Source organism: Mesorhizobium tamadayense (assembly GCF_003863365.1).
Classification (GTDB): domain Bacteria; phylum Pseudomonadota; class Alphaproteobacteria; order Rhizobiales; family Rhizobiaceae; genus Mesorhizobium; species Mesorhizobium tamadayense.
In genome coordinates this window covers 112,557-168,312 of record NZ_RQXT01000005.1, presented here as the reverse complement: position 1 = coordinate 168,312, position 55,756 = coordinate 112,557, and the positions used below count along the sequence as shown (strand labels likewise).

General features: G+C 64.8%; 56 protein-coding genes and 1 pseudogene (2 of these 57 only partly in view). 33 read left to right on the top strand and 24 right to left on the bottom strand.

Features of this window, described 5'->3' with window-relative positions:
* The 6 genes from EH240_RS06505 to EH240_RS06480 all read left to right on the top strand — a co-directional run.
* Window positions 1–784, top strand: partial view of an ABC transporter permease gene (locus tag EH240_RS06505; RefSeq protein WP_124996585.1) — the 3' portion only. It extends 17 nt beyond the left edge of the window; 784 of the gene's 801 nt are visible here — the last part of the coding sequence; its start codon lies off the left edge, out of view; the stop codon is at window positions 782–784.
* A gap of 14 nt (window positions 785–798) precedes the next feature.
* Complete coding sequence (ggt, locus tag EH240_RS06500; protein WP_124996584.1) at window positions 799–2,385, top strand: gamma-glutamyltransferase; 1,587 nt, start codon at window positions 799–801, stop codon at window positions 2,383–2,385.
* A gap of 50 nt (window positions 2,386–2,435) precedes the next feature.
* On the top strand, window positions 2,436–3,965 hold the full coding sequence (locus EH240_RS06495; protein ID WP_124996583.1) for an acyl--CoA ligase: 1,530 nt from the start codon (window positions 2,436–2,438) through the stop codon (window positions 3,963–3,965).
* Entirely contained in the window at window positions 3,965–4,942 is a 978-nt protein-coding gene (locus EH240_RS06490) for a 2-dehydropantoate 2-reductase (protein WP_124996582.1), read from the top strand. Before EH240_RS06495 ends, EH240_RS06490 begins: the two co-directional genes overlap by 1 nt.
* Window positions 4,943–5,112: 170 nt before the next feature.
* Window positions 5,113–5,466 (top strand): nuclear transport factor 2 family protein, encoded by a 354-nt coding sequence (locus EH240_RS06485; RefSeq protein WP_124996581.1) that lies wholly within the window; start codon window positions 5,113–5,115, stop codon window positions 5,464–5,466.
* Window positions 5,467–5,645: 179 nt separating this feature from the next.
* Window positions 5,646–5,993, top strand: coding sequence for an ArsC family reductase (locus EH240_RS06480; RefSeq protein ID WP_124996580.1), 348 nt, complete (start codon window positions 5,646–5,648; stop codon window positions 5,991–5,993).
* Window positions 5,994–6,177: 184 nt separating this feature from the next.
* On the opposite strand, the gene EH240_RS06475 is transcribed toward EH240_RS06480, so the two are convergent.
* The 3 genes from EH240_RS06475 to EH240_RS06465 all read right to left on the bottom strand — a co-directional run bounded on the left by EH240_RS06475 (window position 6,178) and on the right by EH240_RS06465 (window position 8,860).
* Window positions 6,178–6,531 (bottom strand): DUF488 domain-containing protein, encoded by a 354-nt coding sequence (locus tag EH240_RS06475; RefSeq protein ID WP_124996579.1) that lies wholly within the window; start codon window positions 6,529–6,531, stop codon window positions 6,178–6,180.
* A gap of 79 nt (window positions 6,532–6,610) precedes the next feature.
* Window positions 6,611–7,867: an aminopeptidase gene (locus EH240_RS06470; RefSeq protein WP_124996578.1), complete on the bottom strand. Its 1,257-nt coding sequence runs from the start codon at window positions 7,865–7,867 to the stop codon at window positions 6,611–6,613.
* A 78-nt stretch (window positions 7,868–7,945) separates the two neighbouring features.
* Window positions 7,946–8,860, bottom strand: a complete 915-nt coding sequence (locus tag EH240_RS06465) for a LysR substrate-binding domain-containing protein (protein ID WP_124996577.1) — start codon at window positions 8,858–8,860, stop codon at window positions 7,946–7,948.
* Window positions 8,861–8,956: 96 nt separating this feature from the next.
* Here EH240_RS06465 and EH240_RS06460 point away from each other — a divergent pair, with 96 nt between their 5' ends.
* The 3 genes from EH240_RS06460 (at window position 8,957) to sbmA (ending at window position 11,767) form a co-directional block, all read left to right on the top strand.
* Window positions 8,957–9,154, top strand: a complete 198-nt coding sequence (locus tag EH240_RS06460) for a hypothetical protein (protein WP_124996576.1) — start codon at window positions 8,957–8,959, stop codon at window positions 9,152–9,154.
* Window positions 9,155–9,226: 72 nt separating this feature from the next.
* Window positions 9,227–10,384, top strand: a complete 1,158-nt coding sequence (locus EH240_RS06455; RefSeq protein ID WP_245435846.1) for a YbfB/YjiJ family MFS transporter — start codon at window positions 9,227–9,229, stop codon at window positions 10,382–10,384.
* Between the two features lie 120 nt (window positions 10,385–10,504).
* Window positions 10,505–11,767, top strand: a complete 1,263-nt coding sequence (sbmA, locus tag EH240_RS06450; RefSeq protein ID WP_124996575.1) for a peptide antibiotic transporter SbmA — start codon at window positions 10,505–10,507, stop codon at window positions 11,765–11,767.
* Between the two features lie 24 nt (window positions 11,768–11,791).
* Here the strand turns inward: sbmA and EH240_RS06445 are convergent, their stop codons facing one another.
* Entirely contained in the window at window positions 11,792–12,805 is a 1,014-nt protein-coding gene (locus tag EH240_RS06445) for a polysaccharide deacetylase family protein (RefSeq protein WP_124996574.1), read from the bottom strand.
* 200 nt (window positions 12,806–13,005) lie between these two features.
* Between EH240_RS06445 and EH240_RS06440 the strand changes: the two genes are divergently transcribed.
* Window positions 13,006–13,671 (top strand): tetratricopeptide repeat protein, encoded by a 666-nt coding sequence (locus EH240_RS06440; protein WP_124996573.1) that lies wholly within the window; start codon window positions 13,006–13,008, stop codon window positions 13,669–13,671.
* Window positions 13,672–13,677: 6 nt separating this feature from the next.
* Complete coding sequence (gene der, locus EH240_RS06435) at window positions 13,678–15,108, top strand: ribosome biogenesis GTPase Der (RefSeq protein WP_124996572.1); 1,431 nt, start codon at window positions 13,678–13,680, stop codon at window positions 15,106–15,108.
* Between the two features lie 103 nt (window positions 15,109–15,211).
* Here the strand turns inward: der and EH240_RS06430 are convergent, their stop codons facing one another.
* Window positions 15,212–16,132, bottom strand: coding sequence for a LysR substrate-binding domain-containing protein (locus EH240_RS06430; RefSeq protein WP_124996571.1), 921 nt, complete (start codon window positions 16,130–16,132; stop codon window positions 15,212–15,214).
* A gap of 115 nt (window positions 16,133–16,247) precedes the next feature.
* Here EH240_RS06430 and EH240_RS06425 point away from each other — a divergent pair, with 115 nt between their 5' ends.
* The 7 genes from EH240_RS06425 to EH240_RS06395 all read left to right on the top strand — a co-directional run bounded on the left by EH240_RS06425 (window position 16,248) and on the right by EH240_RS06395 (window position 21,842).
* Window positions 16,248–17,525 carry an MFS transporter gene (locus EH240_RS06425; protein WP_124996570.1) on the top strand — a complete coding sequence of 426 codons (1,278 nt, stop codon included), beginning with the start codon at window positions 16,248–16,250 and terminating at the stop codon, window positions 17,523–17,525.
* A 157-nt stretch (window positions 17,526–17,682) separates the two neighbouring features.
* Complete coding sequence (locus tag EH240_RS06420) at window positions 17,683–18,864, top strand: cell wall hydrolase (protein ID WP_124996569.1); 1,182 nt, start codon at window positions 17,683–17,685, stop codon at window positions 18,862–18,864.
* A 309-nt stretch (window positions 18,865–19,173) separates the two neighbouring features.
* Window positions 19,174–19,566, top strand: coding sequence for an AtpZ/AtpI family protein (locus tag EH240_RS06415; protein WP_124996568.1), 393 nt, complete (start codon window positions 19,174–19,176; stop codon window positions 19,564–19,566).
* A 65-nt stretch (window positions 19,567–19,631) separates the two neighbouring features.
* Window positions 19,632–20,393 carry a F0F1 ATP synthase subunit A gene (locus EH240_RS06410; protein ID WP_124996567.1) on the top strand — a complete coding sequence of 254 codons (762 nt, stop codon included), beginning with the start codon at window positions 19,632–19,634 and terminating at the stop codon, window positions 20,391–20,393.
* Window positions 20,394–20,474: 81 nt separating this feature from the next.
* Window positions 20,475–20,699 carry a F0F1 ATP synthase subunit C gene (locus EH240_RS06405; protein ID WP_027164582.1) on the top strand — a complete coding sequence of 75 codons (225 nt, stop codon included), beginning with the start codon at window positions 20,475–20,477 and terminating at the stop codon, window positions 20,697–20,699.
* 59 nt (window positions 20,700–20,758) lie between these two features.
* Complete coding sequence (locus EH240_RS06400; RefSeq protein WP_124996566.1) at window positions 20,759–21,340, top strand: F0F1 ATP synthase subunit B; 582 nt, start codon at window positions 20,759–20,761, stop codon at window positions 21,338–21,340.
* A gap of 10 nt (window positions 21,341–21,350) precedes the next feature.
* Window positions 21,351–21,842, top strand: a complete 492-nt coding sequence (locus tag EH240_RS06395) for a F0F1 ATP synthase subunit B (protein ID WP_124996565.1) — start codon at window positions 21,351–21,353, stop codon at window positions 21,840–21,842.
* A 134-nt stretch (window positions 21,843–21,976) separates the two neighbouring features.
* On the opposite strand, the gene EH240_RS06390 is transcribed toward EH240_RS06395, so the two are convergent.
* Both EH240_RS06390 and EH240_RS06385 read right to left on the bottom strand, forming a co-directional pair.
* Complete coding sequence (locus tag EH240_RS06390) at window positions 21,977–22,672, bottom strand: ribonuclease HII (RefSeq protein WP_124996639.1); 696 nt, start codon at window positions 22,670–22,672, stop codon at window positions 21,977–21,979.
* A gap of 254 nt (window positions 22,673–22,926) precedes the next feature.
* A complete protein-coding gene (locus tag EH240_RS06385) occupies window positions 22,927–24,081 on the bottom strand; it encodes a PA0069 family radical SAM protein (RefSeq protein ID WP_124996564.1) in 1,155 nt (384 codons plus the stop codon).
* Window positions 24,082–24,231: 150 nt separating this feature from the next.
* On the opposite strand from EH240_RS06385, the gene EH240_RS06380 reads away from it, so the two are divergent.
* The gene (locus EH240_RS06380) at window positions 24,232–24,735 is read left to right on the top strand and encodes a glycosyltransferase (RefSeq protein ID WP_124996563.1); all 504 of its coding nucleotides are present in this window, start codon (window positions 24,232–24,234) and stop codon (window positions 24,733–24,735) included.
* 188 nt (window positions 24,736–24,923) lie between these two features.
* Complete coding sequence (locus tag EH240_RS06375) at window positions 24,924–25,898, top strand: hypothetical protein (protein WP_124996562.1); 975 nt, start codon at window positions 24,924–24,926, stop codon at window positions 25,896–25,898.
* A 15-nt stretch (window positions 25,899–25,913) separates the two neighbouring features.
* On the opposite strand, the gene EH240_RS06370 is transcribed toward EH240_RS06375, so the two are convergent.
* From EH240_RS06370 to EH240_RS06340, 7 genes are all read right to left on the bottom strand, one after another.
* A complete protein-coding gene (locus EH240_RS06370) occupies window positions 25,914–26,339 on the bottom strand; it encodes a GFA family protein (RefSeq protein ID WP_124996561.1) in 426 nt (141 codons plus the stop codon).
* A gap of 123 nt (window positions 26,340–26,462) precedes the next feature.
* The gene (gene moaB, locus EH240_RS06365; protein WP_124996560.1) at window positions 26,463–27,014 is read right to left on the bottom strand and encodes a molybdenum cofactor biosynthesis protein B; all 552 of its coding nucleotides are present in this window, start codon (window positions 27,012–27,014) and stop codon (window positions 26,463–26,465) included.
* The gene (locus EH240_RS06360) at window positions 27,014–27,898 is read right to left on the bottom strand and encodes a 4-(cytidine 5'-diphospho)-2-C-methyl-D-erythritol kinase (RefSeq protein ID WP_124996638.1); all 885 of its coding nucleotides are present in this window, start codon (window positions 27,896–27,898) and stop codon (window positions 27,014–27,016) included. The genes moaB and EH240_RS06360 overlap by 1 nt, the downstream gene beginning before the upstream one ends.
* Window positions 27,899–27,921: 23 nt before the next feature.
* Window positions 27,922–28,107, bottom strand: a complete 186-nt coding sequence (locus EH240_RS06355; protein ID WP_040971812.1) for a membrane protein — start codon at window positions 28,105–28,107, stop codon at window positions 27,922–27,924.
* A 73-nt stretch (window positions 28,108–28,180) separates the two neighbouring features.
* Window positions 28,181–29,038, bottom strand: a complete 858-nt coding sequence (locus EH240_RS06350) for a S49 family peptidase (RefSeq protein ID WP_124996559.1) — start codon at window positions 29,036–29,038, stop codon at window positions 28,181–28,183.
* A 107-nt stretch (window positions 29,039–29,145) separates the two neighbouring features.
* The gene (locus EH240_RS06345) at window positions 29,146–29,940 is read right to left on the bottom strand and encodes a tRNA1(Val) (adenine(37)-N6)-methyltransferase (protein ID WP_124996558.1); all 795 of its coding nucleotides are present in this window, start codon (window positions 29,938–29,940) and stop codon (window positions 29,146–29,148) included.
* Window positions 29,940–30,164, bottom strand: a complete 225-nt coding sequence (locus EH240_RS06340; RefSeq protein ID WP_124996557.1) for a putative signal transducing protein — start codon at window positions 30,162–30,164, stop codon at window positions 29,940–29,942. The genes EH240_RS06345 and EH240_RS06340 overlap by 1 nt, the downstream gene beginning before the upstream one ends.
* 262 nt (window positions 30,165–30,426) lie before the next feature.
* On the opposite strand from EH240_RS06340, the gene EH240_RS06335 reads away from it, so the two are divergent.
* From EH240_RS06335 to EH240_RS06315, 5 genes are all read left to right on the top strand, one after another.
* Window positions 30,427–31,440: a polyprenyl synthetase family protein gene (locus EH240_RS06335; RefSeq protein WP_124996556.1), complete on the top strand. Its 1,014-nt coding sequence runs from the start codon at window positions 30,427–30,429 to the stop codon at window positions 31,438–31,440.
* Between the two features lie 109 nt (window positions 31,441–31,549).
* A complete protein-coding gene (locus tag EH240_RS06330; RefSeq protein WP_124996555.1) occupies window positions 31,550–32,215 on the top strand; it encodes a GntR family transcriptional regulator in 666 nt (221 codons plus the stop codon).
* A 206-nt stretch (window positions 32,216–32,421) separates the two neighbouring features.
* Complete coding sequence (locus tag EH240_RS06325; protein WP_124996554.1) at window positions 32,422–33,030, top strand: biotin transporter BioY; 609 nt, start codon at window positions 32,422–32,424, stop codon at window positions 33,028–33,030.
* Entirely contained in the window at window positions 33,027–33,443 is a 417-nt protein-coding gene (locus EH240_RS06320) for a DUF1284 domain-containing protein (RefSeq protein ID WP_124996553.1), read from the top strand. Before EH240_RS06325 ends, EH240_RS06320 begins: the two co-directional genes overlap by 4 nt.
* A gap of 193 nt (window positions 33,444–33,636) precedes the next feature.
* The gene (locus tag EH240_RS06315; RefSeq protein WP_124996552.1) at window positions 33,637–35,412 is read left to right on the top strand and encodes a tetratricopeptide repeat protein; all 1,776 of its coding nucleotides are present in this window, start codon (window positions 33,637–33,639) and stop codon (window positions 35,410–35,412) included.
* Between the two features lie 50 nt (window positions 35,413–35,462).
* Here EH240_RS06315 and EH240_RS06310 read toward each other — a convergent pair.
* Window positions 35,463–35,923, bottom strand: a pseudogene (locus tag EH240_RS06310) (N-acetyltransferase family protein).
* A 170-nt stretch (window positions 35,924–36,093) separates the two neighbouring features.
* Here EH240_RS06310 and EH240_RS06305 point away from each other — a divergent pair.
* Window positions 36,094–37,035 (top strand): glycine--tRNA ligase subunit alpha, encoded by a 942-nt coding sequence (locus tag EH240_RS06305; protein ID WP_124996551.1) that lies wholly within the window; start codon window positions 36,094–36,096, stop codon window positions 37,033–37,035.
* Here EH240_RS06305 and EH240_RS06300 read toward each other — a convergent pair.
* Window positions 37,032–37,214: a hypothetical protein gene (locus EH240_RS06300; RefSeq protein WP_124996550.1), complete on the bottom strand. Its 183-nt coding sequence runs from the start codon at window positions 37,212–37,214 to the stop codon at window positions 37,032–37,034. The two genes, EH240_RS06305 and EH240_RS06300, sit on opposite strands and share 4 nt — an antisense overlap.
* Window positions 37,215–37,435: 221 nt before the next feature.
* Between EH240_RS06300 and glyS the strand changes: the two genes are divergently transcribed.
* A complete protein-coding gene (gene glyS, locus EH240_RS06295) occupies window positions 37,436–39,793 on the top strand; it encodes a glycine--tRNA ligase subunit beta (RefSeq protein ID WP_124996549.1) in 2,358 nt (785 codons plus the stop codon).
* Between the two features lie 285 nt (window positions 39,794–40,078).
* Window positions 40,079–40,381: an ATPase gene (locus EH240_RS37835; RefSeq protein WP_167483945.1), complete on the top strand. Its 303-nt coding sequence runs from the start codon at window positions 40,079–40,081 to the stop codon at window positions 40,379–40,381.
* 81 nt (window positions 40,382–40,462) lie between these two features.
* Here EH240_RS37835 and EH240_RS06285 read toward each other — a convergent pair whose 3' ends face one another.
* Window positions 40,463–40,945: a hypothetical protein gene (locus tag EH240_RS06285; RefSeq protein ID WP_124996548.1), complete on the bottom strand. Its 483-nt coding sequence runs from the start codon at window positions 40,943–40,945 to the stop codon at window positions 40,463–40,465.
* 256 nt (window positions 40,946–41,201) lie between these two features.
* Between EH240_RS06285 and EH240_RS06280 the strand changes: the two genes are divergently transcribed.
* From EH240_RS06280 to EH240_RS06270, 3 genes are all read left to right on the top strand, one after another.
* Window positions 41,202–42,164, top strand: a complete 963-nt coding sequence (locus EH240_RS06280) for an L-threonylcarbamoyladenylate synthase (RefSeq protein ID WP_167483944.1) — start codon at window positions 41,202–41,204, stop codon at window positions 42,162–42,164.
* Between the two features lie 19 nt (window positions 42,165–42,183).
* Window positions 42,184–43,626, top strand: coding sequence for an FAD-binding oxidoreductase (locus EH240_RS06275; RefSeq protein ID WP_124996546.1), 1,443 nt, complete (start codon window positions 42,184–42,186; stop codon window positions 43,624–43,626).
* Between the two features lie 184 nt (window positions 43,627–43,810).
* Window positions 43,811–44,377, top strand: a complete 567-nt coding sequence (locus EH240_RS06270; protein WP_124996545.1) for a DUF6101 family protein — start codon at window positions 43,811–43,813, stop codon at window positions 44,375–44,377.
* A 161-nt stretch (window positions 44,378–44,538) separates the two neighbouring features.
* Here EH240_RS06270 and ubiA read toward each other — a convergent pair whose 3' ends face one another.
* The gene (ubiA, locus tag EH240_RS06265; RefSeq protein ID WP_124996544.1) at window positions 44,539–45,522 is read right to left on the bottom strand and encodes a 4-hydroxybenzoate octaprenyltransferase; all 984 of its coding nucleotides are present in this window, start codon (window positions 45,520–45,522) and stop codon (window positions 44,539–44,541) included.
* A 66-nt stretch (window positions 45,523–45,588) separates the two neighbouring features.
* Window positions 45,589–46,500, bottom strand: a complete 912-nt coding sequence (locus tag EH240_RS06260) for a LysR family transcriptional regulator (RefSeq protein WP_124996543.1) — start codon at window positions 46,498–46,500, stop codon at window positions 45,589–45,591.
* Window positions 46,501–46,591: 91 nt separating this feature from the next.
* Here EH240_RS06260 and EH240_RS06255 point away from each other — a divergent pair, with 91 nt between their 5' ends.
* Together EH240_RS06255 and purD are read left to right on the top strand one after the other, a co-directional pair.
* Complete coding sequence (locus EH240_RS06255) at window positions 46,592–47,386, top strand: phytanoyl-CoA dioxygenase family protein (protein ID WP_124996542.1); 795 nt, start codon at window positions 46,592–46,594, stop codon at window positions 47,384–47,386.
* Window positions 47,387–47,560: 174 nt separating this feature from the next.
* The gene (purD, locus tag EH240_RS06250; RefSeq protein ID WP_124996541.1) at window positions 47,561–48,841 is read left to right on the top strand and encodes a phosphoribosylamine--glycine ligase; all 1,281 of its coding nucleotides are present in this window, start codon (window positions 47,561–47,563) and stop codon (window positions 48,839–48,841) included.
* Between the two features lie 10 nt (window positions 48,842–48,851).
* On the opposite strand, the gene melA is transcribed toward purD, so the two are convergent.
* The 5 genes from melA to EH240_RS06225 all read right to left on the bottom strand — a co-directional run.
* Window positions 48,852–50,222, bottom strand: coding sequence for an alpha-glucosidase/alpha-galactosidase (melA, locus tag EH240_RS06245; RefSeq protein ID WP_124996540.1), 1,371 nt, complete (start codon window positions 50,220–50,222; stop codon window positions 48,852–48,854).
* A gap of 19 nt (window positions 50,223–50,241) precedes the next feature.
* Window positions 50,242–51,912: an ABC transporter ATP-binding protein gene (locus tag EH240_RS06240; RefSeq protein ID WP_124996539.1), complete on the bottom strand. Its 1,671-nt coding sequence runs from the start codon at window positions 51,910–51,912 to the stop codon at window positions 50,242–50,244.
* A gap of 10 nt (window positions 51,913–51,922) precedes the next feature.
* Window positions 51,923–53,059 carry an ABC transporter permease gene (locus EH240_RS06235; protein ID WP_124996538.1) on the bottom strand — a complete coding sequence of 379 codons (1,137 nt, stop codon included), beginning with the start codon at window positions 53,057–53,059 and terminating at the stop codon, window positions 51,923–51,925.
* Window positions 53,060–54,067 (bottom strand): ABC transporter permease, encoded by a 1,008-nt coding sequence (locus tag EH240_RS06230; RefSeq protein WP_124996537.1) that lies wholly within the window; start codon window positions 54,065–54,067, stop codon window positions 53,060–53,062.
* A 112-nt stretch (window positions 54,068–54,179) separates the two neighbouring features.
* Window positions 54,180–55,756: the 3' portion of an ABC transporter substrate-binding protein gene (locus EH240_RS06225; protein ID WP_124996536.1), read on the bottom strand. It continues 508 nt past the right edge of the window; the window shows 1,577 of its 2,085 coding nt (coding positions 509–2,085); the start codon falls outside the window, past its right edge — the gene reads right to left on this strand; the stop codon is at window positions 54,180–54,182.

Below are 55,756 nucleotides of genomic sequence, written 5' to 3'. Positions count from 1 at the left end.
CCTGCCCATCTCGCATTGGCAACGCCTCTGGCTCTACCTGCTGGGCGGTCTTGTCATGCTGTTCCTGATCGCCCCTTCGGTGATCATCGTCATCATGTCCTTCTCCGGCTCGACGCTGCTGCAGTTCCCGCCGCAGCAATGGTCGCTGCGCTGGTACGAAAGCTATTTCGGCTCCGTCGAATGGCGCGACGCGACCATCGTGTCGATCAAGGTGGCGGTGATGACGGCGATCGTGGCGACGCCGCTCGGCACCGCAGCCGCCTATGCCATCAATGCCGGAACGCTGCGGCTGACCGGCGCGATCAACGCGCTGCTCACCGCATCGCTGATCATCCCGGTCATCCTGATCGGAATCGGCACCTTCTTCCTCTATGCCCGCATCGGCCTCAACAACACCCTGACCGGCCTCGTCATCGCCCACACCGTGCAGGCGCTGCCGCTGGTCGTGCTCACCGTGCTTTCCGGCCTGAGGTCCTACGACATGAACCAGGAGATGGTGGCGCGCAGCCTCGGCGCAGGGCGTTTCCCCGCCTTCTTCCAGGTGACGATGCCGCAGCTGCGCTTCTCGATCGTATCGGGCGCGCTGTTTGCCTTCATCACCTCCTTCGACGAGGTGGTGGTCTCACTCTTCATCTCGGGCGGCGAGACCACGACGCTGACGCGCCGCATGTTCAATGCGCTACGCGATCAGATCGACCCGACGATTGCCGCCATTTCGACTTGCCTGATCGTGCTATCGATCGTCTTGTTGTCCGCCGCCCAGCTTTTCGGCCGCGGACGTTGAATACAGGGATACCCATGCGTGATTTCCAGTTCCCAGGCCGCTCGCCGGTCCGCGCCACCGAAGCCATGGCCGCGACCTCGCATCCGCTCTCCACACTTGCCGCCATCGAGATGCTGCGCTCCGGCGGCAATGCCATGGATGCGGCCGTCTGCGCGGCCGCCGTGCAGGCGGTGGTCGAGCCGCAGTCGACCGGCATCGGCGGCGACTGTTTTGTCCTCTATTGCCCGAAGGGTGATGGCAATGTGATCGCCTTCAACGGCTCGGGGCGCGCGCCCCAGGCCGCTACGGTCGACTGGTATCGCGAGCATGACTTCAGCGAATTGCCGAAGCAGGGCCCGCATGCAGTGACCGTTCCCGGCGCGGTCGACGCCTGGTGCCGTCTTCTGGAAGATCACGGCCGCAAGGGCATCGCCGACGCACTCGCTCCGGCCATCCACTACGCGCAGAACGGCTATGTCGTGCATGACCGCGTCGCTTTCGACTGGGAGGACCCGGAGACCGACCTGTCGGCCGACGAGGTGGCGTCGCGCATCTTCCTGCCTGGCGGCAAGCCACCGAAGGCCGGCGACGTGCACCGCCAGCCGGAACTGGCGGAGGCGCTGCGCACCATCGCCAAAAAGGGCCGTGCCGGTTTCTACGAAGGCGCGGTGGCCGAGGATATTGTCGGACGGCTTCGTGAACTCGGCGGCCTGCATACGCTCGACGACTTCGCCGCGACCAAGGGCGATTACAGGACCGCGATCAGCACCTCCTATCGCGGCCATGACATCCACCAGATGCCGCCGAACAATCAAGGGCTGACCGCGCTGTTGATGCTGAACGTGCTGTCAGGCTTCGACCTCGGCGCGCTCGACCCGAATGGCGCGGAAAGACTGCATCTGGAGATCGAGGCGGGGCGGCTGGCCTATCGCGATCGCGACAACCTCATTGCCGACCAGGATCATGTCGCGGTGCCGGTGGAGGAACTGCTCTCCGCCGCTTATGCCGCCCGGTTGCGGGCCGCCATCGACCCGCAGCGCGCCATGACCGGATTGCCGCGCCTCGACCTACCGGGCAGCGACACTGTCTACATCTCTGTCGTCGACCGCGACTTGAATGCGGTGAGCTTCATCAACTCGACCTATTATTCCTTCGGCAGTGGCATCGTCGGCCCGAAGACCGGCGTCGTCCTGCAGAACCGCGGCTCGAGCTTCCGGCTCGATCCGAGGCATCCGAACGCAATAGCGCCGGGCAAGCGGCCGATGCACACGATCATGCCGGGCATGATGACCAGGAACGGCCGCGCGGTGATGCCCTTCGGCGTCATGGGCGGTGGCTACCAGCCTTTCGGCCATGTGCATCTTTTGACCAACATGATCGACTTCGGCATGGATCCGCAGCAGGCGCTGGATGCAGCGCGCGTCTTCTACAACCACGACGTCGTGGAAGCCGAGCGCGGCGTTCGCGCGGATGCGGTTGAAGGCCTGCGCCGCCGTGGCCATCAGGTGGTGGAGCCCGACCACCCGCTTGGCGGCGGGCAGGCGGTGCTCATCGATTGGGAAAAAGGCACTCTGACCGGCGCCTCGGATCCGCGCAAGGACGGCCTGGCGCTTGGATATTGAGCAGCCTGTTGCTGGACATCGGCCGATCGTTCGAAACATAGTCTGGAACCATGACAAGAAGCGAAAATCCCATCGACGTTGCCCATCGTCTTGCTCCCGGCGCCGAAGACGCTCCGGCAATCGCGGCGCCTGAACGGACAGCCCTGTCGCATGGCGGGCTGCGCCGGCTGATTGGCGAGACCGCGGCGCGGCTCAACGCGCTTGGCATCGGCCGTGGCGACCGCGTCGCCATCGTGCTGCCGAACGGCCCGGAGATGGCGACGGCCTTCATCGCGGTGGCCGCGGCCGCTTCCACCGCACCCCTCAATCCGGCCTACCGCGCCGACGAGCTCGATTTCTATTTGAGCGATATCGGCGTCAAGGCGATCCTCGTTGGCAAGGATGAGGCAGGTCCCTCGGTCGAGGTTGCCGAACGCCTTGGCATCCCGGTGCTGCGGCTGATCGTGCCGGATGGCGCGCCGGCCGGCGTCTTCAGGATCGAGGGCGACCCGGTCGGGCCGCCGCTCGCGTCCGGATTGGCCGAGGATGGCGACACCGCACTCCTGCTGCACACCTCAGGCACCACCTCGCGTCCCAAACTGGTGCCGCTCAGTCACGCCAACCTTGCTGCTTCGGCCGCGCATATCGGCGCAACGCTCGGCCTGACTGCTGGGGATCGCTGCCTCAACATCATGCCGCTGTTCCACATACACGGCCTGATCGCGGCAGTGCTGTCCTCGCTTGCCGCCGGCGGCAGCGTCTTCTGCACGCCGGGCTTCAACGCGCTACGCTTCTTCCAGTGGCTCTCCGAGGCGAAGCCGAGCTGGTACACGGCGGTGCCGACCATGCACCAGGCGATCCTGCCGCGCGCCGCGCGCAATCCCGGGCAGCTCGCCGAGGCAAAGCTGCGCTTCATCCGCTCGTCCTCCGCATCCCTGCCCGCGCAGGTGATGGCGGAACTCGAAGCGACCTTCGGCTGCCCGGTGATCGAATCCTATGGCATGACCGAAGCCGCGCACCAGATGGCGTCCAACCGCCTGCCGCCCGGCCAGCGCAAGCCCGGCAGCGTCGGCGCGGCCGCCGGGCCGGAAGTGGCCATCATGGCGCCCGACGGACGGCTGCTCGAACCCGGCGAGATCGGTGAGATCGTCATTCGTGGCCCGAACGTCACCGCCGGCTACGAGAAGAACCCGGACGCCAACGCCAGCGCCTTCGCCCATGGCTGGTTCCACACCGGCGACCAGGGCATGCTCGACGAAGACAACTACCTGCGCGTCACCGGGCGGCTGAAGGAGATCATCAATCGCGGCGGCGAGAAAATCTCGCCGCTCGAGGTCGACGGCGTGCTGATGGACCATCCGGCGGTGGCGCAGGTGGTCACCTTCGCCATGCCGCATGACAAGCTCGGCGAGGAGGTCGCGGCCGCTGTCGTGCTGCGCGAAGGCCAGAGCGCCAGCGAGGCCGATATCCGCGGTTTTGCGGCCATGCGGCTCGCCGACTTCAAGGTGCCGCGCAAGGTGGTGATCCTGGACGAGATTCCGAAGGGCGCCACCGGCAAGCTGCAGCGCATCGGCCTTGCGGTAAAGCTCGGTCTCGGCTGATGCGCATTACCGTCTTTGGCGCGGGCGCGATCGGCGGCTACCTCGCCGCCAAGCTGACGATCGCCGGCCGGGTCGATCTGTCGATCGTGGCGCGCGGCGCGCATCTCGAAGCGATCAAGGCCGGCGGTCTTCGCCTGATCGAGGACGGCAAGGAAACGGTGGCACGGGTGAGGGCCGCGGCGCGGGCCGATGAGCTTGGCGCGCAGGACTATGTCGTGCTGGCGCTGAAGGCGCATTCGCTGGCGCCGGCGCTCGGCCAGATCGAGCCGCTGCTGGGCGAGGGGACCGCCGTCGTCACCATGCAGAACGGCGTGCCCTGGTGGTATTTCCACAGGGCCGGCGGCGCGCTCGAAGGAACGCGACTTACTGCAGTCGATCCCGGCGGCACGATCTGGGAGCGTATCGGGCCAGAGCGCGTCATCGGCTCCGTCGTTTATCCGGCCGTCGAGGTCGATGCGCCAGGCCTGATCCGCCATGTCGAGGGCACGCGCTTTTCGCTCGGCGAGCCTTCCGGCGAGAAGAGCGATCGTGTCGCAGCGCTCGCGCGCGAACTGGTCAAGGCCGGGCTGCAGGCGCCTGTGCGCGAGGATATACGCTCGGAGATCTGGGTGAAGCTCTGGGGCAATCTCTCCTTCAACCCGATCTCGGCGCTCACCGGCAGCACGCTTGCAGCGATCGTCGCCGATGAAGGCACGCGCGCTGTCGTCCGTTCCATGATGATCGAGGCGCAGGCGATCGGCGAGCGCCTCAGCGTGCGCTTCCCCATCGCCGTCGACCGGCGCATCAAGGGCGCCGGCGCTGTCGGCGAGCACAAGACCTCGATGCTGCAGGATCTCGAACGCGGCCGCCCGATGGAGATCGACGCGCTGGTGGGCGCCGTGCAGGAGCTCGGCCGCTTGACCGGCCAACCGACGCCGACCATCGACAGCGTGCTGGCGCTGGTGCGCCGGCTCGCCATCGAGCGCGGGTGTTATTGACGTATCAGTTCCGAAGGTGCCGGCGCTGTCTGCCACTTGAGTTCCGTGATCGCCGCGGCGTAATGCTCCAGCCGCGAGCATCCTGACACGAGGTGTCAGCTACAAGCAGGCCGGCGGTGGCAGGCCGGCAGGCGGCGCCCTACTTGCATTGCGCCTAAAGGGAGGAAGTCATGACCATTGCGGAAATTGCCAAGGATTTCACCGAGATGCTCAGGCAGGGCGACAGCGCAAGCGCCGCTGCAAAGTACAATGCCGACGACATCGTCAGTTATGAAGCCATGGAAGGGCCGAACGATGTCTGCCGGGGAAAGGAAGCTGTGAGGCAGAAGGGTGAGTGGTGGCAGGCGAACAACGAAGTTCATGGCGGTTCGATTGATGGCCCCTACGTCAATGGCGATCAATTCGCATTGCGCTTCAAGTTCGACATAACGCCCAAGGCCACTGGCGAGCGCACCACCATTGATGAGGTCGGCCTCTACACGGTCAGGAACGGCAAGATCAGCGAAGAGCGCTTCTACTATTGAGGCCTAAAACCAGCAGCCAGCGCATGTCGCTGCACGGTTGGCAACCGGCATGGCGGCCAGGATGACGCCTCGGCCGCCATGGGCGCGTCAAATCGTCTTCACATAGTCCCGCTGGCAAAGCGGCAGAGGCAGGCTTACGTTCGCTCAGATTCGCAATCCCATCCGCCCGAGGTCTGAGTTTGACGATCGTCATGTACGGCATCACCAACTGCGACACGATCAAGAAGGCGCGCGTCTGGCTGGAGAGCCATGACGTCGCTTACCGCTTCCACGATTACCGGGCCGAAGGGATCGAGGCGCAGAGGCTGAATGGCTGGGTCGGCAAGATCGGCTGGGAAAAGCTCCTCAACAAGGCAAGCACGACTTTTCGCGAGTTGTCCGAGAAGGACAAGGAAGCGCTCGACGAGAAGAAGGCCAAGACGCTGATGCTCGCCAAGCCGACGATGATCAAGCGCCCGGTGCTGGAAGTCGGCGAGCGTATTCTGGTTGGGTTCAAGCCGGAGGTTTATCAGGAAGCGGTTGGGTAGGGCGCAGCCTCCGTGGCATCGTCATCCGATGGCGGAGCAAGGAGCGGAGCGACGCGGCGCAGACCATAGGATCCATGCCGCGACCTTTGAGAGTTGCAACGGGTGCAGATTCTTCTCCGCTGCATCCTTCGGCGGAGGTCACGGCATGGATCCTCGGGTCAAGCCCGAGGTGACGAACGAGAGGTCACGCCCTTCGCAAATATCCAGCCAGCGCCACTGCGTTGTTGTGCGCCTCGTCATGCGCCCCATAGAGCAGCGTCACCTTGCCCTCGCGCAGCAGCCCTCGCAATTGCGCTACCGCCTCTTCGTTGTGCTCAAGCTCCGCGCGATACCGCTTCTGGAATTCTAGCCAGCGCCCGGGGTCATGCCCGAACCATTTGCGCAGTTCCTCGCTCGGCGCGATTTCCTTCAGCCAGAGCGCCAGCTCGGCGTCCTTCTTGGCAACACCGCGCGGCCAGATGCGGTCCACCAGCACCCGCTGGCCGTCGGTCTTCTCGGGCGCCTCGTAGATGCGCTTCACCGCCAGGTCGAAGGCCATCACGCCTCCCTTGCCAAGCAATTCCAGGAAAAGCGTGCAGCGGTTCTCCGCCCGGAATTGCGCAAGACAATCAGTTCTCTCAGGCCCACTCGCCCTTGCGCATGACCGGCACGCGGCGGCCGTCCTTGGCCAGGCCGTCGATGTCGATCTTGTCCGAGCCGATCATCCAGTCGATGTGAATGAAACTCTTGTTGCCGCCGCGCTCGGCGATCTCGTCCTGGCTGAGCGAGGCGCCGTTGACGAAGCACTTGGAATAGCACTGCCCCAACGCGATGTGGCAGGCGGCATTCTCGTCGAACAGCGTGTTGAAGAACAACAGCCCACTCTTCGAGATCGGCGAGGAATGCGGCACTAGCGCCACCTCGCCGAGCCGGCGCGCGCCCTCGTCGGTGTCGAGCACCTTCTTCAGCACATCCTCGCCCTTCGAGGCCTTGGCCTCGACGATCCGCCCGCCCTCGAAGCGGACCGAAATCTCGTCGATCAGCGTGCCCTGATAGGAGAGCGGCTTGGTCGAGGAGACGTGGCCTTCGACCCGCGAGGCATGTGGCGTGGTGAAGACCTCCTCGGTCGGGATGTTCGGGTTGCAGGTGATGCCGTTCTTGGCCGTCGAGGCGCCGCCCATCCATTCATGGCCCTCAGCCAGTCCGACGGTCAGGTCGGTGCCGGGCCCGGTGAAATGCAGCGCGTGGAAATTGTGCTCGTTCAGCCATTTCGTGCGCTCGGCCAAGGCGGCGTTATGCGCCTTCCAGTTGCCGATCGGATCCTCGACGTCCACGCGCGAGGCCGCGAAGATGGCGTCGGCGAGCTTCGCAACCGCGACGTCGTCGGGCTCGCCCGGGAACACTTGGCTAGCCCAGGCAAGATCGGGATAGGCGACGATGTTCCAGTTGATGTCGAAGCCGGTGATCTTCTCCAGCGCCGGCTGGTAGGCCATCGAGTTCGCCTTGTTGGCGCGCGACACCTTGGCCGGGTCCTGCGCCGACAGCAGCGAGGGATCCTCGCCGCGCACCGCGAGCCGCGCCGCATTGTTGGAGAAGGCCTTTGCCATGCCTTCATAGAGCCAGCCGGCGGCGCGGTCGAAGCCGGCGTCGGCGCCGTAGCGGAAGCGCGCCAGCGTGATCTCGTCGTCGTTGAAGATCGGCGTCACCAGCCCGGCGCCGGCCTTGTAGGCATGCTCGACGATGCGCCTGGTCAGTGGCAGCGCCGCGATGGACGAGGTCAGCACCAAGTCCTGTCCCGGCTGCAGCTGCAGCCCGACCTTGACGGCGACCTCGGCCAGCCTGTCGAGCTTCACCGGGTCGATGGTTGCCGAGACACCGCGCGAATGTGTGGTCATGATCCTGCCTGCCGTTATGTTGGGGTCTGGCCCTTACATAGACCGGCGAGCTTGGCCTTTCCACTGCGATCGACTGGGTCAGGCGGCGTTGTCCAACGCCCTGAACTGCGCCATGGTCGCTTCGATCTCCTCGCGGATCCAGGCCTTGAAGTCGCGCACCTTGCGGCTCTCGCTCTTCGTGGCCGATGTCACCAGCCAATAGCCGAGCCCGCTTTGCGCGCGCACGCCGAAGGGCGCGACCAGCCGTCCGTCGGCCAGCGCATCGGCGGTCAGCAATTGCCAGGCGAGCATCACGCCGTGGCCGGCGATCGCCGATTCCAGGCAAAGCATCGGATCGGTGAAGCGCGCGCCCTTGAGGAAGGTGACCGGCTCGACGCCCGCCGCCTCGAACCAGCTGTCCCAGCTGATCATCGCCCGTTCGTCGGTGATGGCGCAGGTCTGCGCCAGGTCGTCAATCGATTTCAGCTTGGCGGCGATCGACGGCGCGCAGACCGGAAACACCTCTTGCGCCAGCAGAAGCTCTGCCCGGCCGCCCGGCCATTTGCCGTCGCCAAGCCGGATGGCGATATCGATGTCGGAATGGTCGAGGTCGGCGATACGAGCCGAAGCGTCGATCCGCAGCAAAACGTTCGGGTGGCGGGCGAAATGCCGCGACAGCCTGGGCAGCAGCCATTTCGAGGCGAAGGCCGGCGCCACCGAAACCACCAGCGTGCATTCGCTCGCCTCGTCGGCGAGCGCCACCGCCTGCGCGAGCTCACGGAAGCCGGCGCTCAGCCGCGCGGTGAAGATGGCGCCGAATTCCGTCGGCACCAGGCCGCCGGGCGTCCGCTCGAACAGCGCTTGGCCGAGCTGCTTTTCGGTGCGCTTGATCTGCTGACTGACGGCGCTGACCGAGACGTTGAGCTCGCCGGCCGCAGCCGCGAGCGAGCCCAGCCGGGCGACGGTTTCGACGGCGCGCAGGCCGTTGAGATGGACGCGGTTCAGCATAGCCATTCAGTTTTTCTAAACCGGCAGGACCGAAATCTCAATTGAAACTTGGCGGGAAAGGGCGGATTTTAGCAAGACAAGCTAGACCTTGGAGGCAATCCGATGAAGATTTTATCTTTGCTGAAGGGGCTTTCCGGCGCCGAGCCGAGACAGGTTCGGCCCGATGACGGCGAGGTCGCCCGCTGGGTCGTCGATCCGCTGTCGCATCCAGTGCTCGACACGATGTCGGAGCGCGAGCTAGGCGACATGCCGTTCCGGCTGACCGCGCACCGCACGGCTTACGAGACGGCCTGCCGCTGAAAGCCGCCTGAGCCGAACTGGCCCAACACAAACGCATTGTTTCGCCTGCGCGCGCACTTATGTTGCGCTGCAATGAACGCCCCGCCATCCCCCTTGCGCCTCGCTATCGCCGGCATGGTCGCGCTTGCCGTCGCCATGGGCATTGGCCGCTTCGTCTACACGCCGATCCTGCCCGGCATGATGGAGGAGCTGCACCTGACGCCGGCCGACGCCGGCTGGATAGCCTCCGCCAACTATCTCGGCTACCTGATCGGCGCGCTCGCCGCGGCAGGCGGCTGGGCGCACGGCCGCGAGCGCCTGCTGATGTTCGTCAGCCTTGCCGCCAGTGCCGTGCTCGCCGGGCTCATGGGGCTGAACGAGACGATGGCGGCATTCATCGTCATCCGCTTCCTTGCCGGCCTCGCAAGCGCCTTCGTCATGGTGTTCATGGCCTCGATCCTCTTCAGCCATCTTGCCGCCGCCGGCCGCGGCGACCTGCAGGCGCTGCACTTCGGCGGTGTCGGGCTGGGCATCGCAGGATCCTCGGTGCTGCTCGCCATTCTCGTCACAGAACACGCTGGCTGGGCCGCTGGCTGGCTTTGGTCCGGAGCGCTTTCGGCAGTTGGCCTTCTCGTTGTCGCGCTGCTCGCCGGCTCGGTCACGCCTGCCAATGGCGTCGACGGTCGCGAGCCGGCGCTGCCCAAGGACAGGTCGCTGGCAAAGATGATCGTCGCCTACGGGCTGTTCGGCTTTGGTTATGTGGTGACGGCGACTTTCCTGGTCGCCATCGTTCGCCAGGGCGGCGGCGGGCGGGTCTTCGAGGCCGCCGTCTGGATGGTCGCCGGCCTTGCCGGTTTTCCATCGACCTGGTTCTGGCAGAAGCTCGCCAGCAGGACCGGGCTTTACACGGCCTATGCCGTAAGCTGCCTGGTCGAGGTGGTCGGCGTCACCGCCAGCGTCGTCGTCAAAGGGTTCACCGGGCCGCTGCTCGCCGGCGTGCTTCTCGGCGGCACCTTCATCGCCATCACCGCGCTCGGCCTGCAGACGGCGAGGCGGCTTGCGCCGCAGGCGCCGCGCCGCATCTTCGCGGTGATGACGGCCGCCTTCGGCCTCGGCCAGATCATCGGCCCGATCGCCGCCGGTCTGCTCGCTCAGGCCGCGGGGAATTACGTGCTTGCTTCGGTGATGGCGGCCGCCGCGCTGCTCGCTTCCGGCGTCATCGCCTGGTCGGCTGCACCAAAATCGCCATGATTATGGTTTTGCTCGGTACCGGGCAGCGGGCAGGCATTTTCTTTCCAACTAATGTGTGAGCTTATGCCTGCCGAACAGCAACGCCGCTGATTTGCGGTCAGACCGAGGAAACCCGTCACAGTGTTCGTATCCTTCTTCCCGCAGCCGAAGCTGTTTTTCACCTCGGCGGTCTTATGGAGTGCGGTCATGGTGGCCGTATGGTTTCTGGGCGGCGCGCAGCTTGGCGCCTTCATCGGATTGCCTCCCGCCGCTGCTGAAGCGCCGCCCATCATCGGCGTTTCGGTGTTCTGGTCGGCTCCATTCCTTTGGTTCTACATCTATTTTGCGCTTGGGGTGCTGGCCTTTCACGCCTTCTGGCATGTGTATTCCCCGCACCCGTGGGCTCGCTGGTCGATTCTTGGCAGTTCTCTGATCCTGTTTACAACCTATTTCCAAGTGCAGGTAAGCGTCGCGATCAATGCCTGGTATGGGCCGTTTTGGGATCTGATTCAGGGCATCGTGAGCAAAAGCGTTCAGGCGACAGAAAGTGATCTTTACGCGCAGATAATAACCTTCCTAGGTATCGCACTCGTGGCCGTTACCGTGCTGGTTTTGACGAACTTCTTTGTCAGCCACTGGGTGTTTCGTTGGCGCACCGCAATGAACAATTACTACATGTCGCATTGGCCTAGACTGCGCCAGATCGAGGGCGCTGCCCAGCGCGTGCAGGAGGACACGATGCGGTTCTCCCGGATCATGGAAGATCTCGGCACGAGCTTCGTCGATTCCATAATGACGCTAATCGCCTTCATGCCGATTCTGCTCGGCTACTCCAAGCACATCACGGTGTTGCCATTCGTCGGACAGGTTCCGCAGCCGCTTGTTCTGGCTGCGATCTTCTGGGCAATCTTCGGCACCGTATGCATCGCCGCCGCAGGTATAAAGCTTCCCGGTTTGCAATTCCGCAACCAGCGCGTAGAGGCCGCCTACCGCAAGGAACTCGTTTATGGTGAGGACGATCCGTCCCGGGCACAGCCGGCGACTGTTTCCGAATTGTTTGAAAACGTGCGTCATAATTACTTCCGACTCTATTTCCATTATGTCTATTTCAACGTGGTCCGCTATCTTTATTTGCAGACCAATACTGTCTTCCCCTACTTCCTGATGGTTCCTTCGATGATCGCCGGAACGTTAACGCTGGGTCTCATCAACCAGATCAGTTCGGCGTTCTCGCAAGTGACGAGTTCGTTCCAGTATCTCGTCAATTCCTGGTCGACGATTGTCGAACTTCTGTCGGTCCACAAGCGCCTGCGCGCGTTCGAAGCCACGATCAAAGGCGAACCGCTGCCGGACATCGACCGCCGTTTCATCGAGCGCCAGGCGAAGGAATTCGATCCGGCCTGATGTTGTCGGAGAAAAGTGGGCGGCTCAGCCGCCCACCACAGCCTGTTTTTGATCAGAGCGCAGGCGCGCGACATAATCGCGGAAGCTGATGCACTCGACCTGCTGCAGGACGCAGATATCGCTGGCAAAGCGCTCCAGCGCGTCCCAATAGGCGCCGTTGTTCATTTGCGTGAAGTGGAAGCCGAGCTCGAGCGGCAGTCGCTTGCCGTTGTATTGCGCATCGAAAGCGCCGCGGAACGCCCGGTAGGCGCGGTCGGCGAACTCGCCTGCCTGCGACGGCTTCTCGAAGCCGCCCGAATGGCGGACATAGAGATTGTAGTCCATGGCGACCACCGGCTTGGCTTTCGGCCCTTCCGGAATCAGCGGCAGCGCAAAGCGCATGACGCCGTTCTTGGTCGGCGGCAGGGCAGGGCCTGGCGAAACCCCGCTAGCGTCGTACTCGAAGCCGGCCGCGGGCAGCGCTTCGTAAAGCGCCTTGTCGGTCGAGAGGTACGGCGCGCGAAAACCGTTCACGGCATGGCGTGCGAAATCGCGCCAGCCAGCCGGCTCGGGCGAAATGCCGTTGAGCGCGTAGGCATTCTCAAGGATGCGCCGGAACGCGGAGAATTCGGCCAGCCAGTCGGCCTTGCTCCAGTCCTTGCCGTCGAAATGGCCGCAGGCATGGCTGCCGATGTCGTGGCCTTCCGCGGCCGCGAGCCGGATCTGTTCCAGCCGGTCCGCCACCTCCTGCCTGGAGGCGGCAAAGCCGATATTCGATTTGCCGGCGCCCTTGCCGGGTGCCGTGTACTCGCTGCGTGTATCCGGCGAGAGCAGGAAGACGCATGAGAGAAAATAAGTGAAATGCGCGCCGGTGCGTTTCGCCAGCGCGCGGCTGCGCTCCCATTGCGAGATCTCGCGCGCGCTGTCGAAGGAGATAAGCACGATCTGCTTTGGCTTCGCCGCGACGGGCTCAAGCGGCTTGGGCGGATCGGCGAAGGCGGCGGCAACGGAGGCAAGCGACGCGAGACCGAACGCAAGGACACGGAACAAAGGTGGCATTGGCAACTTTTCGGGAATCTTTCGGGGTGTCGGGAAGCCGGCTATCGCCCAAATGTGGCATCGATGCGTTCCGGGCAGTCTTGGAGCCGCTTCAGCTTGTCCCTCCGATTTTCCGGCAGCACCCCTTCCATGCGGCTAAAATTTCGCTAAAACGCGGGCTCAAGAAGCGCCCCGTCCTGGGCCGCAATGGTTTTTGATTGATGTCGGACGACAGTTTTATCCGCGAAGTGAACGAAGAGATTCGTCGCGAGCAGGCGCAGGCGCTGTGGGATCGCTTTGGTCCGGCCCTGCTTGGCCTGGCCATCCTTGTGGTGGTCGGCACCGCCGCCTTCGTTGGCTACCGCTACTGGGACGAGACCCGCGCAAACCGTTCGGGCGACGCCTTCTCGCAGGCGCTGAAGCTCGCCAATGACGGCAAGAACGACGAGGCGATCGCCGCTCTCGATCAGCTGGGAAAGGATGGCTACGGCGCCTATCCGCTGCTCGCCCGCATGCGCGCCGCGACCGTCAAGGCCGACAAGGGCGACGTCGATGCCGCCGTCAAGGATTTCGACGAGGTCGCCGCCGACAGCGCCATTCCCGCCGGCATCCGCGATATGGCGCGGCTGAGGGCGGCGCTGCTGCTGGTCGACCACGGCTCGTTTGCCGATGTCTCCAGCCGGGTCGAGGCGCTCACCGCCGACACCAACCCGCTGCGCAGCTCGGCGCGCGAGGCGCTCGGCCTTGCCGCCTGGAAGGAAGGCAAGTCGGCGGACGCGCTCAAACTATTCGACCAGATCGCTTCGGATGACGGCGCCCCGCGCAACGCGCGCCAGCGGGCGACGTTGATGTCCGAACTGATCCGTGGGTCGGGCAACGCATCGTGACCTCGGATGGGTTTTAAAGTCGCCATCATCGGCCGGCCCAACGTCGGCAAATCTACTCTTTTCAATCGGCTGGTGGGAAGGAAGCTGGCGCTTGTCGACGACACGCCGGGTGTGACGCGCGACCGTCGCGTGCACGCCGCCAAGCTCTACGACCTGCACTTCGACGTCATCGACACCGCCGGCTTCGAGGACGCGGCGGCCACGACGCTGCCGGGCCGCATGCGCCAGCAGACCGAGATCGCCATCCGCGAGGCCGATCTGATCTTCTTCACCGTCGACGCCAAGTCCGGCCTGATGCCCGACGATCGCACCTTCGCTGACGTGGTGCGCAAATCCGGTAAGCCGGTGGTGCTGGTCGCCAACAAGGCCGAGGCGCGGGGCGCCCAGGGCGGCATGCTGGAGGCCTGGGAGCTTGGTCTCGGCGAGCCGATCCCGGTCTCGGCCGAGCATGGCCAGGGCCTGCCCGACCTGCGCGACGCGGTGATTGCGGCGCTCGGCGAAGAGCGCGCCTTCGGCGAGGACGAGGACGAGGCGGGCGACGAGATCGCCGCCAGCGAGGTGCTGATCGGCGAGGACGTCGCCGATCCGGATGCCGAACCCGCCTATGACGACACCAAGCCGCTGCGCATCGCCGTCGTCGGTCGTCCCAATGCCGGCAAGTCGACACTGATCAACGCGCTGATCGGCGAGGAGCGGTTGCTGACCGGCCCGGAGGCCGGTATCACCCGCGATTCCATCTCGGTCGACTGGGACTGGCGCGGCCGGCGGATAAAACTCTTCGACACGGCCGGCATGCGGCGTAAGGCCAAGGTCCAGGAAAAGCTCGAAAAGCTCTCGGTGCAGGACGGCCTGCGCGCCATCCGCTTCGCCGAGATCGTCATCATCATGCTCGACGCCACCATCCCCTTCGAGAAGCAGGATCTGCAGCTCGCAGACCTCATCATCCGCGAGGGCCGCGCGCCGGTGATAGCCTTCAACAAGTGGGACCTGATCGACAACCCGCAGGAGCTTCTTGCCGAGCTGCGCGAGAAGACCGAGCGGCTTCTTCCCCAGGTGCGCGGCATCCAGGCGGTGACGGTCTCGGCCGAGACCGGGCGCGGCCTCGACCGGCTGATGGAAGCCGTCATCAAGACGCACAAGGTCTGGAACAGCCGCGTCTCGACCGGCAAGCTCAACCGTTGGCTGGAAGGGATCCTCGCGCATCATCCGCCGCCCGCCGTCGCCGGCCGCCGGCTGAAGATCAAATATGTGACGCAGGCCAAGACCCGCCCGCCGGGCTTCGTCGTCTCGTGCTCGCGCCCGGACGCGATGCCGCAATCCTATGTCCGCTACCTGTCGAATAGCCTGCGCGAGGCCTTCGACATGCCCGGCGTGCCGATCCGCATCGCGCTGCGCACTTCGGAAAATCCTTTCGCCGGCAGGGCGAAGAAGCGCTGAGATCTGGGGCGGCAACACTCGTCCAGTCATCCTATGGTCTACGCCGCGTCGCTTCGCTCCTGCTCCGCCCAGGGACGAAGTCGATAGGCTACCGCCAAGATGTTCACGCGGCGCTTAGCAGCTTCTCCTTCATCTCAGCACCCTCCGGCAGCGCCTCCATCGCCGCCTGCAGCAGGATGTCCGCCAGCCGCGCCGCCACCGGGTCAAGCTCAGCATCCCTCCGGTGCAGATGCAGCGCCATCTTCGGCAGGGCCGGCAGCCCGAGCGCTCCGGGCGCGATCGCCCTGACATTGGCGGGCAGGCCGATATCGGTGCGGATCGTCAGGCCAAGGCCGGCCGCGACCGCTGCCCAGATGCCGCCAAGGCTGGGGCTGGAGAAGGCCATGCGCCAGGCGAGGCCGGCCTGGTCGAGCGTTTCGGTCGCCACGGTGCGCAGCAGGCAGGGCGCCTCGAACACCACCAGCGGCAGCGCTTCGCCGTCGCGAGGGCCTGCCGCGACCGGTTTCGCCGGGCCGATCCAGCGCGCCTGCACGTCGGCGACATGCCGGCTGTAGGGCAGCGTCGTGCCGTCGTGCCAGGCGAGCGCGATGTCGAGGCTGCCTGAGAGAATGCGCTCGGCAAGCTCGTGGCTGCGTCCGATCCGCGCTTCGATCCGAACCCTGGGATGGGCGCGGGCGAAGCGGCCGAGCACTTCCGGCAGCACGGCTTCGCCGAAATCCTCCTGCAGGCCGAGCCGCACCCAGCCTTCCAGCTCGACGTCCCTGATGGCGGATGACGCCTCGTCGTTGAGCTCGATCAGCCGGCGCGCATAGCCGAGCATGGTCTCGCCGGCCTCGGTGAGCGCCAGCCCGCGCCCCGCCTTGCGGAAGATCGGCGTCGCCGCCTGCTCTTCCAGCTTCTTCAGCTGCGCGCTGACGGCGGAGGTCGAGCGGCCGAGCCTTTCCGCCGCCCTGGCAAAGCTGCCCAACTCCATGCCGGTGACGAAGGTCCGGAGGGCGTCGAGGTTGAATGTGACGCGTCGCATGGGAGAGTCCTTATTTTCAGGATTATCGATCAAAAACTTCCTGATTTTATGGATGACGCTATGGCGCTACATCCGTCCCGTCAAGCCGGTCGACCGGCGCAACGGGAATGGAATCATGTCAGCCATCGTCACCCGCAACGATCGCCAACCGCCCGGGCGAGATATCGCCGCCTCCCCAGCCGGCCGGACCTTCGGACCCAACCATCGCTGGAAGGTGCTGGGCATAGGCGTTGCCGCCAATGCCGGCTTCTCCGCCACCTTCTCGGGCATACCGGCTACCGCTGTGGTGATGCGCCAGGGCTACCATCTCGATAATGCCGCGCTTGGCTTTGCGCTCGGTCTGCTTGGTCTCGGCGTGGCGCTCAGCGAACTGCCCTGGGGCGTGCTCACCGACCGCTGGGGCGACCGCCGCGTGCTCTTGACCGGGCTCGGCGCCACGGCGGCATGGCTTCTCGTCATGGCCATGCTCGTCGTGCCGACGAAGCTGGCCGTTCCCGGCGTCACGCTGCTTTCGGCAAGCCTGCTCGTTGCCGGCCTGCTCGGCGGCAGCGTCAACGGCTCAAGCGGCCGCGCGATCATGGGCTGGTTCGGTGAAGGCGAGCGCGGCTTTGCCATGAGCGTCAGGCAGACGGCGGTGCCGCTCGGCGGCGGGCTCGGCGCGCTCGTCCTGCCTTCGCTTGCCCTGGCCTTGGGCTTTGCCGCGGTCTTCGGCCTGCTTGCGGCACTATCCGCGCTCTCGGCCTTCTTCGCCTGGCGCTGGCTGCACGAGCCGCCGGCGCAAGGCGATGCTCACGCCGCAGCCACGGCGAGCGGTCCGGCACCGCTGCGCAACATCGAGGTCTGGCGCATATCGACGGCCATCGGCCTGCTCTGCTTCCCGCAGGTGGCGGTGCTCACCTTCGCCTCGGTCTTCCTGCATGATTTCGCCGGCATGGGCACATGGGTGACCAGCGCCAGCCTTGCCGTCGTGCAGACCGGCGCCATGGTGATGCGCGTCTGGAGCGGCCGCTTCACCGACCGCCACGGCAACCGCCGGCCGTTCCTGAGAGTCTGCAGCGCTCTCAGCGCGCTGGCCTTCCTGGTCCTCTGGCTGCTGGTGATCGCGGCGGCCACGCGGCCGGCGCTGATGCTGCTCGTTCCCGTCATGGTGGTCGTGGCCGGCATCTCCGTCTCGGCCTGGCATGGCGTTGCCTACACCGAGCTTGCGACGCTCGCCGGCGCCGGCCATGTCGGCACCGCGCTCAGCCTCGCCAATACCCTTGTCTTCGTAGGCTTCTGCCTGGTGCCGATCGCCATCCCCTGGCTGCTGATTCTCTTTGCATGGCCCGGCGTCTGGCTCGCGGCGACGATCTGCGCGGCGACCGCATGGCCGATCTTCCTGCGCGCGGCCTGATTCTTGGCCGGCTTTCCACAGCGGTGGGAAGCCGGCTTGCCTTCAACATGAAACTTGCCTTCAACATGAAAAAAACACGATCGATGCCGTTAACCCCCCATCAAGGTTAATGCTTCATTTTGGCTCTCCGGGGTCAGTAGCGTATCTGGAGAGTTCCGTGCATCGACGCGTTTTTATGCGGCTCGTCGCCGACGCCGTTGCGAAAAAACGTTCCTTCCTTCCTCCTTTGGTTCTGGGACTCGGCTTTTGGGTCGGCTTTCCGTCGGTCGTCGCCTATCAGGACATGGCGAGCCTCGTGTCCGGGCTGGAATCGCCGAACCACCGCTGGAACGCCTATGTGGAAAAGTCCGTCGCCGGCTCGGTGCACGCCGCCGAGATGCCGTTCGTCGATTCGGCCGCCACGGGCTCGATCTCCGGCTCCGGCGTGGACCTGCCCGGCATCGGCACGGTGGCCTTCCGCGGCAAGGGCAGCGTCGCCGGCGCCACGCCCGATGAGGACCGCGTCGTGCGCGCCGACAAGAAGGGCCGCCTCGTCCAGGTCTCGCCCGTTGCGCCGCCGAAGAACTTCAGCGCCGGCTCGATCTTCGAGCGCACCTCCTCGCTGCGCCGTCCCACGATGGACAGCGGCCTGAAGCTCACTTTCGCCAAGCCCGGCATCAAGGGCAAGGAAATCCAGATCGCCCAGGCTTTCCACATCCGCGAGGACCAGAAGCCCGATCCCGACTTGCCGGCGGCCCTTGTCGCCCTCGTCAACAATGACAAGCCGGATATCCTCGCCACCGCCTATGCCCAGTCGGCGCCCGACTATGCCAAGGCCTCGCCATTCGAGGCGCTGCTGCAGGACGATCCGAACGACGGCCGCTTCATCCCGCCGATGGGCAAGGGCGACCACGCGTGGATGCAGAACCCGCTGCCGGCGGCCGTCTTCTCCAGGCCGGAACAGGAATGCCTCGCCAAGGGCATATATTTCGAAGCGCGCAGCGAGACCGTGCGGGGCCAGGCCGCGGTGGCGCAGGTGATCCTCAATCGCGTCCGCAACCCCACTTATCCGAAGACGATCTGCGGCGTCGTCTACCAGAACGACAACTGGTTCAACCGCTGCCAGTTCTCCTTCGCCTGCGACGGCAGGAAGAAGCGCATCAACGATCCCGTCGCCTACAAGACCGCCCAGGATGTCGCCATGGCGGTGACCGCCGGCAAGATATTCATCCCCGAGGTCGGATCCTCCACGCATTACTACGCCAACTACGTCCATCCCGGCTGGGCGCGTGCCATGCAGCGCATGACCAAGATCGGCCTGCATATCTTCTACCGCACCTATGGCGGCGGCTGGAGCTGAGCCGTTTGGGCGGCTCGATCTGAGCCGCTTAGGCGCTCGAGCTGAGCCGCTTATCGACGCCTGCCGCAACGCTCCTTGTCGCTCGCCGCGCGCACCGATCGGCGCGGCTTGCCGCGTGGATTCGCGCCGAGTCCTCGCGCGGGCGTGACGGGCACGATGTCGCACCTGAGTAAGTCTTTGATTTAAAAAAGAAAAATACACCGCTTCGAAGTTCGGCACGTGGCTTGACGGGCGCAGACCCTCTAACTATGTTGCCGGCGACTTTAGAAGCGGACGGACGGTGATAGTCTGCCCGGGCAGGGGGTTGCGATGGCCGACAAAAAAGGGCCAGACGGAACCGGAGAAACCGGCCGTGGCAAACAGCATGAAGCCGCTATCCGCGACGACGAACTTGAGCGCCGCCGGCGCGAGCTTGAAGCAACGCTTGCGACAAGACGCACGGACCGGCTCGAGGGGAAAGACGAAGCGAACGCTGCGACCAGTTACGGTCAGGCACTGAAGCTGTCCAGCGAGTTCATCGCCGGGGTGGTGGTTGGTGTCGGCTTGGGCTGGATCATCGACCGCCTGGCGGGAACCGCGCCTTGGGGTCTGATCGTCGGCCTGTTGCTGGGCTTTGGCGCCGGTATACTCAATGTCCTGCGTTCGGCGGGACTAACGGCGCAGTTCGGTCAGGGCGGCACGCCGCGCGAGCCGAAGGAATGAAGTGAGGCGCCGCAAGGCGCGAAGGAAACTTAAGAAGCCGGTTGTGGCTTTGACGGGGATTTAAAGTGGCTGCTGCTGACAAGGTCGATCCGATCCACCAGTTCCAGATCCATCCGATCATCCCACTTCATATCGGCGGCTACGACGTCTCTTTCACCAACTCCTCTCTGTTCATGGTTGTGACGATCGTCGTCGCTTCCGCTTTCCTCTACATGAGCACCGCCAGCCGCGCCCTCGTCCCGGGCCGCCTGCAGTCGATGTCGGAAATGGCCTACGAGTTCGTCGGCAACATGCTGCGCGACGCGGCGGGCAAGCAGGGGATGCAGTTCTTCCCCCTGGTGTTCTCGCTGTTCATGTTCGTGCTTGTCGCCAACCTCATCGGCCTGTTCCCCTATTTCTTCACCGTCACCAGCCACATCATCGTCACCTTCACGCTGGCCGCGCTGGTCATCGGCACCGTCGTCGTCTACGGCTTCGCCAAGCACGGCTTCGGCTTCCTCAAGCTGTTCGTGCCGCATGGCGTGCCGGTCTATCTTCTGCCGCTGGTGGTGGCGATCGAAGTCATTTCCTTCGTCTCGCGTCCCGTCAGCCTCTCGGTTCGTCTTTTCGCCAACATGCTGGCCGGCCACATCACGCTGAAGGTGTTTTCGGGCTTCGTCGTCAGCCTCAGCGCGCTGGGCGCCGTCGGCATCGCCGGCTCGGTCCTGCCGCTCGCCATGGCGGTCGCACTGACGGCGCTGGAACTGCTGGTGGCCTTCCTGCAAGCCTATGTCTTCGCGGTGCTGACCTGCATGTATCTGAACGACGCTCTGCACCCGAGCCACTGATCGATTTTCACCGGCGCCCCGGCGCCAGCATTACCCAACGTACCAACCGCAACGACTACGAAAAACCACAGGAGTTTTGAAATGGACGCAACTGCAGCAGCTGCTATCGGCGCTGGTATCGCCTGCATCGGCATGGGCGGCGCGGGCATCGGCCTCGGCAACATCTTCGGCAGCTATCTCTCGGGCGCCCTGCGCAATCCGTCGGCTGCAGACGGGCAGTTCGGCCGCCTGATCTTCGGCTTCGCCGTGACCGAAGCTCTGGGCATCTTCTCGCTCCTCATCGCGCTGCTGCTGGTCTTCAAGTAAAAAGCACGCGTTAACGAAAGGGGCCGCATGGTGCGGCCCCGTATGGACAGGGGAATGAGATGTTCGTGACATCTGCCTTTGCGCAAGAAACCGCGCCGGCCGCGGCCGAAGGCGATACGCATGCGGGCACCGCCGTGCCTGCTGAGGGGCATGAAACGTTCCCGCCGTTCAATGCCGAGACCTTCCCGTCGCAGATTCTGTGGCTCGTCATCACCTTCGGGCTCTTCTATCTGTTCCTGAAGCGGGTTGTGATGCCGCGCGTTGGCGGTATCATCGATGTCCGCAACGATCGCATCACCCAGGATCTCGACCACGCCGCGAGGCTGAAGGGCGAGGCCGACGCGGCTGTTGCCGCCTATGAGCAGGAACTGTCGGAAGCCAAGTCGCGCGCCAACACGATCGGCCAGCAGGCGAGCGACGCCGCCAAGACCGAAGCCGAAAGCACGCGCAAGAAGCTCGAGGCGGAACTCGACAAGAAGCTCGGCGAGGCCGAGGCGAGCATCGCCTCGATCAAGGCCAAGGCGATGAAGGAAGTCGGCACGATCGCCGAGGACACCACGTCGGCCATCGTCGAGGCGCTGGTCGGCGGCAAGACCGATAAGGCCGAGATTTCGGCCGCGGTCAAATCCGCGAGCCGGTGAGGAGCGCATCATGGACGCCACATCACTTGCCACGATCTGGGCCACCATTGCCCTGATCATCTTCCTCGGCGCCGTCATCTATCTGAAGGTGCCGGGCATGCTCGCCAAGTCGCTGGACGCCCGCGCGGCCAAGATCAGCAGCGAGCTCGAGGAAGCGCGCCGGCTGCGTGAGGAGGCCCAGCAACTGCTCGGCCAATACCAGCAGAAGCGCAAGGAAGCCGAGAAGGAGGCCGCCGACATCGTCGCCGCCGCCAAGCGCGAGGCCGAGCTCCTTGCCTCCGAGGCGCACAAGAGAACAGAGGACTATGTCGCCCGGCGCACCGCACTTGCCGAGCAGAAGATCAGCCAGGCCGAGCGCGAAGCGATCGGCGAGGTGCGCGCCAGCGCCGTCGACATCGCCGTCGAAGCCGCCCGCGCGCTGCTTGCCGCCAAGGTCGACGCCAAGGCCGGCGCGGACCTGTTCAAGTCGGCGCTGCAGGACGTGAAGGCCAAGCTGAACTGACGAGTTTCGCAGTTACGGAATCAAAAAGCCGCCTGGGCAACCCGGCGGCTTTTTTGTTGGGTCAGGGGGAGCAAGGCGCCGAAGCTTTCAATCTCCCCCTTGTGGGGGAGATCAGCCGTCCCCAAGGCCGCGCCTTATTCCAATCCTGCGAAACTCTCTTCCTCTTCCACCTCGACGCCACCCAATCGGAACGGCGCAAATGACGCCCGGTGCAATCGGGCCACCGGCCCATGGGCCTCGATCGCGGTGCGGTGCCGGACCGTCGCGTAGCCCATATGCACCTCGAAGCCGTAATGCTCGTGATGGCCGCCGCAGCCGCTCATCATGCGGTCGCGCATCACCTTGGCGACGATGGAGGCGGCGGCGATAGATTGCGAGCGCTGGTCGCCCTTGATCAGCGCGCGGCCCTCGCAGGCGAGCCCAGGCGGCACGTCGCGGCCATCGGCCAAGGCCAGTTTCGGCTGCAGCGACAGGCCGGCGGCAGCACGGCGCATCGCTTCCAGGCTGGCTTTCAGAATGTTGCTGTTATCGATGCCTTCGGCGCTGATCGACGCCATCGAGACGCTGAGCGCCGAGCCCAGGATTTTGACGAACAGCGCCTCGCGCTGCAAATGGGTGAGTCGCTTGGAATCATCCAGGCCCTCCGGGATGTTGGCGGGGTTGAGCACTACCGCCGCCGCCACAACCGGGCCGGCGAGCGGCCCGCGGCCTGCTTCATCCATCCCGGCGACGGGCCACAGCCCGTCGGCCATCGCCTTCGTCTCGACGGAGAAGTCGGGCTTCTCGACCATTTCAAAGAGAAGCGGAGAATCGGAACGCGCGCGAGCCATGGTGCGGCGAGGTTCGCATCGGCTCCGATTCTCCGCAAGTCCCTCCGGGTCGGATGGGGCGTCGGACCGGGAGGGCACCGTCTCACGGCCGGGGGACAGTGGCCGGACGGGATTCTTGAGCAATTCCAGGAAAGGTGCGCAGCGGTTCTCCGTTCGAAATAGCGTAAAAGCAAATACTTAGCGGGTCGCAATCCGGGCAGAAAACTGTGTCTCCCAAGTTGCTCGGTGCCGGCCTTTGCTGGCCGGCACCGTCTTTAAAGCAGCATCAACTGTTCGCCGCCGCCAGAGCCTGCGACGAATTGGTCGGTGCGAAGCTGCCGCCGCTCGGCATTGAGGCCGAGCCGCTTGGCGGCGATCTCGAAGCGACGGCCGATCTGCCAGGCATAAGGACCGGCGCCTTTCATGCGCTTGCCCCATTCCGAATCGTAATCCTTGCCGTCGCGCATCGAGCGGATCAGCGACATCACATGCCGGTAGCGATCCGGATAATGACGCAGCAGCCAGTCCTTGAAGATCGGCGCCACTTCGAGCGGCAGGCGCAGCACGACATAGCCCGCCTCCCTGGCGCCGGCGGCGCGCGCCGAATCGAGGATGCGCTCCAGCTCCGGATCGGTGAGGCCAGGGACGATCGGCGCCACCATCACCGAGGCAGGGATGCCGGCGTCCGAAAGCTGCCTTATCGCCTCCAGCCGCTTCGTCGGCGTCGAGGCTCGCGGCTCCATGGTGCGCGCCAGCATGCGGTCGAGCGTCGTCACCGAAAGCGCCACCTTGGCGAGGCCGCGCTCGGCCATGCGCGACAATATGTCGATGTCGCGCGTCACCAGCGCCGACTTGGTGACGATGCCGACCGGATGGCCGCGCGCCTCCAGCACCTCCAGGATCTCGCGCATGATCCGGTACTGCTTCTCGATCGGCTGGTAGGGGTCGGTGTTGGTTCCGATGGCGATGGTGCGCGGCTGGTAGCCGGGCTTCGACAATTCCCTGTCCAGCATCCGCGCAGCGTCCGGTTTGGCAAAGAGCTTCGATTCGAAATCGAGCCCCGGCGACAGGCCCATGAAGGCATGCGTCGGCCTGGCGAAGCAGTAGACGCAGCCATGCTCGCAGCCACGATAGGGATTGATCGAACGGTCGAAGGAAATGTCCGGCGATTCGTTGCGGGTGATTATAGTGCGCGGCTTTTCGACCTGCACCTCCGTCTTGAACGGCGGCAGTTCCTCCAGCGAATTCCAGCCATCGTCGAACACATGCCGGCTGACCCGCTCGAACCGGCCGGACGGATTGATGCCGGCCGAGCGTCCGCGATTGCGTTCGGGGCGCACGCGCATACCGCTCTGTTCCAGCATCGCGTTTGCCATTTCGGCTCTGCCTGCTCCGAAAGCGGCAATGTCGGCGCGCACGATCTGTTCCATTTTCGCCCTCTCCCAAGGACTGTCGGCAGACTGTCGAATCGCTCTGTTCATGAAACTATTCCTATTTTGCCGATGAGAACAAAGCAAGAACTTTTTCGATTGGAATGCGCAAACTGGCGCGGCGCCGCGCTTTCCGGTATTCGGCTGGGAATGCTCAGCGTTCTCATCGAGACCAGGAACGACGAAGAGGGTCTTGCCCGCACGCTCGCCTCGCTGATCAGCGGCGCGGTCGAAGGCGTGGTGCGCGACGTCATCGTTTGCGACGCCGGTTCGACCGACCAGACGCATCGCGTCGCCGAACATGCCGGCTGCCATTATGTGGCCGGCAGCATCGCTGCCGGTATCGGCCAGGCCAAGGGCGACTGGCTGCTGTTCCTCGAGCCCGGCGCGCGGCTGGCCGAGGGCTGGATTGATGAGGTCGTCGCCCACACGGCAAGGCAGACCATGCCCGCGCGCTTCGCACGCGCCCGCGCCAACCGCACGCCGTTCCTGGCCCGGGTCTTTTCAGGCAACCGGGCGCTGGCTGAAGGCCTTGTCATCAGCAAGCGACAGGCCGCGGCGCTCGCGAAATGCGCGCGCAGCGCCGAAGCCCTTGCACGCGGGCTGGCGACCAGAAAGCTGAACGCGGAAATCTGGGTCGCGCCGCCGAAGTAACCTATTCGTCCTCGCTGGTGGACGAGAGCCGGCGCTGCACTTTTTATATAAGGCGAATTTAATTGTGCATTGCACAAAATTTGCCGCGAAGTTAGCATTCCTTTGACGCGGGACAATCGGGTTTGGGTAATGCCAGAGCGGTAAGCGACTCACGGTTCGTCGGCTGCCGCGCATATCTGAGGAACCCGATGAATCCTGCTACGTCTGAAAAATCCGGCACTCCCAGTCTGGAGGCCATTGCCCGCAACGGCAGCCTGCTCCGCCGCATCGCGGTGCGCATCCCGACCTACATGACGGACCTTCGTGAGAACCCGGCCTGGCTGCCGATGTTCATGCTGGCGCGTACCATGCCCGGACGCCGCATGCACTGGCTGGGCGCCAAACGTGCCCGTCCGCTCGACAATGCGGCTGAGACGATGTTCACCGGCGTCGATCGCAAGGCGGTGGTTGAGGCGTTGCGTTCCGATGGACTGTTTTCGGGCCTCATGCTGCCGCCCGCGATCCACGGAGAGATCGCCGCTTTCGCGCAGCGCACGCCCTGTTTCGGCAATTTCGACCGCCGTCTCGAATTCATGCCGGACGAGCATGACGAGGCGGAAAAGCGCTTTGGCCGCTCGCTGCTCAGCGGGCACTATTTCGAGCGCATCCTCGATTGCCCGGCGGCGCTTGCCATCCAGAATGATCCGCTGCTTCTCGACGTCGCCCGGCATTATCTCGGCGGCCAGGCCAAGCTGATCACCACGCGCGTCTGGTGGAGCTTCCCGACCGGCAAGGCCTCAGACGCCGACAAGAACCTCGCCTCGCTCGGCAAATATCATTTCGACCTCGACGACTGGCGCATGCTGAAGTTCTTCTTCTATCTGGCGCCGGTCGACACAGGCGCCGGTCCGCATGTCTATGTCCGCGGCAGCCACAGGCGGCGCGCGCTCAAGCATCAGCTGACGCTTCTGGTCGGCCATTCGGCGGAAGAGGTGCTCAGCGTCTATGGCCAGCAAAGCGCCGTCACGCTGACGGGCGAAGCGGGTCTCGGCTTCGTCGAGGATCCGTTCGGCTTCCACATGGGCACCGTGCCGGCGCGCTCGCCGCGGCTGATGATGGAAGTCGGCTTCGGCGTCTCGCGGCCGTCGCGCCGCCGCTTCCATGGCGAGCCTGTCATCCGCTGAGCCGGACCCGGCCGGTCAAATCCCCTGGATCTCGACCGGCATCCAGGCGCTGCGGCGCCTGGTAACCCGCCGCTCGCGGCTTTCGGCGTCGTAGCGGACTGGGATCGGCTCGCGGGAGAATTGCTCGCGATCGTCGAGCGCGTTGACGATGACAATCGCCATGGCGTCGGCGCCATTGCCGGCGATCGCGGCGACATAGACGCCGCATTCACGGCAGATGAGATAGTCGGCGGTGCGCAGGCCGAAGCGGTAGATTTGCAATCGCGCCCTGTCTTTGACTGAGACGACCAGCTTCCCGTCCGGATCGGCGGCGGCACGCGACCCGTGCCGGGTGCAGAACGAGCACTGGCAGGCGCGGATTTCCATTCCGGCAGGATCGAGAGCGCTGGAGAAGCTCAGGCGGATGTTGCCGCAATGGCATCCGCCGCCGTGAACGGTCATGGCATTGTCCCTTGTTTCCTCGCACAAGGTACTTTGCCGGCGTCGGCTTCGGAATGGCGCCTCGAAGGCGAGTGCGCCATTGCGCCTGCAAACCGGATGCCGATCGGATGCTTTGCCTATGCTTTACGAGGCAGGCTTGCCGCCGCGCCGCAGATGCTCGTCCAGCCGCGGCATGATCTCGACGAAGTTGCAGGGCATGTGCCGGTAGTCGAGCTGGGCCTTGATGATGCCGTCCCAGGCGTCCTTGCAGGCGCCGGGCGAACCCGGCAGCACGAAGACGAAGGTGGCGTTGACGACGCCGCCGGTCGCCCGGCTCTGGATCGTCGAGGTACCGATCTTGTCGTAGGAGATGCGATGGAAGACCTCCGAAAAGCCATCCATGCGCTTTTCGAAGATCGGCTCCAGCGCCTCCGGCGTCACGTCGCGGCCGGTGAAGCCGGTGCCGCCGGTGGTGATGACGACATCCACCGCCTCGTCCTTCGACCAGGCGAGCACTTTTTCGCGGATCTTTTCACGATCATCGGTGACGATGTCACGGGCGGCCAATACATGGCCTGCCTCCACGATGCGGTCGGCCAGCGTCTGCCCCGATTTGTCGTCGGCCAGGCTGCGCGTGTCGGAAACCGTCAGCACCGCGATGCGCACCGGAACGAAGGGACGGCTTTCGTTGGCCATCAATCAGCCTCCATGCTGCGCGTCGCGGCGACGAACCAGCCGGGATGGCGGCCGCGGATCTCGATCGCCGCCCGCTTGGCGACATTGCCGGTCTCGTACAGGCCAAAGCAGGTGGCGCCGGAGCCGGACATGCGGGCGAAGGCGGCGTCTGCTTTGTTCAGCGCCTTGAGCGCTTCGCCGATGGCAGGCTGGATGGTCGCCGCGGCAGGCTCAAGATCGTTACGGGTCGCCTCGAGCCAATTGCGGATGGTGTGGAAATCCAGACGGCTGGGCAGGGGCGGCAACACCTCGTTGTCGCGCCTGGCAAGCGCCTTGAACACCTCGGGCGTCGAAACCGCCACACCGGGGTTGACCAGAACCAGCGCCAGCGCCGGGAATTCCGCCAGCGGCGACAGTTCATCGCCGGCGCCGCGCGCGATCAGCGGCTTCGCCTTGAGGCACATCGGCAGATCGGCACCGAGCGTCAGCCCGATCCGGGCCAGTCCGGCCTCCTCGATATCGAGTCCCCACAGATGCGAAAGGCCGTTGAGCGCGGCCGCCGCGTCGCTCGAGCCGCCGCCGACGCCGGAAGCGATCGGCAGGTTCTTTTCCAGCCGGATGGCGACCGGCGGTGCCTGGTGCGCGCCGGCTTCCCGTCGCAGGGCCTCGCGTGCTTTGATGACCAGATTGCCGCCGTCGAGCGCCACATCGGCGGCGAAGGGGCCGGACACCGCGAATTCGTCACGCTCCGCCGGCTCGATCTGCAGCCGGTCGCCGAAGCGGGTGAATACGGCAAGGCTGTCGAGCAGGTGGTAGCCGTCGGCGCGCCGGCCGGTCACATGCAGCGCCAGATTGATCTTGGCGGGCGCAAGCCATGTCCGGGACTTGGCCCCGGGCTCCGGAATGTCGGCTGCTGGCGAAATGGTGTTCAGTCCTTGGCCAGGCGGTACTCGCCGGTCTTCGGATCCTTGACCAGCGTGCCCATCGTGCCGTTGGCCGCCTGTTTCTCGGTGCGCCGGATCTTGGCCGTCACCCGCTCGGCCTCGCGGATGAAAGCGCGATAGCCGAAATAGGCGGCGGCGCCGACGACAACGAAGAAAATGATCTGCGGCATCTCGAAACTCCTCCCGCGATAGCGGTAAGGCCGGGTCGGTCAAGCGGTCATGCTAGACGTTTTCAGCACTTTTTCAAAGCCCGAAGCGCGCCCACAGCGCGCGCTCTTCCGCCGCATCGATGACGCCGCTGGCCGCGGCCGCGGCGATGTCGGGCGCCGAAAAGCGCGAGCCGAACAGGCCGAAACGGCCGAAAAGCCCGCGCGGCGCGGTGATCAGCTTGAGCTGCGTCTTGTCGCCGAAGCGGGTCTTGAGCACGCTGCGCATGTCGCCCAGCGCATCGACGAGGCCGAGCTCCAGGCCTCTCTTGGCGGTCCAGAACAGGCCGGTGAACAGGTCCGGGTCGTCCTTGAGCTTGGTGCCGCGCCGCTCCTTGACGAGATCGATGAAGGTCTCGTGCACTTCGAGCTGCAGGGCCTTCAGCCGCTCGACGTCCTCCTTCTTTTCCGGCTTGAACGGATCGAGCACAGCCTTATTCTGGCCTGCGGTGTGGACGCGCCGCTCGATGCCGATCTTCTTCAACAATTCCGGGAAGCCGAAGGAGGCCGAGACCACACCGATCGAGCCGACGATGGAGGAGGGGTCGGCAAAGATCTCGTCGCCGGCGACCGCGATCATATAGCCGCCGGAGGCCGCCACGTCCTCGACGAAGACCAGCACCTTCTTGTTCTTCTCCGCCGCCAGATCGCGAATGCGCTTGAAGATCAGCCGCGACTGCACCGGCGAGCCGCCCGGCGAGTTGATCGAGATCGCAACCGCCGGCGCGTCGAAGCCGAACGCCTTTTCGATCACGCCGGCCGTCGAGGCGAGCGACAGGCTCGGCCGGAACTGGCCGCCGCCGGGCAGGATGGTGCCGTGCAGCCGGATGACGGGAATGGTGACGACTGTCGAGCGCCAGGATTTCGGCAGCAGGCGGTTGAAGAGGCGTTTCACGAAAGCTTGTCTCCGCAAGAGGTGCAAGAGCAAGGTGAGACCTCATCCTTGCTCCCGGCATGTAGGAATTCGCCGGCCAACGGCAATGCCGCATCGCCGGCCTCTGATCAATCGCCGAATAGCGACGCCAGCCCGTTGGTGATCATCTCGGTCCGCTCCGTCGGCTCGTTGCCGGACGGTCCGTGCAAGATGAGCGGCGGCCGGATCGACAGCTTGCCGCGCGCGCCGAGCATCGCCCTGACGACGATGCGGATCGCCGCCGCGTCCGGGCGCGGATGCACGCAGAGCATCTCGGCGTCGCCGAAGCGGCCTTCGATCGCATCGAGGATGGCGACGAGCTGCTCGGGCCGCGCGATCACCGCCAGCCCGCCGCGCGGTTTGACGACGGCTGCGGCACTCCTGATCCAGCGCTCGAACAGCCCGTCCTCGATGACATGCGCCTCTCTGCGCAGCGCGTCCGGCGTGGCGCGATCCTCGGCAGCGTTGAAGGGCGGGTTCATGATGACGAAGTCGAAGGCATTGTCGGCAAGCCCGGCCTCGGCCCGCGCCCGGCCGGCAAGCGTGACGTCGGCCGTCAGCACCGAGGCGCGGCTGCCGAGATGCGCGTTGCCCGGATGCGCAAGCGTGGCGGCGGCGAACGCCGCCATCTCGGCGGAGCGCTCGACCAGCACCGCGCGCGATTGCGGGCAGCGCGTCAGCACGGCGAGCGCGGCGGCGCCGGCGCCGGCGCCGAAATCGGCCAACCGGCCGGAAAAGGTGGACGGGACAGCAGCCGCCAGCATCATGGCGTCCATGCCGGCGCGATGGCCTTGCCTTGGCTGCATCAGCCAGAAGCGTCCGCGATGGAAGGCATCGACCGTGTGGGCCGGCGTGTCGGGGGCGAGGGTGGTTGATGCTGCCATTATTTCCGGCGGATCTCGTTCTCGATGCCGGCATCCTTCAGAATGCGCCGCGCTGCATCGGCCTTCTCGGCGTCGACCATGACGCGCCGGGGCAGGATGCCGATCGATCCGTCGAGCACGCTCATGTTCTGGTCGGCGACGAAACAGGCGATGCCGGCATCGCGCATCAGCGATTCGACGAAAGAGATGACGACGGCGTCGTTGGTGCGGACAAGCTCGATCATGGAATGAAAATCGCAGGTTGCGGCGTTCATGTAAACGTTGAAGCAGACCCGCGCTAGAGCAATTCCAGGAAAAGTGTGTAACGGTTTTCCGTCCGGAATTGCGTAAAAACAATCAGTTAGAGCAGTTCAGCTGTTCTGCCAAACGCTGAACTGCTCTAACCGGCCGCGCCAATTCGCCTCTTGCCGTGCCCGGTTGTACCGCCCTAGAGTCGCAACGGGACCAGGGTGTTGTCGTGCGCGTCAATAGACGGGAGTGATCGTGGTGGGTGTCGTTCTGAATATCGAAGGCAAGCGGGAACCTGCTTCCATCAAGGATCTCATCGACCTGACGGCAGCCGACATGGGACGCGTCAACGAGTTGATCCTGTCGAAGGCCGGCTCGGACGTCGAGATGATCCCCGAGATCGCCAATCACCTGATCTCGTCCGGCGGCAAGCGGCTGCGGCCGATGCTGACGCTCGCCGCCGCCCAGATGTTCGGCTATGCGGGCGAGGGCCATGTCAAACTCGCCACCGCGGTCGAGTTCATGCACACGGCCACGCTGCTGCATGACGACGTCGTCGACGAAAGCGCGCTGCGCCGCGGCAAGAAGACGGCGCGCATGATCTGGGGCAATCAGGCGAGCGTGCTGGTCGGCGATTTCCTGCTCGGCCAGGCTTTTCGCATGATGGTCGAGGTCGGTTCGCTGGAAGCTCTGGACATCCTGTCGAGCGCCGCTTCCATCATCGCCGAGGGCGAGGTCATGCAGCTTGCCGCCGCCAAGAACCTGGAGACCACCGAGGACGAGCATTTCGCCGTCATCAAGGCCAAGACCGCCGCCCTGTTTTCTGCCGCCGCCGAGGTCGGCCCGGTGATTGCCCAGGCGTCCCGCACCGACCGCACGGCGCTGCGCTCCTACGGCATGAATCTCGGCCTCGCCTTCCAGCTCATTGACGATGCGCTGGATTATGGCGGCTCGAGCCAGGACCTCGGCAAGAATGTCGGCGACGATTTCCGCGAGGGCAAGGTGACGCTGCCGGTGATCCTGGCCTACCGGCGCGGCACCAAGGCCGAGCGCAGCTTCTGGAATCGGGCTATCGAGGACAACGTCACCGACGACGCCGGGCTCGAAAAGGCGATCGGCCTGATGACCCGCCACGGCGCCATCGCCGACACGATCGGCCGCGCGCGCCACTTCGGTGAGATCGCCCGCGACGCACTGGCGCCGCTCGAGGCGACGCCGCAAAAGTCGGCGCTGATCGACGTCATCGATTTCTGCATCAGCCGCGTCAACTAAGAGCCTGTCGGCTTTCTGGTGGTTGTCTGGCGCCCGCCAGGGCAGGGCATCTGTGAATCCTGCTTTGGTGGTCTCGACAAACGACCGCTGCGCAAATTATCTATAAAATATGACCAACACTGAGGACACGATCGCCGTCCGCATCAGCAAGGAACTGGCGGACCGCATCATTTCGGGCGCAATCGAGCCCGGATCGCGGCTGCGCCAGGACCATGTCGCGGAGGAATTCGGCACCAGCCACGTGCCCGTACGCGAGGCTTTCCGCCGCCTCGAGGCGCAAGGCCTGGCGATCAGCGAACCGCGCCGCGGCGTGCGCGTCGCCGCTTTCGACCTCGGCGAGGTCAGGGAAGTGGCCGAGATGCGCGCGGCGCTCGAAGTGCTGGCGCTGCGCCACGCCGCCCCGCATCTGACGCCGGCGATCCTCGACCAGGCCGAGGAGGCGACCAAGGCGGGCGACAAATCCCGTGACGTCCGCTCCTGGGAAGAAGCCAATCGCACCTTCCACCGGCTTATCCTGGCGCCCTGCAACATGCCGCGGCTGCTGTCCACCATCGACGATCTGCATGCCGCAAGCGCCCGCTTCCTGTTCGCGGCCTGGCGTTCCGAGTGGGAAACCCGCACCGACCAGGATCACCGGGCTATCCTGAGCGCGCTTCGGCAAGGCAACACCGAATCGGCCGCCGTCACGCTTGGCCGGCATGTGCAATGGATCGGCCAGAAACCGGTCAAGACCGCCTCCGGCAAGACCCGCGACGCCTTCGCCATTGTTGGGTAGCGCGAGCGGAAACGCTTCGCGCTGCGGCGCTCTATTGCCGCCAAATGTCGGCTTTGGGCATCCCAAAACACCCTGAATTGCTCAGCGTTGCCGCTCGTCGATCGACGTTTCCGCCATGGAGCGCTTGCCATCCTCCCAAAAATACGGATTCGATAATAGATCGAATTCAAAAATTATCTATAATTTCACCAAGCAGGGACATCACCGTGACAAACATCGCCGTTTCCACCGCCAAGCCCTCCTTCAGCCCGCTCGGACTGCACAACCGCTCGCTTGCCTGGAAGGCCGGCGCCGTCATTCTCGGCTCGCTGTTCCTGGCGCTTTCGTCCTACATCGAGGTGCCGATGATACCGGTTCCGGTGACCATGCAGACCTTTGCCGTGACGCTCGTCGGCGCGCTTTACGGCTGGCGGTTCGGCGCGCTCACCATCGTGGCCTGGCTTGTCGAGGGCGCCGCCGGCTTTCCCGTTCTGGCCGGCGGCGCGGCCGGCGTGCAGCATTTCGTCGGCCCTACCGGCGGCTATCTCTTCTCGTTCCCGATCGTCGCCGCGGTTGTCGGCTGGCTGGCCGAGCGCGGCTGGAACGGCAATCGCGTGATGCTTGCCTTCGCCGCCATGCTCATCGGTAATCTTCTGTGCCTGGTTCTCGGCACTGCCTGGCTTGCCGTCATGATCGGCGCCGAGAAGGCCATTACCTTCGGCTTCCTGCCGTTCATCGTCGGCGGCTTGCTGAAGTCGGCCCTCGGCGCCGCCACGCTGAAGCTCTTCTCGACCTATCGGGCCGAACCGCGCGACCGCTCGCCTGAGGCACGATGACCGTCAGGCTCCGTGCCCACCATCTGCTCTGCCTGCTGACCTATGTCGGCAAGGGCTACTCGCCCGCCTTCACCGCCAATTACGACAAGGTGGTGAGGCGGCTGGGCGAGGGCGAGACGGTCCTGATCGTCTCTGGGCCGGATGATATCTGCGCCCCTCTGCTTAGCGAGCCGGAGCCGCACTGCCTGCGCGGGAGCGCTGCCGAGCGGGACCAACTCGCCGCGCGTGATGTCGGCGAACTCCTGGGCCGGCCGATCGAGGACGGCGCCCGTTTCAGCCTCGATACCGCGCGCTTGGCCACCATGCGGAAAGCGTTTTCCTCCGGCCAGACGCGCCAGGCGTGCCTAGGCTGCGAATGGTCCGACCTGTGCAGCGCGGTTGCCGGCAGCGGATTCCACGATACGCGCCTTTAGGCAGTTCACTGGCCTGTCGGTGTCCGCGCGCCGGACTTTTTGGTCGCGCGGCATCGTTTTTTAAGCCGGATGCTGCATTGTGATTCGCGGCGGATTGAAGCCTGACCCCAAAAAGGCCATGCTTTGTTTGGAAAACTCAGAGTCTGTGGGCGGTCCGCTGAGGGCGGGATCCCGTCTGGCTGAAAGGGATAAGATGCAGCAAGGACGTGCGCGCTGGCTGACGAGGCTGGCATTTGTGACGGGTGTGGCGCTTTCGGTGCTGCCTGCCCATGCCAAGGAAAACGCCCAACCGGTCCAGATCACGTCCTTCTCGGGCGCCTATCTTGCCGCTCATATCGCCGAAAGCGACAACGATCTCGACAACGCCATCGCCTATTACAAGCAGGCGCTGGCCTTTGCCCCCAATGACACCGACCTGCAGCAGAGCCTGATGCTGGCGCTGGTCGCGCAAGGCCGCTTCGAGGAATCGCTGGTCTATGCCGACAAGCTCAAGGAAGTGCCCGACGTCGAGCGCTTCTCGCGTCTGGGGCTTGCCGTCGATTCCTTCCACAAAAAGGACTACGCCAAGGCCCAGTACTGGCTGAAGCTGTCGCTCGAATCCGATCTCGACCGGCTGCTCTCCGGCGTCATGGACGGCTGGGCCAAGGAGGGCGCGGGCGATGCCTCCGAGGCGATGGCTTCGATCGACAAGCTCAAAGGACCGGACTGGTTCGGCCTGTTCAAGTCCTTCCACCGCGCGCTGATCGCCGACGCGGCCGGGCTTTCCGACAAGGCCGATGAAATCTACGCCGCCACCCTGGCCGACACCGCCGCCGGCGGCTCCGCGCCCGAGACCTGGATGCGCAACGCGCAGGCCTATGCCTCGTTCCTCGTCCGCAAGGGCGAGAAGACAAAGGCGATTGCGGTGCTGAACCAGGCCGAGGCCTTCGCGCCGGGCAAGCTGGAGATCACCACGCTGCGCGACAGGATCAGCAAGGGCGACAAGATCGAACCCTTGGTCGCGAGCCCCGCCGACGGCGCCTCGGAAATCCTGCTTGATCTCGCTACCGCGCTCAACCGTGGCGGCGGCGAGCCTTTCGTGCGGCTCTATCTGCAGTACGCGTTGGCGCTGAACCCGGACAGCGACGCCGCCCTCGTGCAACTCGCCGCCGTCGCCGAGCAGCTGAAGGACGGCGAAGGGGCGATTGCGCTTTACCGCCGCATTCCGGCCTCCTCGCCGTTGAAGGAGCTCTCGGAATTGCAGCTTGGCCTGAACCTCGCCGACATCGATCGCCACGACGAGGCCATCGCCCACCTCAAGGGCTATGTGGATGCGCATCCGGCCGACATGCGCGGCTATCTCGCGCTTGGCGGCGTCTACTCCTCCAAGGAGGATTTCCGCTCGGCCGCCAATCTCTACGACAAGGCGGTCGAGGCGTTGAAGACGCCGACCGCCGCCAACTGGAACATCTTCTACCAGCGCGGCATCGCATACGAGCGGCTGAAGGAATGGCCGAAGGCCGAGCCCAGTTTCCGCAAGGCGCTGGAGCTGCAGCCCGACCAGCCGCAGGTTCTGAACTATCTCGGCTATTCCTGGGTCGACATGAACATGAACCTCAAGGAAGGCCTGGCGATGATCCAGAAGGCCGTGGATCTCAGGCCGAGCGACGGCTACATCGTCGATTCGCTGGGCTGGGCCTATTACCGCCTCGGCCGGTACGACGACGCCGTGCGCGAAATGGAGCGCGCCGTGTCGCTGAAGCCGGAAGATCCGGTCCTCAACGATCACCTTGGCGACGCCTACTGGCGCGTCGGCCGCAAGCTGGAAGCGACCTTCCAGTGGACCCAGGCCCGCGACCTGAAGCCGGACCCGGACGTGCTCGCCTCCCTGCAGCAGAAGCTGCTCAAGGGGCTGCCGCCGATCGAGTCCAACACGGCGCAGGAAACCCCGAAGGTCAAGCCGGTCGCACCGCCCGCGCCGAAGGGCTGAACCGCCGGAACTGTTCAAATAAACGGGGCTCGCTGAGCCCCGTTTTCTTTTCAGAAGAGCTTTCGGTAGACGACGAAGCCGGAGCGTTCGCCGATCCTGTCATAGAGCTGCATGGCGGTATGGTTGGTCTCGTGCGTCAGCCAGTAGACGCGGCCGGACCCCGCGGTTTTTGCGCGCTCATAGACGCCTTCGATCAACGCCCGGCCGACGCCTTGGCCGCGCGCGGCCGGCGATGTGAAGAGATCCTGCAGATAGCAGTTCGGCGCGATCGCCGTGGTCGAGCGGTGGTAGAGATAGTGGACGAGACCGAGAAGGTTGCCGTCGCGCTCGGCCACAAGCGCATGCACCGGCTCATAGGCGTCGAAGAAGCGTGACCAGGTCATTTGCGTGATCTTGCCGGCAAGCGCCGTCTCGCCCGAGCGGCCGTAGAACGCGTTGTAGCCGTCCCAGGCGGCAGCCATTGCTCGTAATCCTGCCGGGTGACGGGGCGGACGATGAGTTGACCGGGCATGGCGGGTACCTTTGTCGTTGCTGCTTGCCCGAGCAAACGGCCAGCGTGAGCGCCCGGCAATGGGCCAGCCGCCGGCAAAGCGTTCAACCTCTCGGTGATACGGCACCGCCTTGACGCTAGCCGGCCCGGCAACTAGGGAATGCCCACTGCCAGCGCTTTCCGAGGCCGCCGTGACCATCGAGATCCCTGCCCACATGCATCCCAGCTGCTCCTTCCAGGGGCTGATCCTGACCTTGCACAATTACTGGGCGGCCTATGGCTGCGTCATCCTGCAGCCCTACGACATGGAAGTCGGCGCCGGCACCTTCCATCCGGCCACCACCTTGCGTGCGCTTGGTCCGCGTCGCTGGAACGCGGCTTACGTGCAGCCGTCGCGCCGCCCGAAGGACGGCCGCTACGGCGAGAATCCGAATCGGCTGCAGCATTACTATCAGTATCAGGTCCTCCTGAAGCCGAACCCGCCGAACCTGCAGGAACTCTATCTCGGCTCGCTCGAGGCGATCGGCGTCGATCCGCTGCTGCACGACATCCGCTTCGTCGAGGACGACTGGGAAAGCCCGACGCTGGGCGCCTGGGGCCTTGGCTGGGAGTGCTGGTGCGACGGCATGGAAGTGTCGCAGTTCACCTATTTCCAGCAGGTCTGCGGCATCGAATGCGCGCCTGTGGCGGGCGAGCTCACCTACGGGCTGGAGCGGCTCGCCATGTATGTGCAAGGCGTCGACAATGTCTATGATTTGAACTTCAACGGCCGCGAAGGCGCCGAGAAGGTCACCTATGGCGACGTCTTCCTGCAGGCGGAGCAGGAATATTCGCGCCACAATTTCGAATTCGCCAACACCGCGATGCTGCTTCGGCATTTCGAGGACGCCGAGGCCGAGTGCAAGGCGCTGCTCGGCGCCGGCGCGCCGGCGTCGAACGACAATCTCGCGCACCGCATGGTCTTCCCGGCCTACGACCAGTGCATCAAGGCAAGCCATGTCTTCAACCTGCTCGACGCGCGCGGCGTGATATCCGTCACCGAGCGCCAGAGCTACATCCTGCGCGTGCGCAATCTGGCCAAGGCTTGCGGCGAGGCGTTCCTGAAGACGCAAGCCGGCGGTCTGGCGGCTTAACCCAGCACGATTTTTGCGATTTCGGCGGCGGCTGTGACCGGCAGCGCGCTTTGGCTGATAGCGCCATCCATCGTGCGCAGCGCTTGCCTCACGCCAGGCATCGAGAACGTGCCATGCATCTGGGCGACGAAGCAGGCGCTAAGCGCCAGGATCTGCAGGGTTCTCGATACCGTTCTCATCGTCGTTCAGCCAATAGTTCTCTGCCTGAGCGTTGGTCGCTTCAGCGCAGCGTTTGGTTCATGGGAATTTCTGCTCCTAGGACGCGCAGGTCCGCTTGGTCCCGACAGTTGGTCGCAAAATTTCCGGAAATCGATCAAAAAGGGGATCGGCATGCAGGGTGACAGCGGCCAGCCGAGTTGCTATGCCCCGCGCGGACATTCTTGCCGCAAGAGCCCTGTCGATGCCTGACCTACTCCTAGAACTCCGCTCGGAAGAAATCCCCGCGCGCATGCAGCGCAAGGCTGCCGGCGATCTGCGCAAGATGCTGACCGACGGTCTGGTCGAGGCGGGTCTGACCTATGAGGCGGCGCGCGAATACTGGACGCCGCGGCGCCTGACGCTCGATATCCGCGGGCTCACCGCGCGATCGAAGGACATTCGCGAGGAGATCAAGGGCCCCTCGACCACGGCGCCCGAGCAGGCGGTGCAGGGTTTCCTGCGCAAGGCAGGGCTTGCCTCGATCGCCGAGGCGCATGTCCATTCCGATCCGAAGAAGGGCGACTTCTACGTCGCCCACATCTCGAAGCCGGGCAGGGCGGCGGAGGAGATCATTGCCGAGCTGGTGCCGGGGATCATCAAAAACTTCCCCTGGCCGAAATCGATGCGCTGGGGGCCGGCATCGGCCAAGCCTGGCTCGCTGCGCTGGGTGCGGCCGCTGCAATCGATCGTCTGCACCTTCGGTCCGGAGACCGAGGAGCCGGTGGTAGTCGATTTCGAGGTCGACGGCATCCGCTCCGGCAACGTCACTTACGGCCACCGCTTCCATGCGCCTGGCCCGATCACCGTTCGCCGCTTCGACGATTACGTGGCCAAGCTCGAAGCGGCCAAGGTCGTGCTCGATGCCGACCGGCGCAAGGAGATCATCCTTCACGACGCCCGCAACGTCGCCTTTGCCAACGGCCTCGATCTCGTCGAGGACGAGGGCCTGCTGGAGGAAGTCTCTGGCCTGGTCGAATGGCCGGTCGTGCTGATGGGCGAATTCGAAAAGGATTTCCTCACCATTCCCGCCGAGGTCATCCGCCTGACCATCCGCGCCAACCAGAAGTGTTTTGTCACCCGGTCGCACGGCGCGGGCGAAGATCTCTCAAACCGCTTTATCCTTGTCGCCAACATCGAGGCGAAGGACGGCGGCAAGGAGATTGCCTACGGCAACGGCAAGGTGGTGCGCGCACGCCTTTCCGATGCGCTCTACTTCTGGAAGACCGATCAGGGCGATTTGCCGGACCTCGATCAACTGCAAGAGTCCGCGGCAAAGTTCGACCTGAATTTGAAGAAGCCGCTCGACCAGCGCATCGCGCGGCTCGACCATCTCAACGTGACCTTCCATGCCAAGCTCGGCACGCAGGGTGCACGCGTCGCGCGGATCAAGCGGCTGGCGGAAGAGCTGGCGCCGGTGGTGGCGAGAGCGATCTCCCCCTCAGAGGGGGAGATGGCCGGCAGGCCAGAGGGGGTCGCTTCGGCTGGCGCGACCCCGTCCGGTGGTTCGAAGAAAGAGGAAGTTGGCGCTCCACGTGAGGCGACCCCCTCTGTCGCCTTCGGCGACATCTCCCCCTCGAGGGGGGAGATTACCGCGCTCGTTGCCCGCGCTGCGGTTCTCGCCAAGGCCGATCTGCAGACTGAGGTGGTGGGCGAGTTCCCGGAGCTTCAGGGCGCCATGGGCCGTAAATATGCGCTGCTGCAGGGCGAGCACCCGTCCGTGGCAGCCGCCGCCGAGGAGCACTACAAGCCGCAAGGCCCGTCCGATCGCGTGCCGACCGACCCGGTCTCGGCTGCCGTCGCGCTTGCCGACAAGCTCGACACGCTCACCGGCTTCTGGGCCATCGACGAGAAGCCGACCGGCAGCAAGGACCCGTTCGCGCTGCGGCGCGCGGCGCTTGGCGTGGTCAGGATCCTGATCGAGAACCGCATTCGCCTGGAGCTCACTTCGATCTTCTCCAGGGCCTTGGCGAACGTCACGAGCGGCGCGGATCACTCGTCCGACCTCCTAGCCTTCTTCCACGACCGCCTGAAGGTATACCTCCGCGACCAGGGCGCACGGTACGACTTGATCGATGCTGTGTTGTCGGCAGGTTCGCGCCTGATCTCCTCCACAAGGGGGGAGATCGGCCAATCGCCTAACGACGACCTCCTGCAGATCGTGCGCCGCGTCGAGGCCCTGGGCTCCTTCCTTGACACCGAGGATGGCAAGAACCTGCTGGCCGGCACCAAGCGCGCCGCCAACATCCTGGCTGCCGAGGAGAAGAAGAAAACCGTCATCGCCGAGACCGTTGAGCCGGCTCTGTTTCGCGAAGACGCGGAAAAGAAGCTGTTTGTGGCGGTGAATCAGGCCGAGAAGGAAGCCGGCCAAGCGATTCAAAACGAAGATTTTTCCGCCGCCATGCTGGCGCTTAGCGTTTTGCGCGAACCGGTTGATTCATTCTTTGAACGTGTTCTCGTGAATGATGAGGACCAGGCCGTGCGCGCCAACCGCCTGGCGCTGCTTGCCCGCATCCGCGCCGCCACCGACCAGGTCGCGGATTTCTCCAAAATCGTCGGCTGACGGCCAAAAATGGCACGCTCGGAAGCTGCCTGCGCCTTATAAGGCGCGGGCGTGCGTCGCCAATTTCTTGGCCCAAATTTAATGGGCCGGACCCGGCTTATAGTCATATGGCGATGACCTCCGCATGGGAGAACCAATGCATGTCGCCCAGAAGTGGTCAGCGGTTCTGGGACAACGACATGCATCAAACAAACACTTAAGGCGCGTCGCCTGAATTCGTTTCAGCGCGACGCGCCGTAAGACGTTCCCCAACCACGGAGGCATGCCATGAATTCCGTTCACGAATTGACCGAAGAAACCCCGGCCGCCGCCGAGGCCGCCGCTTCCGACGACATCCTCGACCGTGCCGCCGCCGCAGCGGTTGAAGCCGCCGAAGTGTCCGAAGACGATGAGGAAGACGCCGATGAGGAAGCCACGGCCTCGGACGACGACGAGTCGGAGGATGAGGACGAGGACAGTGACGAGGATGAGGGCGCCGACGAAGAAGCCAAGGCCTCCGGCGATGACGAGTCGGACGACGAGGACGAAGACGGCGAGGACGACGACGAAGACGAGTCCGAAGATGACGATCAGGAAGAAGCGGCCTGAACCGTTTCTCGCCGCTTGAAAGAAAGCGGGGCGACGCGGCAGGCGTCGCCCCTTTTTGTCGGTCCTCGAGGGCTGCCCCGCCTACATTGCCTTGCTGAAGCGCGGCAATGTCGGGGCTTCTTTCGGTTGAGCTTGCGGTTGCGTCTCGTCGCCCGACGCGTCGGCCGCCGCGGCCGCCTTGTTGTCGCCCGCCTTGGTGTCGCCGTTGGGAGCCGCCGCGGCTGTGCCGTTGGGAGGCGTGGCCGTAGCCGGCGCGGTGCCGTTTGCAGGTGTCGCGGCCGCAGGCTCGGTGGACTTGGCCGAGGCAGTCGCCGCGGGCGCCGTTGAAGCGCCGCCGACGATACCGCCGCGAATGATCATCGGCGCCTGCGCGTGCTTCTGCCCGGATTTCTCGGGGATCGCGGCCACCTTCTCATCCGTGACGGCTGGCACCGGCTCGCCGAGCGCCACCACGGACGGCGTGGAAGCCGCGGAGACCTTGCCTGGCTCGATCGCAGCCAGCCTGACAACGGATGGCGTCGAGGTCGCAACGCCAAGCACGACGATGGACGAAGCCTGCGCCAACCCGGTCGTCGCCAAAAACCCGACAACGACCGCTCCGAGAGTGTGTAACCCGTCCGGAATTGCGTCAAAGCAAAGCATGCGCATCACGATAACTCCCCGAGCCCAACAACCGGAAATCCGCACCCTAGTGCCGGCGAATTGATGCCGGCTTGCGCGGAAACTTAACATTTTAGGGATTGATAAATCGCCAATGCCCGCCTTGCCCCGCATTGTCCGCCGTATTACGGGACCGGCATGTTCAGGATTGGTGAGCAATTTGGCTGAGATACTTGCCGTCGGCGAGGCGATGGAGCGGGCGCTGGCGCTGCTCGACGGCGGCTATGTCGTCGCCATCCCGACCGAGACCGTTTACGGTCTGGCGGCCGACGCCACTAATGGCGTCGCGGTGGCGCGCATCTTCGAGGCCAAGGGCCGGCCGCGCTTCAACCCGCTGATCGCCCATGTCGCTGATCTCGCCATGGCAAGCCGCATTGCCGAATTCCATCCGCTATCGACGAAACTGGCCGAGGCCTTCTGGCCCGGTCCGCTGACGCTGGTGCTACCGCAGCGCGCGCAAAACGGCATCCATCCGCTGGTCACCGCCGGGCTGGACACGATCGCGCTCCGCATTCCGAGAGGCTTCGGCGGCGAGCTGATCGCGCGGCTCGGCCGGCCGCTCGCCGCCCCCAGCGCCAATTCCTCCGGCAGGATCAGCGCCACGACGGCCGAGGCCGTGGCGGCCGATCTCGGCGAGAAGATCAAGCTGGTGGTCGATGGCGGCGCGACGCCCGTCGGCCTGGAATCGACCATCGTCAAGATCGAGGACGGCAGGCTGCGGCTGCTGAGGCCCGGCGGCATTGCCGCCGAGGAGATCGAGGCAGTCGCCGGAGCGGAATTGATGCGCGGCGGCGGCGGCATAGAGGCGCCTGGCATGCTCGCCTCGCATTATGCGCCGGGCGCATCTGTCCGGCTCAATGCTAAGAAGATCGCCGGCGGCGAAGCGCTGCTCGCCTTCGGCCGCGACCGCGCCGAAGGCTGGCAAGATGCGGTGGCGCTGCGCAATCTTTCGGAGGGAGGTGATCTGCGCGAGGCCGCCACCAACCTTTTCGCCTACATGCAGGCGCTCGACCGCAGCGGCGCTGCCACCATTGCTGTCGAGCCGATCCCGCACGAAGGTCTGGGAGAGGCGATCAACGACCGCCTCGCGCGCGCCGCCGCGCCGCGTGACAAGATCGCCTGAGCGCCATAGGTTCTGGCGCATGAACGATCTGACCGACGACCAGCCCTTCGATCTCGATCCCGGCCTCATCGACCGCTTCGCGGCAATCGTCGGCGACAAATACGCGCTGCGCGACCAGGCCGATATCGCGCCCTACATCACCGAGCGGCGCGGCCGCTGGCATGGCCGGACATCGCTGGTGCTGAGGCCAGGCAGCGTCGAGGAAGTGAGCCGCATCATGCGGCTGGCGACCGAGACCGGAACGCCGGTCGTGCCGCAAAGCGGCAACACCGGCCTGGTCGGCGCCCAGGTGCCGGACAAGTCCGGGCATGACATCGTGCTGTCGCTCTCGCGGCTGAACCGCATTCGCGAGATCGATGTCCTGTCGAACACGGTCACAGCGGAAGCCGGCGTCATCCTGCAGACGCTGCAGGAAGCGGCCGACGCCGCCGACCGGCTGTTTCCTCTGTCGCTTGCCGCGCAAGGCTCCTGTCAGATCGGCGGCAATCTTTCTTCGAACGCCGGCGGCACCGGCGTGCTTGCCTACGGCAATGCGCGCGAGCTTTGCCTCGGCATCGAGGTGGTGCTGCCGACCGGCGAGGTTTTCGACGATCTGCGCAAGCTCAAGAAGGACAACACCGGCTACGATTTGAAGAACCTCTTCGTCGGCGCCGAAGGCACGCTCGGCGTCATCACCGCCGCGGTGCTGAAACTCTTTCCCAAGCCGAAGGGCAGGGAGGTCGCCTTCGTCGGCCTGTCCTCGCCAGAGGCAGCACTCTCGCTGTTCACCCTGGCGATGGACCAGGCCGGCGCCTCGCTCACCGCTTTCGAGCTGATTGGCCAAAGGCCATACGATTTCACGCTCCGGCATGCGCAAGGCGTGACGCGGCCGCTGGCCGACGACTGGCCATGGTATGTGCTGATGCAGGTCTCCTCCGGCCGCTCGCAAGAGGATGGCAGGGCGCTGATCGAGGAGGTGCTGGCGGCGGGTTTAGAACGAGGGATTTTCGGCGACGCGGTGGTCGCGGCAAGCCTTGCCCAGGGCGAAGCCTTCTGGATTTTCCGCGAGGTGCTGCCCGAGTGCCAGAAGCCCGAGGGCGCCTCGATCAAGCACGACATCTCGGTGCCGATCGCCTCGATCCCGGACTTCATCGAGGCGGCAGCCGGCGCCGTCCAGTCCGTCAGCCCCGGCGCGCGCGTCGTCTGCTTCGGCCATATGGGCGACGGCAACCTCCACTATAACATTTCGCGCCCCGAAGCCGGCGACGACGAACAGTTCCTTAGCCTCTACCGCCCGATGAACAATGCCGTGCACGATGTCGTGCGCTCCTTCCACGGCTCGATCTCTGCCGAGCACGGCATCGGCCAGTTGAAGCGCGACGAGCTGATCGCCACGGCGCCGCCGATGGCGATCGACCTGATGCGGCGGGTGAAGGCGGCCTTCGATCCGGCCGGCATCATGAATCCCGGTAAGGTTATCTGATCCTTCCAACATCTTGTGGCTGGTCGCATTCCGATAACCATCGGCTCCGATCAGCAAAATTTAACCGACTTTCTTAAGCGCGGCGGTAAGAAGCGAGCGCTAATGTTTCATCCCATAGCGAGGCCGGAAAAACCGGCCCGGAGAGAACCGGAAAACGGCCCTCAGGAGAAACAGGAAGGCATCGATGAATACTGGACTGAAGCCAGTCTGGGCCGGGCGCAACATGCGTCTCGACCCGTTTCGCCTGCCGCAAATGGTAAGCTATGCCACGCGCGACGACTATGGCGATGTTACCTTCACCATCGACCATCGCGGCGCCGTCATCCGGCGCTTGCTGGAGATGAGCGGCGTGCCGGCGATCATCGCGCTGCCCGCCAATGCGTTCCGCGGCGTCGCCGCCCGCGCCATGGAAGATCCGGACGGCAACGTCACCGTGACCTTGGAACTTCTGCACAATGATCCGATGCTGTCGGTGCCGCTTTTGGTCGCCGACGATCTCGACGACGTCGCCGCCGACTGGCGCGCCTGGGCCGACGCCTATCGGCTGCCGATGCTCCTGATCGAGGCCGACGGCATTGCCCGCACGCTGGAAGAATCGCTCGGCGCCGCCATCAAGGCGCTGCCGCCGCAGGAACGCCGCAAGGGCCGTGTCTCCAACATGCGCCGTCCGCGCTTCCTCGCCCGCCGCAGGACCGGCAATCTTGGCCTGCGGCTTGTCATCGGCGGCGAGGAGATTATTGCGCGGGAGTAGCGCGATTCTTCCTTCTCCCCCTGTGGGAGAAGGTGTCGCCGAAGGCGACGGATGAGGGGAGCTCCAGCTTGGCGCCGACGGCGCTCCGTCACCCACCCCTCAACCGTCTCGGCGCTTCGCGCCGGTCCACCTTCTCCCGCATGGGAGAAGGAAAAGAGCCGCTACACCAGCGGCTTCAGCGCCACCCATAGCGCGCCGCCGATCAGGCCCAGAAAGATCAGCCAGCCGATCTGGTTGTTCGACTTGAACAGCCTCAGGCATTGGTCCGGATCGTTGATGTCGAGCCGGACGATCTGGCGCGCCATATGCGCGCCGGCGGCGATCAGTCCGGCCAGCGCGGGCATCGGCACCTGCGCCGAGGCAAAGGCGATGGCGAAGCAGATGAGCGTGCCGCCGTAAAGCCCGACCAGCCAGGTGTTGGTGTTGTCGCCGAACAGGCGCGCCGTCGAGCGCACGCCGACGATGGCGTCGTCTTCCTTGTCCTGATGCGCGTAGATCGTGTCGTAGCCGATCACCCACAGGATCGAGCCGATATAGAGCATGATTGCCGGGCCATCGAGGTCGCCGAACTCGGCCGCCCAGCCCATCAGCGCGCCCCAGGAGAAGGCCAGCCCGAGCACGAATTGCGGCCAGTTGGTGATGCGCTTCATGAACGGATAGATGGCGACGATCGCGAGCGAGACGATGCCGAGAAGAATGGCGAAGCTGTTGAACTGCAAGAGCACCACAAGCCCGACCAGCGCCTGGATGATGAGGAACGCCCAGGCTTGGCGGCGCGTCACCTTGCCCGCTGGCAGCGGCCGCGAGCGCGTGCGCTCGACCTGGTTGTCGATGTCCTCGTCGACGATGTCGTTATAAGTGCAGCCGGCGCCGCGCATGGCGACGGCGCCGATAAAAAACAGCAACAGGTACCAGGGCGCCGGCAACAGCGTCAGCAGCGGGTCCGTCGGGCGCGGATAGGCGCTGGCGGCAAGCGCCGCCGACCACCAGCAGGGCCACAAGAGCAATTGCCAGCCGATCGGCCGGTCCCAGCGCGCGAGCTGCGCATAGGGCCACAGCCAGCGTGGCAGCACCCGGTAGACCCAATGGCCGCTCGGCGCGTCGGCGACACGGCCCTGGGCCGCTTTCGACTGGATGGTTTCCATTCCGTTGGAGTGGCAGCAGCGATGGGCGCCGTCAAGCGGCCGCGTTGTCGCTCAAGCGCTGAAAACTCAGGCGGTGAAAACATCGTGACTGGCGAACCACGCTTTTGCGGCCTCTATGAAGGCAAGCGCCGCCTTCGGCAGGCGCTGGCGCGTGTCATGGGTCAGGATGATGCGCTGCATGGGCAGCGGATCGGAGAGCGGCTTGCAGACCAGCGGCAGGCCGTCATAGCTCATATCGCCATGCGGCCTGGTGTAGCTGACCGCGACGCCGAAGCCGTTGGCCACCATGCTGCGCTGCAGCTCGAACGAGCTTGTCGATGACCGGGCGACGGGCGACAGGCCGCGGCTGAGGAAGAGATCGAGCATATGCTGCCAGCTATGCGGCTGATCGGTGGTGATCAGCGGGTGGGCGGCGAGATCAGCCAGGCTGACGGTCCGCTTGTCCGCCAGCACGTGACCGGCAGGCAGCAGCGCATGCGGCCGAAGCTCATGCAACAGGATGCGCGCGAAATGCGCTGGCAGGCCGAGATCGTAGGTCAGGCCGAGATCGACGGCGCTGTCGGCCAGTCGCCGCCCGAGCGTCTCGAAGGTCTCGTCGCGGACAATGACGGTCACCGACGGGCAGCGCTCGGAGAATGAACGGATCAGCGCCGGCGCGAAATAGGGCGCCAGATCCTCGAAGCAGCCGAGCACCAGCTCGCCGGCGACATCGGCCTCGCGCGATCCTAACCCGACAAGCTCATCCGCCTCGGCCAGCACCTGCCTGGCCTTAGCCACGGCGCTGCGGCCGAACGACGTCAGCGCGATGCCGCTTCCCCGCTGACGCACGAACAGTTTTTGGCCAAGCGCATCCTCGACATTGTCGATCGCCACCGAGATCGAAGGCTGCGACACGTTCAGCGCCCTGGCGGCCATGGTGACGCTGCCGTAGCGCGCCACGGCGACGAGATAGCGCAACTGCGTGAGGGTAAGCTTCATAGAGTAAAACTATAAGCGAGATGGCAAGTTATTATTTTACGCCATGTGACGCACTTGCGATAGTCGGTTTGCCGGACGAAGGAGATTGCTCATGGCCGCCGCAAAATTCGATGTCGCAACGATTGCCGATTACCAGCGCGATGGCGCGGTCTGCATCCGCGGCGCGTTCAAGGACTGGGTCGACGTCATCGCCGACGGCATCGAGCGCAACATCAAGAACCGCAGCGCCACCGCCTCCGACATCGCCAACGGCAAGGGCAGCTTCTTCGACGACTATTGCAACTGGGAGCGCATCCCGGAATTCGTCAGGATCGTGCGGGAATCGCCGGCCGCCGAGCTCGCGGCCGCCGTCATGCAGTCGCGCAGCGCGCAGTTCTTCCACGACCATGTGCTGGTCAAGGAGCCCGGCACGCAGAAGCCGACGCCCTGGCACCAGGACATCCCCTATTATTTCGTCGGCGGCAGCCAGACGGTAAGCTTCTGGATCCCGATCGATCCGGTGAAGGAGGCGACGCTTCGGCTGATCGCGGGCTCGCATAAATGGCAAAAGATGATCCTGCCGGTGCGCTGGCTCGATGACGGCAATTTCTATGCCGCCGAGGGCGACTACCTGCCGGTACCCGATCCCGACAGGGACCCATCGCTGAAGGTTCTCGAATGGGAGATGGAGCCCGGCGACGCCATCCTGTTCGACTTCCGCACCGCCCATGGCGCGCGCGGCAACATGACCTCGGCCCGGCGCAGAGCACTGTCGCTGCGCTGGGTCGGCGACGACGCCCATTATGTCGAGCGGCCCGGCCGCACCTCGCCGCCCTATCCGGGTCACGGCATGAAGCCCGGCCAGAAACTGCGCGAGGACTGGTTCCCCATCGTTTTCCAGAGCTGAGTCGCTTTCCGGAGCTGACCGGCGGGATCGGTTTCCTTACCGACAAACATGCCTCATCGCGTCTTGATACGGGCAACGTTCCCGTGTGCAATCGCCACCAAAACGCTAAGACGCCTTGACCCGTCGCCCTTGGACCAATAGCGGGTTCAGGGAGACGATCAGCAAGAGGTGGCCATGAACGTTCTTCTTCTCGGCTCGGGCGGCCGCGAACATGCGCTGGCCTGGAAGATGTCCGCCTCGCCGCTGCTCACCAGGCTCTATGCCTCGCCGGGCAATCCCGGCATCGGCCGCCTCGCCGAACTGGTCAAGCTGGACATTTCCGACCATTCCGCCATCGCCGCCTTCTGCCAGGACAAGACTATCGATCTCGTCGTGGTTGGCCCGGAAGCGCCATTGGTGGCCGGCATCGCCGACGACCTGCGCGCCTGGGGCATCCGCGTCTTCGGTCCGTCAAAGGCTGCGGCGCGGCTTGAGGGCTCGAAGGGTTTCACCAAGGATCTTTGCGCGAAATTCAACATCCCGACCGCAGCCTATGGCCGCTTCAGCGACCTCGCCTCGGCCAGAGCCTATGTCGAGCAGACGGGCGCGCCGATCGTCATCAAGGCCGACGGGCTTGCCGCCGGCAAGGGCGTCACTATCGCCATGACGCTGGAGGAGGCGCTGGCTGCGATCGAGGCCTGTTTCGATGGCGCCTTTGGCGCTGCCGGCGCCGAGGTCGTCGTCGAGGAATATCTGACCGGCGAGGAGGCGAGCTTCTTCTGCCTGTGCGACGGCGCCACGGCTCTGCCCTTCGGCACCGCGCAGGACCATAAGCGCGTCGGCGACGGCGATACCGGCCCGAACACGGGCGGCATGGGCGCCTATTCGCCGGCGCCGGTGATGACGCCCGAAATGACCGATCGCACCATGCGCGAGATCATCGAGCCGACCATGCGCGGCATGGCCGAACTCGGCGCGCCGTTCGCCGGCATCCTCTTCGCTGGGTTGATGATCACCGACCAGGGTCCGAAGCTGATCGAATACAACACCCGCTTCGGCGATCCGGAATGCCAGGTGCTGATGATGCGGCTGAAGGACGACCTGCTGGTCCTGCTCAACGCCGCCGTTGATGGCCAACTCGCGCATATGTCGGCGCGCTGGAGCGACGAAGCAGCGCTGACCGTGGTGATGGCGGCGAGGGGCTATCCCGGCACGCCGGAGAAAGGCTCGGTCATCCGCGGCCTCGACGAGGCCGCGAGCGAGGGCGCCGAAATCTTCCATGCCGGCACCGCCATCAATGGCGGTGCGCTGGTCGCCAATGGCGGCCGTGTGCTCAACGTCACCGCTCTCGGCGCCACGGTCGGCGAGGCGCAGAGACGGGCCTACGCGGCGATCGACCGGATCGACTGGCCGCAGGGCTTCTTCCGCCATGACATCGGCTGGCGCGCCGTCGAGCGGGAGAAGGCCGGCGGCTGATCGCCGCGGATCAGGCGGCCTTGCTCTTGCCGTCCTTACGCGCCCAGGCCGGCAGCCAGTCGCCGTGAGCGGCGATCAGGTCGTCGACCAGCGACCAGATCTGGTCGAGGTCGAGCTCGGCTGCTGTGTGAGGGTCCATCATCGCCGCGTGGTAGATATGCTCGCGGTTCTCGCTCATCAGCGCCCGCACCGTCAGTTCCTGCACATTGATGTTGGTACGGATCAGCGCCGTGAGCTGCGGCGGCAGGTCGCCGATATAGGTCGGCTGGATGCCCGAGGCATCGACCAGGCACGGCACTTCCGCCGCGCAGTCGAAAGGCAGCGAGGTGATGCAGCCATTGTTGCGGACATTGCCGTAGATCACCGACGGCTCGCCCGTCCAGACCGAGTTCAGGATCGAGGAGGCATATTCCTTCGATTGCTCGACCTCGATCCGGTCGGCCGAACGGTAGGCTTCGGCCTGTCTCTTCCAGCCCTCGATCTGCTCGATGCAGCGCTTCGGATATTCATCCAGCGGAATGCCGTATTTCTCGATCAGGTCGGGGCGGCCCTCCTTGATGAAATAGGGCGTGTACTCGGCGAAGTGCTCCGAGCTCTCGGTGACGAAATAGCCGAGCCGGGTCAGCATCTCGTAGCGCACCTTGTTCGGGCAGCGCGGGTTCCAGCCCGGCTTCGGCGCGTGGCCTTCGCGATAGGCGCGGACAAGATCGGGGTAGAGGTCGCGGTAGGACCCGTCCGGCTGGCGATGATCGAACTTGAGATAGAAGGCCATATGGTTGATGCCGGCCGCGCGGTAACGGATTTCCTCGTAGGGGAGGTCGAGGTCGTGCGCCAGCTCCATCGCCGTGCCCTGCACCGAATGGCAGAGGCCGATCTGCTTGATTGTGGGGTATCTCTCGGTGATCGCCCAGGTGTTGATCGCCATCGGGTTGACATATTGCAGCATGATCGCCTCGGGACAGACCGCGAGCATGTCCTCGCAGATCTTCCACAGATGCGGCACGGTCCTTAAGGCGCGCATGATGCCGCCGACGCCGAGCGTGTCGGCGATCGTCTGGCGCAGGCCGTATTTCTTCGGCACCTCGAAGTCGGTGACGGTACAGGGCTCATAGCCGCCGATCTGGAAGGCGACGACGACGAAATCGGCGCCGGCGAGTGCCTTGCGCTGGTCGGAATAGATCTCGGCCTTCGCCTTCACGCCGAGCGTCGCGATCAGCTTGTTGACGACGACGGCGCTCTCTTCCAGCCGCTGCGGATTGATGTCCATCAGCGCGATGGTCGCGCCCGACAGCGCCGGCCGCTGCAGCACGTCGCCGACGATGTTCTTCATGAACACCGTCGAGCCGGCGCCGATGAAAGTGATCTTGGGATTTCTTGCCACGCTAACCTCCGGCAAATGTTCAGGCTACGTCGAAAGCGGCCCTGACGAGCCGTTCGGTGTAGGCGGTCTTGGGATTGGAAAGCACCTCGTCGACGGGCCCCTGCTCGACGATCTTGCCGTGCTGCATGACGATGACGCGGTGACACAGCGCCCGCACCACCTTCAGGTCGTGCGAGATGAAGAGGTAGCTCAAGCCCCGCTCGTCCTGCAGCTTGCGCAAAAGGTCGATGATCTGCGCCTGGACGGAAAGGTCCAGCGCCGAAGTCGGCTCGTCGAGCAGGATGAATTCGGGCTCCAGCGCGATGGCCCGGGCGATCGCGATGCGCTGCCGCTGGCCGCCGGAGAATTCATGCGGGAACCGCGACAGGATATTTCCGGGCATGCCGGCGCTGACCAGCGCCTCGCGCACCCGTTCGACCCGCTCGCGCCGCGTCACCCCGATCCTGTTGACGACCAGCCCTTCCTCGATGATCTGGCCGATCGTCATGCGCGGATTGAGCGAGGAGAACGGGTCCTGGAAGACGACCTGCATGCGTGAGCGCAGCGGCCGCATCTCGGCCCGTGACAGGCCCTGGATCGGCTGGCCGTCGAAACGGATCTCGCCGCGCTTGGCGTCCAGCAGCCGAAGCAGCGCCTGGCCGAAGGTGGTCTTGCCGGAGCCGGATTCGCCGACCAGTCCGAGCGTCTCGTGGCGGCAAAGCTTGAGGCCGAGGTCGTCGACGGCGACCAGCTCGCGCCAGTCCGGTTTGAGGAAGGTGCCATGGCGCAGCGTGAAGCAGACGCGCACGCCGTTCGCCTCGAGGATGGTGCCGGACTTATCGGGAAGCGATCTCGGCCGTCCGCGCGGCTCGGAGGCAAGCAGCCGCTGCGTGTAAGGATGCTGCGGATCGGCGAACAGCCGCTCGGTGACGTTGTGCTCGCACATCTCGCCATGCTGCATGACATAGACGTAGTCGGAGAACTTGCGCACCACGGTGAGGTCGTGCGTGATCAGGATCACCGCCATCCGCATCTCCTTCTGCAGGTTGCGGATCAGGTTCAGTATCTGCGCCTGCACCGTGACGTCGAGCGCGGTGGTCGGCTCGTCGGCGATCAGCACGTCGGGCTCGTTGGCCAGAGCCATGGCGATCATGACACGCTGGCGCTGGCCGCCGGAGAGCTGATGCGGATATTGCTTGAGCCGGGCTTCCGGCTCGGGAATCTGGACATGCCGCAAAAGCTCGAGCGCCCGCGCCCAGGCTTGCCTGCGGCTCACCTTGCGGTGCACCCTGATCGCTTCGACGATCTGGCTGCCGACCGTGTAGATCGGGTTGAGCGAGCTCATCGGCTCCTGGAAGATCATCGAGATGCGGTTGCCGCGCAGCTTGCGCCGGGCGCGCTCGGAGAATTTCAGGATGTTCTGCCCGTGATAGTCGACGCTGGACCGCGGCGACACCGTCGCCCGCCGCGTTAGAAGCCCCATGACGGTGCGCGCCGTCACCGACTTGCCGGAGCCGGATTCGCCGACGATCGCGATTGTCTCGCCGCGATAGAGCTGGAACGAGACGTCCTTGACCGCCTCGACGGTGCCGTGCTCGACCTTGAAGGCGACCTCGATGTTGCGGGCGTCGATGACCGGCTGGTCATGGCGGCCGTCATGGTCGAGCCGGACGGCCGGTGCGAAGGATTCTGCGAGAGCGATCGTCGTCATTCCTGCCACCTCAGTACGGATCGACGGCATCGCGCAGGCCGTCGCCCAGCGCGTTGAAGGCAAAGACCGTGATCAGCACGAAGCCGACCGGCGAGAGAATCCACGGATAGGTGCCGATGACCGAATAGGTCGCGGTATCCTGCAGCATCAGCCCCCACGAGATCAGCGGTGGTTTCACCGCGAAGCCGAGGAAGCCGAGGAAGGATTCCAAGAGCACCACCGTCGGGATCGCCAGCGTGACCGCGACGATCACATGGCTCATCACATTGGGGAAGATATGCTGCATGATGATGCGCCGGTCGGTGGCGCCGACCGCCATGGCGGCACGCACATAATCGATCCGCGCCAGCGCCAGCGTCTTGCCGCGCACCTCGCGCGACATCTGCGCCCAGCCCAGCGCCGACATGACGATGATGACGAAGGCGAGGAAGACGTTGGTCGGCGCGGTGACCGGGATCAGCGTCGTCAGCGCCAGATAGAGCGGCAGTTGCGGGAAGGCGAGCACCAGCTCGACGAAGCGCTGCACCCAGACGTCGAACCTGCCGCCCAAATAGCCGGAAACCATGCCGACGGTGGTGCCGATGACGGTGATGATGAAGACTACCGTCAGCGCGATCATCAGCGAGACGCGCGAGCCGTGGATGGCGCGCGACAGCACGTCGCGGCCGAATTTGTCGGTGCCGAGGAAATGCACCGGCTGGCCATCCATTGAGGCGAAGAAGTGCCGGTTCGCCGGAATAAGCCCAAGGAGCTTGTAGGGCGCACCCTCGACAAGGAAGCCGAGCAGTCGCGGATGATCGTAGTCGGGGCCGACGATCGGCTGGAAGGTGACCGGGTCGAGATCGGTCGAATCGGCCAGCGCATAAACCCTGGGCCGCGCGGCAAAATTGCCGTCCTTGTCATGGAAAACAGGCACTTGCGGCGGCGCGAAGGCGACATCGGTGGCCTTCGGGTCCATCGGCGCCAGGAATTCAGCGAACACCGCCATGAGAAGCAGCAACACGACCAGGCAAAGCCCGGCCATGCCGGTCCAGGAGCGCTTCAGCCGGCGCCAGACCAGCGCGATGTAGCTTTCGTTGCCGTGTCCGGGCTTGGTCGTGGTTCCCTCGGGCGGCAGGGGCGGTGGTGATGGGTCGCGCGCCAGCATCTAGCGCTCCCCGAACTGGCGCACGCGCGGGTCGAGCAGGGCGAGCAGCATGTCGGCGATGATGTTGCCGACGATCAGCGTCGCCGACAGCACCATCATGAAGGTTGCCGTCACATAGACGTCGCCCACCGCCATCGAGCCGACGATCGCCGGGCCGACGGTCGGCAGCGCGAAGATGATCGCCGTCTCGATCTCGCCGGTGAGCATATAGGGCAGCACCACGCCCTGATACATTACGAGCGGATGCAGCGCGTTGGGCACGGCGTGCCGCATCACCACAGCGCCGCCGGTCAATCCCTTGGCCTTGGCCGTCTCGACATATTGGGCGTTCAGCGTGTCGAGCAGATTGCCGCGCATGACGCGCATGTTGTAGGCGAGTCCGCCGAAGGTCGCGATCGCCACCACCGGCCAGACATGCTTGACGAGGTCGACGAACTTCGCCCACGACCACGGCGCGCCGCCATATTGCGGCGAGAAGAACGAGCCGATCTCCGAGACGTTGAACTGGAAGACCAGCAGATAGACGATGATCAGCGCCATCAGGAAGCGCGGCACCGTCATGCCGAGGAAGGAGATGGCCGACAGCGTCGAGTCGATCCAGGTATACTGGCGTGTCGCCGCCCAGATGCCGAAGGTAATGCCGAGCACTGAGGCGAGCAGGTGGCAGACAAGCGCCAGCAGCAGCGTGCGTGGCAGCCGCTCGCCGACCACATCGGCCACCGGCTTGTTGTAATAGAGGCTGTAGCCGAAATCGCCGCGGGTGACGATGCCGCCGATCCAGTTGAGATACTGGATGGGCAGCGGCTTATCGAGGCCATGCTCGACACGGTAGGCCTGCGCTTGCGCATCGGCCTGGGCGAAAGAAGCGCCGCCCTGGTTGATCAGCTGCGAGCGGATGTAGTCGGCATAGTCGCCCGGCGGCGCCTGGATGATGGCGAAGGTGACGAGGCTCAAGATCGCGAGGACGGGGATCGCCGACGCTATGCGCATAAGCAGGAATCGCAACATCGACGGTCTGCTTCCTTCTTCTTCGCCGGTCGCTCCCTTGGGTGCGTTCGGAGCTTCTATGTGTCCGGCCGCGCCGCGGCGCGGCCGGACGTCTCTTCGTCAGGGAGGGTAACTAGTCCATCGGCCCCTTGTCTCCCGGCTTTCCGGGCAGTTCCTGGGGAAACAGTTCATACTTGGCCTGCTTGTCGGCCGCGACGAAGACGCGTTCGCGCACGATCGAATCCTCGGCCCAGTTGAACATGAAGATCGGCGTGCCCTGCGGGATGTTGGAGAAGCGCTTGTTGACGATCAGCGCGCCGGGATATTCCGTCAGGCCGACATTGTAGACGTTTTCCGTCGAGATCTTCTGGAACTTCTTCATCAGAGCGGCGCGCTGGTCGTTGTCCTGCGTCGAGACGAACTTGTTGACGATGTCCACCAGATTCTTCTCGAAGGGCATCAGGTCGACCTCGCCATTCTCCGGCGCGCGATGGTTCCAGCTGGTTTTCGGGCCGACCGGAGCGAGCTGCTCGGTGTTCTGCACGACGGAGGTCAGCTCCTGGTCGTTGCGCCGGATCAGCCAGTCGAAGCGGCCTGAATATTGCGAGGCGTCCCGCTGGGTGCCGTTGAGCCCGTTGAGCACGACCCTCAAGCCCAGCTTCTCCATCTGGGCGACGACGCCCTCGGCGAGGCTCTTGTCGGTGGTGTAGTCGTTGTTGACCAGCATCACGATCTCGACATCCTTGCCGCCGGCGGTGCCGGCCGGGAAGTTCACGATACCGTCGCCGTCAGTGTCCTTGAGGCCGGCCTTGGCGAGCTCCGCCTTGGCGCCCTCGAGATCGAAGGGATAGTAGACGGTGGACTTGCGGTCGTAGAAGCTGGTGCCCGACGAGAAGCCGCCGGGATAGATGGCGGTGAACGGACCCTTGACCAGAGAGTCGCCGAGCGACTTGCGGTCGAGCGCCATGGTGACGGCCTTGCGGAAGTCCTCGTTGCGGTTCAGTTCGCGTAGCGCCTGGCCGCGTTCGTCCGGATTGCCCCAGCCATTGGCGGAAAAGTTCATGCGCAGATTGTAGCCGATGAGGCGCGGGCCGAAGGCAAGTCGCGCCGGCGCATTGGCCTCCGCCGCGCGCTTCAGCGAAGCGACGAAGTTTTCCGGCTGCTCGAGGTTGGAGAAGTCGCCCGAGCCGGCGACGGCCTGGACGTCGCGGTCGGCCCAGGTCGAGAGCTTGTACTGCAGTTCATTGAGGTAGGGCAGCTGGTTGCCCTTCTCGTCGACCTTCCAATAATAGGGGTTGCGGCGCATGACGATGATGTCGTCCGGCCGGTATTCGACCGGCACCCAGGCGCCCATCACCGGCATGTTCATGAACTCCGGCGGGAAGGCGTTCTTGAACTGGTCGTAAGTGTTCTTCGAATATTTCGGATGCTTCGTCTTGAGGATATGCGAGGGGCCTGGGCAGAAGGTGCCATAGGCCATCGCATAGAGATACTGTCTCGGAAACGCCTCCTTGAAGGTCCATTCGACGGTGTAGTCGTCGATCTTCTTCAGTGTGGTGCCGACGCCGAAGGTTTCCGGCGTCGCGCCGTTCAGCGGCGAGACGTTCGGGTCAACGACTTCGTCATCCCAATAGAACATGACGTCGTCGGCATTGAAGGGTGCGCCGTCCGACCATTTCGCGCCTTCGATGAGATGCATGGTCAGCTTGT

Excerpts from the sequence above, each read along its gene's own strand:
- ggt (WP_124996584.1), top strand. The coding sequence starts at position 799 with ATGCGTGATTTCCAGTTCCCAGGCCGCTCGCCGGTCCGCGCCACCGAA.
- EH240_RS06495 (WP_124996583.1), top strand. The coding sequence starts at position 2,436 with ATGACAAGAAGCGAAAATCCCATCGACGTTGCCCATCGTCTTGCTCCC.
- EH240_RS06490 (WP_124996582.1), top strand. The coding sequence starts at position 3,965 with ATGCGCATTACCGTCTTTGGCGCGGGCGCGATCGGCGGCTACCTCGCC.
- EH240_RS06485 (WP_124996581.1), top strand. The coding sequence starts at position 5,113 with ATGACCATTGCGGAAATTGCCAAGGATTTCACCGAGATGCTCAGGCAG.
- EH240_RS06475 (WP_124996579.1), bottom strand. The coding sequence starts at position 6,531 with ATGGCCTTCGACCTGGCGGTGAAGCGCATCTACGAGGCGCCCGAGAAG.
- EH240_RS06470 (WP_124996578.1), bottom strand. The coding sequence starts at position 7,867 with ATGACCACACATTCGCGCGGTGTCTCGGCAACCATCGACCCGGTGAAG.
- EH240_RS06465 (WP_124996577.1), bottom strand. The coding sequence starts at position 8,860 with ATGGCTATGCTGAACCGCGTCCATCTCAACGGCCTGCGCGCCGTCGAA.
- EH240_RS06460 (WP_124996576.1), top strand. The coding sequence starts at position 8,957 with ATGAAGATTTTATCTTTGCTGAAGGGGCTTTCCGGCGCCGAGCCGAGA.
- EH240_RS06455 (WP_245435846.1), top strand. The coding sequence starts at position 9,227 with ATGAACGCCCCGCCATCCCCCTTGCGCCTCGCTATCGCCGGCATGGTC.
- EH240_RS06445 (WP_124996574.1), bottom strand. The coding sequence starts at position 12,805 with ATGCCACCTTTGTTCCGTGTCCTTGCGTTCGGTCTCGCGTCGCTTGCC.
- EH240_RS06440 (WP_124996573.1), top strand. The coding sequence starts at position 13,006 with ATGTCGGACGACAGTTTTATCCGCGAAGTGAACGAAGAGATTCGTCGC.
- der (WP_124996572.1), top strand. The coding sequence starts at position 13,678 with ATGGGTTTTAAAGTCGCCATCATCGGCCGGCCCAACGTCGGCAAATCT.
- EH240_RS06430 (WP_124996571.1), bottom strand. The coding sequence starts at position 16,132 with ATGCGACGCGTCACATTCAACCTCGACGCCCTCCGGACCTTCGTCACC.
- EH240_RS06425 (WP_124996570.1), top strand. The coding sequence starts at position 16,248 with ATGTCAGCCATCGTCACCCGCAACGATCGCCAACCGCCCGGGCGAGAT.
- EH240_RS06415 (WP_124996568.1), top strand. The coding sequence starts at position 19,174 with ATGGCCGACAAAAAAGGGCCAGACGGAACCGGAGAAACCGGCCGTGGC.
- EH240_RS06405 (WP_027164582.1), top strand. The coding sequence starts at position 20,475 with ATGGACGCAACTGCAGCAGCTGCTATCGGCGCTGGTATCGCCTGCATC.
- EH240_RS06400 (WP_124996566.1), top strand. The coding sequence starts at position 20,759 with ATGTTCGTGACATCTGCCTTTGCGCAAGAAACCGCGCCGGCCGCGGCC.
- EH240_RS06395 (WP_124996565.1), top strand. The coding sequence starts at position 21,351 with ATGGACGCCACATCACTTGCCACGATCTGGGCCACCATTGCCCTGATC.
- EH240_RS06390 (WP_124996639.1), bottom strand. The coding sequence starts at position 22,672 with ATGGCTCGCGCGCGTTCCGATTCTCCGCTTCTCTTTGAAATGGTCGAG.
- EH240_RS06385 (WP_124996564.1), bottom strand. The coding sequence starts at position 24,081 with ATGGAACAGATCGTGCGCGCCGACATTGCCGCTTTCGGAGCAGGCAGA.
- EH240_RS06380 (WP_124996563.1), top strand. The coding sequence starts at position 24,232 with ATGCTCAGCGTTCTCATCGAGACCAGGAACGACGAAGAGGGTCTTGCC.
- EH240_RS06375 (WP_124996562.1), top strand. The coding sequence starts at position 24,924 with ATGAATCCTGCTACGTCTGAAAAATCCGGCACTCCCAGTCTGGAGGCC.
- EH240_RS06370 (WP_124996561.1), bottom strand. The coding sequence starts at position 26,339 with ATGACCGTTCACGGCGGCGGATGCCATTGCGGCAACATCCGCCTGAGC.
- moaB (WP_124996560.1), bottom strand. The coding sequence starts at position 27,014 with ATGGCCAACGAAAGCCGTCCCTTCGTTCCGGTGCGCATCGCGGTGCTG.
- EH240_RS06355 (WP_040971812.1), bottom strand. The coding sequence starts at position 28,107 with ATGCCGCAGATCATTTTCTTCGTTGTCGTCGGCGCCGCCGCCTATTTC.
- EH240_RS06345 (WP_124996558.1), bottom strand. The coding sequence starts at position 29,940 with ATGGCAGCATCAACCACCCTCGCCCCCGACACGCCGGCCCACACGGTC.
- EH240_RS06340 (WP_124996557.1), bottom strand. The coding sequence starts at position 30,164 with ATGATCGAGCTTGTCCGCACCAACGACGCCGTCGTCATCTCTTTCGTC.
- EH240_RS06330 (WP_124996555.1), top strand. The coding sequence starts at position 31,550 with ATGACCAACACTGAGGACACGATCGCCGTCCGCATCAGCAAGGAACTG.
- EH240_RS06320 (WP_124996553.1), top strand. The coding sequence starts at position 33,027 with ATGACCGTCAGGCTCCGTGCCCACCATCTGCTCTGCCTGCTGACCTAT.
- EH240_RS06315 (WP_124996552.1), top strand. The coding sequence starts at position 33,637 with ATGCAGCAAGGACGTGCGCGCTGGCTGACGAGGCTGGCATTTGTGACG.
- EH240_RS06300 (WP_124996550.1), bottom strand. The coding sequence starts at position 37,214 with ATGAGAACGGTATCGAGAACCCTGCAGATCCTGGCGCTTAGCGCCTGC.
- glyS (WP_124996549.1), top strand. The coding sequence starts at position 37,436 with ATGCCTGACCTACTCCTAGAACTCCGCTCGGAAGAAATCCCCGCGCGC.
- EH240_RS06275 (WP_124996546.1), top strand. The coding sequence starts at position 42,184 with ATGAACGATCTGACCGACGACCAGCCCTTCGATCTCGATCCCGGCCTC.
- EH240_RS06270 (WP_124996545.1), top strand. The coding sequence starts at position 43,811 with ATGAATACTGGACTGAAGCCAGTCTGGGCCGGGCGCAACATGCGTCTC.
- ubiA (WP_124996544.1), bottom strand. The coding sequence starts at position 45,522 with ATGGAAACCATCCAGTCGAAAGCGGCCCAGGGCCGTGTCGCCGACGCG.
- EH240_RS06260 (WP_124996543.1), bottom strand. The coding sequence starts at position 46,500 with ATGAAGCTTACCCTCACGCAGTTGCGCTATCTCGTCGCCGTGGCGCGC.
- EH240_RS06255 (WP_124996542.1), top strand. The coding sequence starts at position 46,592 with ATGGCCGCCGCAAAATTCGATGTCGCAACGATTGCCGATTACCAGCGC.
- purD (WP_124996541.1), top strand. The coding sequence starts at position 47,561 with ATGAACGTTCTTCTTCTCGGCTCGGGCGGCCGCGAACATGCGCTGGCC.
- EH240_RS06240 (WP_124996539.1), bottom strand. The coding sequence starts at position 51,912 with ATGACGACGATCGCTCTCGCAGAATCCTTCGCACCGGCCGTCCGGCTC.
- EH240_RS06235 (WP_124996538.1), bottom strand. The coding sequence starts at position 53,059 with ATGCTGGCGCGCGACCCATCACCACCGCCCCTGCCGCCCGAGGGAACC.
- EH240_RS06230 (WP_124996537.1), bottom strand. The coding sequence starts at position 54,067 with ATGTTGCGATTCCTGCTTATGCGCATAGCGTCGGCGATCCCCGTCCTC.